We start from the raw sequence: 56,391 nt of genomic DNA, 5'->3' as shown, positions 1-56,391 counted from the left end.
GTCTATCAAGGAGCCTGACATGAGCGCTTCACTCGCGATCCGCCCCACGCTGTACGAGGAAACCATTCCCGGTGGCGGCCACACCTCCTTCGTCCTCAAGCGCGGCCAGCTGCTGCGTCTGACCGATCTCGAAGGCGGCGCCAACGTCAGCATCATGCTGCTCAATGCCAATGAGAAGAGCGAACGCCTCAACCTACCGGATACGCTCAAATGCCAACACACCGCCAAGCTCACCGCCGGCCACTGCCTGTACTCGGACATGGGTCGCGTACTCGCCGCCATCACGGCCGACACCTGCGGCTGGCACGATAGCTTCGGCGGCGTACTGAACGCCGACGAAGTGCGGGAAAGGTACGGCGAAGGCCGCTATCAGGAACTGCACAACGGCTTCTTTCGCAACGGCACCGACAACCTGCTGGTGGAAATGGGCAAGTGGAATCTGAACCTGCAGGACCTGCTGATGGTGCTCAATCTGTTCAGCCGGGTGGATGTGGACGCAGACGGTAGGTTTGCCTTTCACAGCGGCAACTCCAAGCCGGGCAGCTACGTCGAGCTGTATGCGCCGATGGATACCTTGGTGATCCTTACCGCCCTGCAGCACCCGCTCGACCCGAACCCGGTTTACGCACCAAAGCCTGTGCAGCTCAGCTGGCACAAGGTCGAGAGCGACGGTATCAGCGTGCTCTGCCGTACTTCGCGCCCGGAGAACGGCCGCGGCTTCCACAACACCGAACGACTCTACATCTGAGGAGGTTGCCGAGATGACCATCGTAGAAAGCAGCCTGCACCCCGAAACCGCTACATTCCGCCACCTGATTCCGGCCGGCGAGCCGTACCTGTTCGAAGTGAAGGCCGGGCAGACCCTGCGCCTGTTGGATGTTGAGGGCAACCAGGCCATCGATACGCTTTTCTTCAGCGCGAAGAACCCGCGCGAACGCTTCGACCCGCAGCGCACCCTGCGCCGGCAGAACAAGGTCTACCTAACCGCCGGGACCGTTCTCTACTCCAATCTGGGCCACCCATTACTGACCATCACGGCCGACACCTGCGGGCGCCACGACACCCTGGGCGGCGCCTGCGCCCAGGAAAGCAACGTGGTGCGCTATGCGCTGGACAAGCGCTACATGCACAGCTGCCGCGACAACTTTCTGCGCGCCAGCCTGCACGACGGTCGCCTGGAGAAGCGCGACATAGGCGCCAACATCAACTTCTTCATGAACGTGCCGGTCACGCCTGACGGCGGGTTGACCTTCGAGGACGGCCTCTCCGCACCCGGCAAATATGTCGAACTGCGCGCCGAGATGGACGTGATCGTACTGATCTCAAATTGCCCCCAGCTGAACAACCCGTGCAACGGCTGGAACCCGACACCTGCCCAGGTGCTGGTATGGGACTGATGCGGTTGTTGCGCCGCTACCTGCTGCCGCTGCTGCAGGCGCGTGCCGGGCAGCTACCAGTAGCAGGCGCGTCGCAAGAGCAAGGCGCGAATGACCGTCGCGCAGCCCGGCATCATCCGTAGGGTGGGCTTCAAGCCCGCAGCCACACATTAATACGCAATGGTTGGCTAAAGCAGAACGCCGCCAGGCCCACCGACAAACGCCACCCCCCGGACGGCCGGGGGCGACGAAGAAATAAAGCGGGACGGCCCGCCTCCCCGTGAGGGATTGAAGATGTTCAGCAAACTCCTTATCGCCAACCGCGGTGCCATCAGCTGCCGCATCCTGCGCACGCTGCGCGCCCTGAACGTGAAAGGCGTCGCCGTCTATTCCGAGGCCGACGCCGCCAGCTTGCATATCCAACAGGCCGCCGAGTCGCACAGCCTGGGCGAAGGCCCGGCCTCGAGCACCTACCTGGTGGTGGAAAAAATTCTTGCCGTGGCCCGGGAAACCGGTGTGCAAGCAATCCACCCCGGCTACGGCTTTCTCTCGGAGAACGCCGCCTTTGCCGAAGCCTGCGAGGCCGCGGGTATCGCCTTCGTCGGCCCGACGCCTGAGCAACTGCGCGTATTCGGCCTCAAGCACACCGCCCGCGCCCTGGCCAAGCAGCACGGCGTGCCGATGCTCGAGGGCACCGAGTTGCTGGCAGACCTTGAGGCTGCGCTGATCGCCGGCGAGCAGGTCGGCTACCCGGTGATGCTGAAAAGCACCGCTGGCGGTGGTGGCATCGGCATGCGTGTGTGCAACAGCGCCGCCGAACTGAGCGAAGCCTTCGACGCAGTCAAACGCCTGGGGCAGAACAACTTCAGCGACAGCGGCGTGTTTATCGAAAAATACATCCAGCGCGCTCGCCACCTGGAAGTGCAGGTGTTCGGCGACGGTGCCGGCGAGGTGATTGCCCTCGGGGTGCGTGACTGCTCGGTGCAGCGGCGCAACCAGAAGGTGCTGGAAGAAACCCCGGCGCCAAATCTGCCGGCCGGCATGGCCGAGGCGCTGTGCGACGCGGCGATCAGGCTGTCCAAGGCCGTCAGCTACCGCAGCGCCGGTACTGTCGAATTCGTCTACGACACCGAGGCCGAGCGCTTCTACTTTCTCGAAGTGAACACCCGCTTGCAGGTGGAGCATGGCGTTACCGAGCAGGTGTGGGGGGTGGACCTGGTGCGCTGGATGATCGAGCTGGCTGCCGGTGACTTGCCTCCGCTGATCGAGCTGGCCAAGGATCTGAAGCCTAACGGCCATTCGATTCAATCGCGCCTGTATGCCGAAGACCCCGGCCGCGATTTCCAGCCGAGTCCCGGCCTGCTCACAGCGGTGAACTTCCCGTCAGCAGATGGCAAGACCCTGCGTATCGACACCTGGGTTGAAGCGGGCTGCGAGATCCCGCCCTACTTCGACCCGATGATTGCAAAGCTCATAACCTGGGCGCCAAGTCGCGAACAGGCGCGCCTGGCATTGGATGCCGCCCTCGGCGACACGCTGCTCTATGGCGTGGAAACCAACCGCGCTTACCTCCGGCAAATCCTGACCTTTGAACCTTTCGTCAATGGCACGCCATGGACCCGTTGCCTCGAAGGCCTGACCTACAAGGCCAACACCTTCGAGGTGATAAGCGGCGGCACTCAGACTACCGTGCAGGACTTTCCTGGCCGCCTCGGCTACTGGGCGGTGGGAGTGCCGCCGTCCGGACCGATGGACAGCCGCGCCCTGCGCCTGGGCAATGCCCTGTTGGGCAATCCGGGTGGTGCCGCAGGTCTGGAAATCACCATGAGCGGGCCGAGCCTGCGCTTCAACACCGATGCGGTGGTGGCAGTCACCGGCGCCGAGATCACGCTGAAGCTCGACGATGTCATGCAGCCGATGTACACCGCGATCCTGGTGAAAGCCGGTAGCACCCTGGCTATCGGCACCATTGCCGGTGCCGGCGCGCGCAGCTATCTCAGCATACGTGGCGGCATTCAGCTGCCGGATTACCTGGGCAGCAAAAGTACCTTCACTCTCGGCCAGTTCGGCGGCCACGGCGGCCGCGCGCTGCGTGCGGGCGACGTGCTGCATCTGAGCGAACTGACCGACAGCTCGGCGGGGGCCAGCCTGCCGCTGGAACTCTGCGAAGTGCTGCCGGCGGTGCGCGAGCTACGAGTGATCTACGGCCCGCATGGCGCGCCGGAGTACTTTACCGAGGGCTACATCAAGACGTTCTTCAGTACCCACTGGGAAGTGCACTTCAACTCCAGCCGTACCGGCGTGCGCCTGATCGGTCCCAAGCCCGAATGGGTGCGCGAGAGCGGCGGCGAAGCCGGTTTGCATCCATCGAACATCCACGACAACCCCTACGCCATCGGCGCGGTCGATTTCACAGGGGACATGCCGGTGATCCTCGGCCCGGACGGCCCGAGCCTGGGGGGGTTTGTCTGTCCGGTGACCATTATCGAGGCCGACCTGTGGCAGCTCGGGCAGCTTAAGGCAGGGGATAAAGTGCGCTTTGTCCCGGTGGATATCGCCACAGCGCGGGAGCTGGCAAGAGCCCGGCGCGAAGAGTGCACGCTTGTCTCCCCTCTCCCTCCGGGAGAGGGGCCGGGGCGGCCCGCGATCGGGGTGAGGGCTGTTTCAACCGACAGCAAAAGCCCCTCACCCCAGCCCTCTCCCGGGGGGAGAGGGGGCATTTACGCGCAGTCTGCGGAATATGCGCTCACCTCCCCCATCGTCCTCGACATCGGCTCTGATGACACTCGTCTGGTAGCCCGCCTCGCCGGCGACACTCACGTGCTACTGGAAATCGGTGCCCCAGAGTTGGATCTGGTGCTGCGCTTTCGCGCCCACGCGCTGATGCAGGCGCTGGAGACGAAAGCGCTGGATGGCGTGATCGACCTCACACCCGGGATTCGCTCGCTGCAGGTCCACTACCAGCCTGACATTCTGCCGCTTGCTCGCCTGCTGGCCGAAGTGATTGGCCAGTGGGATGCCGTTTGCCACGCCGAGAACCTGACGGTGCCCTCGCGCATCGTTCATCTGCCCCTGTCCTGGGACGATCCTGCCTGCCAGTTGGCGATCGAGAAGTACATGACGACCGTGCGCAGGGATGCTCCCTGGTGCCCGAGCAACTTGGAATTCATCCGCCGCATCAATGATCTGCCGAACCTCGACGAGGTTTACCGCACCGTGTTCGACGCCAGTTATCTGGTGATGGGCCTCGGCGATGTATACCTCGGCGCCCCCGTCGCCACTCCACTGGACCCGCGTCATCGGCTGGTCACCACCAAGTACAACCCGGCGCGCACCTGGACGGCCGAAAACTCGGTGGGCATTGGCGGCGCCTACATGTGCGTCTACGGCATGGAGGGCCCCGGCGGCTACCAGTTCGTCGGCCGCACGCTGCAGATGTGGAACCGCTATCGCGAAGTCGCCGCATTCGACGGCAAGCCATGGCTGCTGCGCTTTTTCGACCAGATTCGCTTCTATCCGGTCAGCGCCGAGGAACTGTTGAAGATTCGCCGCGACTTTCCGTTGGGCCGCTACCCGCTGAAGATCGAGGAGACCGAGCTGTGCCTCTCGGACTATCAGGACTTCCTGGCCAGGGAAGCCGACAGCATCGAGGCGTTCCGCAGCCAGCAGCGCGCAGCCTTCGACGCCGAGCGCCAGCGCTGGATCGAATCCGGCCAGGCGCATTTCGAAAGCGAGGAAATCGTCGCCGATCTGGGCGAAGACACACCGCTCGGCGCCGGCCAGCACGGCATTGACAGCCATATCGCCGGAAATCTCTGGCAAGTGTCGGTGGCCGAGGGTGCGCGGGTCGAGGCCGGCGACGTGCTGGTGATCCTCGAGAGCATGAAGATGGAGATCCCGCTCACCGCCCCGGTCGCCGGGGTGGTGATGGACGTCCGTGTGCAGCCCGGTTCGCCGGTGCGCGCAGGCCAGCGGGTAGTGGTGATCGAGGAGGTCTGAGAACTGTGGTCTTTGCCCACCATTTCCCCCCTCACCCTAGCCCTCTCCCTCAGGGAGAGGGGACCGGTTCGGCGCGGGTTCGGGATCTGGACATCGACGCTGTTCACGCATTGCCATGAGCCGCGCACCGAAATCCTGGCCTCATACGAAAGCAACGCCGGACCACACGACCATCAGCAACACCGAACCAACCCTCGCACCTTTGGGGAGACGGCCGGGATGAAGGGAACAGACCCAACCAAATCCCTCGCCACGACACACACCACAGGCGCCGGACTAACAGCACCAAAGCAACGCCAAACCACAAGACCACCGGCAACACCGAACCAACCCTCGCACCTTTGGGGAGACGGCCGGGATGAGGGGAACAGACCCATCCAAATCCCTCGCCACGACACACATCGCAGGCGCCGGACTAACAGCACCAAAGCAACGCCAGACCACAAGACCACCAGCAACACCGAACTGACTCTCGCACCTTTGGAGAGACGGCCGGAATGAGGGGAACAGGCCAAATCCCTCGCCACGACACACACCACAGGCGCCGGACTAACAGCACCAAAACAACGCCAGACCACATAGCCATCAGCAACACCGAACCAACCCCCTCGCCCCTTTGGGGAGAGGGCTGGGGTGAGGGGAAAGAGGCGCTAGCCAAACCTTCATCCCAACCGCCCGAACAGACTAGGCCCGCCACAGAGGAAGCCAACCATGACGACCAATTTCGATCTGCGCCTCAACACGTTGCGCGCTGCCTATGAAGCAGGCACCACGACCCCGCGCCAGCTGATCCTCGAGCTACACGCCAAGGCCGCCGAACTGAACGGCGAATTCAACGCCTTTATCCACCTGCTGAGCGTCGAAGAACTCGAACCCTTCATCGCAGCCCTGGATGACAAAACCTCCGCCGAACTCCCGCTCTACGGCATCCCGTTCGCCATCAAGGACAACATCGATCTGGCCGGCATCCCCACCACCGCCGCATGCCCAGCCTTCGCCTACACCCCTGAAACCAGCGCCACCATCGTCGAGCAGCTGATTGCGCTGGGTGCAATACCACTCGGCAAAACCAACCTCGATCAGTTCGCCACCGGCCTCAACGGCACCCGCTCGCCCTATGGCGAGTGCCGCAACAGCGTGCACCCCGACTATCCCTCCGGTGGCTCCAGCGCCGGCTCATCCTTGGCCGTGGCGCTGGGCCTGTGCACCTTTGCGCTGGGCACCGACACCGCCGGCTCCGGCCGCGTTCCGGCTGCGCTGAACAACCTGGTGGGGCTGAAAGCCAGCAAGGGCCTGATCTCCACCGCCGGCGTCGTCCCCGCCTGCCGTACGCTGGACTGCGTGACCTTCTTCACTACCACCGCCTCTGAAGCCAGTCAGTTGCTGGCGCTGACCGCCAGGCTCGACCCTCGGGACGAGTACAGCCGCGCCAACCCACTTTGGAACGACGGCTCAGCGTTTGGTCAGGTGAAGTCCTTTCGCTTCGGTGTGCCAAAGCAGCTCGAATTTCTCGGCTGCCCGGAAAGCCCGTCGCTATTCGCCACCACCATTGAGCATCTCAAGGCCATTGGTGGCGAGCCGGTGGAAGTGGACTTTTCGCCGTTCCTCGAGGCCGCGCGCCTGCTCTACGAAGGGCCCTGGGTCGCCGAGCGCTATAGTGTCGCCGGCGCGCTGATCGAGCAGCAGCCCGATGCCGTGCTGCCGGTGATAAAAGCGGTATTGGAAAAGGCGCCGGGTACCACCGCCGTGCAGCTGTTCCAGGCCCAATATCGCCTGCAGCAGCTGACGGCCATCTGCGACCGGATCATGGCCGAGGTCGATTGCGTACTCACACCCGCCTACCCGCGCCCGGTCACTCTTGCCGAGCTGCATGCTGAACCAGTCAAGCGCAACTCGGACCTGGGCTACTACACCAACTTCATGAACATGCTGGACTACGCCGCGGTGGCGGTGCCGGCCGCCGTCATGCAGAACGGCCTGCCCTGGGGCGTGACACTGTTCGGCCGGGCGTTCACCGACCAGTACCTGTTGAGCCTGGCCGACGCGCTACAGCGCCAGACCGAGCTGAAGCTGATCAGCGGCAACGCACTCGACATGCCAGCACCACAGAACCCGGCTCGCAACGACCGCGCCCGCGTGGTGGTCTGCGGTGCGCACCTGGACGGCCTGCCGCTGAACTGGCAGCTCAGGCTGCGCGGCGGCCTGCTGCTGGAAACCACCCGCAGCTCGCCGGACTACAAGCTCTACGCCCTGGCCGGCGGCCCGCCGCTGCGCCCGGGCATGGTTCGCGTCACCGAAGGCGGAGCGGCTGTCGAGGTGGAGGTCTGGGAGTTGCCCAGCGCGGAGCTCGGTTCCTTTCTCACAGGCATTCCGGCACCCCTCGGCCTAGGCAAGGTGCAACTGGCCGATGGCCGTTGGGAGACGGGCTTCATCTGCGAGCCCTACGGCCTGGAGGGATCGCAGGACATCACCGAGCTGGGCGGCTGGCGCGCCTATTTGAAGTGCCGCGGCTGAGGCAGACGAGAATCGACGGGGTTGCGCTGTAGCCATCCCGTCGCATCGTCGGAACATCCAGCGCCGGGCCGACCTCGGATGCAGAGCCACGCCGACTCCGGTCGGCACCATCTGCATCCGAAGGAGGAGTACTCCATGCGTATCACCCTGCCACGCATTGGCCTCGGCGGCGCACCGCTGGGCAACATGTTCCATCCGCTCAGCGAAGAAACTGCCGACGCCACCCTCAAGGCCGCCTGGGACGCCGGCTTTCGCTATTACGACGTGTCGCCACACTATGGCGCAGGGCTGGCCGAGCAGCGCTTCGGTCGCCTGCTCAGCGGCAAGCCACGCGATGAATACGTGCTAAGTACCAAGGTCGGGCGACTGCTGCACCCGGCCGCCCAGCCGGAGAATGCCAAGCCTTTCGTCGACGAACTGCCCAACAAGCGTGTCCCCGACTACTCGGCCGACGGCGCGCGACGCTCTATCGAAGACAGCCTGGAGCGCATGGGCGTTGATCGCCTCGACGTGGTGTTCATCCACGACGTGTCCGAGGATCAATGGGGCCCGCAGTGGAAGGAGTACTTCCAACAAGCGATGAACGGCGCGGCTAAGGCCCTGACGCAATTGCGCGATGAGGGTGTGATTCGCGGCTGGGGTCTGGGTGTCAATCTGGTCGAACCGTGCCGCATGGCACTTGAGCAGAGCGATCCGAACGTGTTCCTGCTGGCCGGTCGCTATTCGCTGCTGGAGCACGACGAAGCGCTGGATACGCTGTTTCCGACCTGCCATGAGCGGGGTGTCGGCATCGTCGTTGGCGGCCCATTCAATTCCGGCGTGCTGGCCGGCGGCGAGCATTACGAGTACGACCAGATCCCGGCGCACATCAGCGAGCGTAGGAAGCAGCTGAACGCGGTTGCCGAGCGCTGCGGCGTGGACCTGCGCGCCGCAGCGCTGCACTTTTGCCTGGCCAACCCGGTTGTGGCCTCGATCATCCCCGGTACAGCGAACCCCGAGCGGCCGAAGCAGTACATGGACTATTTCAATACTCAGGTTCCCAGCGAGTTCTGGCAGACGCTCAAGCGCGATGGACTGCTCCGCGAGGATGCGCCAGTACCGACCTGATTTGATTCACGTCCCCGACGGCTCCCGCATCAGCGTTTTGTGGGAGCGCCTTGAGGATGCTGTGCCTTCCTCGCCAATAACCTACCACCACAGCCTTGCTCCGCACTATCGCGGAGCAAGGCTCCCCATTTGAGAGCAGCGAAGTTCAAGCCGAGCAAACGCTCTACTGCCGTTTCGTACGGCAACTTCTTGAATAGACGGCGCTTTTGCTTCGAGCAGCGCAGCTGGCACGCAACCTGCTGTAGAGCTAATGAACGGGATGAGTCGCCACCGGCACTCATGACGCTTGGCACAAACACAGGAGCAGCTTCAAGGAGAACTAGGGTTCCGGCTCACAGGGAGTGGGCGCTGGTCCGAGAGTTCTCCGGTCCCAGGGACGGGACTACACGGAGGGATAAAAGCCCGGGAGACGCGATGTCATCCCGTGCCTTGTCATTCCAATGTGTAGGGAAATCACGCCATGTCCACACTGCGCTCGCTGAACAAGACCCTTCTCGCCGCCGGCCTGGCCGTCGCGACATTGTTTTCACCGCTGGCCAGCCAGGCCGCCGAAAAGCTGAAGATCGGCACTGTGGTCTGGGCCGGCTATGGCCCCTTCTACGTCGCCGACAAGAAAGACCTATTCAAGCCCCACGGCCTGGATGTGGACCTGCAGTTCTTCAACGACCCTGCGCTGATTCCCACCGCCATGCTTAGCCGCGCACTGGACGGCGGCATGCTCACCTACGACCAGGTGGTGGCCTCGGTCGCCAAGGGCTTGAAGCACCGGGTGGTCATGCCCATCGACTTCTCCAACGGCGGTGACGCCATCGTCGCCGACGCCTCGATCCAGACCGTTGCCGACTTCAAGGGCAAGAAGGTCGGCTTCAACCCGCTCTCACCATCGGACTTTCTGCTGGCCTATGCGCTGCAGCAGAACGGCATGAGCGACAAGGACATCAACGCCGTCAACATGACCCCGGAAGGCATTCCCGGCGCCATGGCCTCGGGCAACCTGCCGATTGGTGTGACCTATGAGCCCAATGTCTCGCAGATCCTTTCCATGGGCGGCGGCGACAAGTTCAGGGTGGTCTATTCGTCCAAGGACGCCCCCGGCCTGATCACCGACGTGCTGGTCTTCGACGAGGCGGTGATCACCAAGAAGCCCGCCGCCATCAAGGCAATGATCCAGGGCTATCTCGACGGCCTGGCCTACATGCAGGCGCACCCCGAGGAGTCGGCAAAGATCATCGGCGAGGTGCTTGGCGTCAGCGCCGAAGAAGCCGTCGAGCAGATGGCCGGCGCCTACAACATCCCGCTCGCGGAGATGGGCAAGAGCTTCAGCCCAGGCGACGACACCCATTCCTTCCATGGCAGCGGCGCGATCATCGCCAAGCTGCTCAAGGACAACGGGCAGATCCCAACCATCCCGGATTTCAGCCAGACCTACGACGCCCAATTCACCGAAGCGCTCGCCCAGTAAGCCGACGCCGGGCGGGCCGTCGCCCGCCTGTGCTGGAGAAGACCATGACTGCGAAACCTCTGTACCGCTACGCCGATGGCCGCGTGCCCAACACGCTGGCGATCCTCTATACCGCTCTTGCCTACGGCGGCGGCCTGGCCCTGCTGTTCGCCGCCAATGGTTGGCTGAACGCACTGGGCACGTTGCTGCTGGCCCACGGCATGATCATCGCCGCTTACCTGATTCACGAATTCGCCCACGGCGCGATCTTCAGCGTGCCCAAGCACAACGAATGGGCCGGCAACGTCTGCAGTTGGTTGTGCGGCAGCTGCTACGCCGAGTTTCAGGACCTGCGCAAGAAACACATGCGCCATCACGTCGACCGCGCCGACGTGATCACCTTCGACAGCAAGGCCTTTCTCAAGGCACGCCCGCTGTGGTTCCAGAAGCTGGTGCTGGCGCTGGAATGGGCCTATGTGCCGGCGGTGGAACTGATCATGCATTTCTACGTGATCGCCCTGCCCTTCATTACCGACAACGACAAGCACCGCGCCCGCCGTGGCAAGGTCGCTGCTGTGCTGGCCGTTCGCACACTGCTCTTCGCCGGGCTTGCCGCGCTCTCGCTGAAGGCCGTGCTGCTGTACGCCGTGGCATGGATGATCATGCTCAGCGTGCTGCGCTTCGCCGATGCCTATCAGCACACCTACGAGGCCTTCGCCGTGCTGGAAGATGGCGGCAAGCTGCCGGAGGACAAACGCCGCGACCGCAGCTACGAGCAGCAGAACACCTACAGCAACGTGGTTTCCGAGCGCTGGCCGGCGCTGAACCTGCTGCTGCTCAACTTTTCCTTCCACAACGCCCACCACGAAAAGCCCGTGGCGCCCTGGTATCGCCTGCCCAAGCTGCACGCCGAGCTGTACGGCAGCACCTACAACCAGGTCATCCCGATGCGCAAGCTGCTCGGCAGTTTCCACCGCTACCGCGTGCGCCGTGTGCTGGACGATGACTACGGTGTGGTCAGCGAAGGGCCGCACAAGGCCGACAACTTCTACGGCGCCGTGGGCGTCTCCTTCCTGACGGCGGTGTGACATGCACAAGGCACTGGATTACCGCGGCCGCTGCGTGGTCATCACCGGCGCCGCCGGTGGCATCGGTCGTGGCCTGGCGCAGAGTTTCGCCGCCGCCGGAGCCACACTGGAGCTGCTCGACCGTGACGCCGACGCCCTCGCCCGGCTCGTCGACGAACTCGCTGGCGAGACGCCGCTGCAATGCACCGCACTGGACCTCGGCGACCGCCAGGCGGTGCAGCGCTACGCCGATGACCTCGCCTGTCGAGGCCTGAGCGCCGATGTGCTGGTCAACAACGCCGGCGTCGAATACGCCACGCCGCTGGGCGAGTGCAGCTTCGAGGCCGATCAGCGCTGGTCGACCCTGCTGGAGAACAACGTCGGCTCCATGCAGCGCCTGACCCGCGCCCTGCTACCGCGCCTGCGTGCCGGCGCCAGTGTGATCAATCAGGCCTCGATCTGGGGCCTGAAAGGCGTGCCGGGTTTTTCCGCCTATGTCGCCAGCAAACACGCGGTGGTCGGCCTGACCCGCTCGCTGGCCTGGGAACTGGGCCCGCGGCGCATCCGCGTCAATGCGGTGTGTCCCGGCTGGATCGGCACCGATGCGGCGATGCGCTCGCTGCAGGTGATGGCCGACGCCAACGGCCGCAGCGACAGCGCCGAGCTGGCGGCGATCCTCGCCAACCAGGCCATTCCGGAGCTGCTGACGCCCGCGGACCTGGGCGGCACCTTTCTGTTCCTCGGCTCACCGCTGGCCGCCGCCCTGACCGGCCAGGCGCTGTCGGTCAGCCACGGCGAGGTGATGCACTGATGGCTGCCATCTTTACCGGGCAGACCGCTCTGGTCACCGGCGCGGCGAGCGGTATCGGCCGTGCCACCGCCCTTGCGCTCGCAACCGAGGGCGCGCGGGTGTGGATCAACCATCGCGACCAACACGACCTGGCGGAACGATTGGGCGAGCAGATCATCGCCAACGGCGGCGACGCCTGCACGACCCAGGCGGATGTCAGTGACCCGGCTGCGGTCGCAGCGATGTTCGAGACCATCGAGGCGCACGGGCCGCTCGATCTGCTGGTCAACAACGCTGGGGTGATCCTGGAAAAGCCCTTTCTCGAGACCAGCGAGGCGGACTGGGCAAGAGTGCTGGGCGTCGACCTGGGCGGTGTTTACCGCTGCTGTCGCCATGCGCTGGCGCAAATGCAGCCGCGGCGCAGCGGCGCCATCGTCAATGTCGCCTCGGACCTCGGCTTTCTCGGCCGCGAGCAGTACGCCGCCTACTGCACGGCCAAGGCCGGGGTGATCGGCCTGACCCGTTCGCTGGCGCGCGAATTCGCCGCCGACGGCATTCGCGTCAATGGCGTCGCCCCCGGCCCCATCGCCACGGCAATGGTCAGCCCGGAGCACATGAGTGATGAGTGGATGGCCAAGGAGCTGGCGATCCCCATGGCGCGTCTGGGCACGCCGGAGGAAGTCGCGGCGGCCATCGTCTTCCTGCTTTCGCCGCAGGCGAGCTATTTCACCGGACAGCTGCTCGGGCCCAATGGCGGCTCTTGGATGGGCGCATGAACAGCCTGATGCCGCAGGGCATGCTGATCGGTGGCGCCGTCATGTGGGGGCTTGGCTGGCTACCGCTGCAGTTCTTCGCCGCCCGTGGCCTGGCTGGTATGCCGCTGGTGCTGCTGACCTATTCGCTGCTCAGCCTCCTGGCTGTGCCGGTGCTCTGGCAGCAGCGACGGCAGTGGGCCAGCCAGTATCGCCAGGTGCTCACCATGGGTCTGTGCGGCGGCTGGGCCACCGCGGCACTGGTTACCGCCCTGGCCGACGGCAACGTGGTGCGGGTGATGCTGCTGTTCTATCTGGCGCCGGTGTGGGCGATGGTCGGCGGCTGGCTGCTGCTCGGCGAACGCCTCAGCGGCACGCGGCTGTTCGCCCTGGGCCTGGCGATGCTCGGTATCGGCCTGACCCTCGGCATCACGGGTGAAGCCCTGGATGCGCCAGGCGCGAATGACTGGCTGGCGCTTTCCGCCGGCCTTGCCTTCAGCCTCAACAACCTGGCCACCCGCGCCGCTGACCGGGTGCCGCTGGCGAGTAAGGCACTGGTCAGTTTCATCGGCAGCGCGCTGCTCGGTGGGCTGTTCTGCCTACTGTTTCGTCAGTCGATACCAACGCTGGATCTGACCCTGACCTGGCAGATCGCCCTGCTGGCGCTCGGCTGGCTGATCAGCATGGCCGCCGTGCAGTACGGCCTCACTCATCTTGAGGCCGGCCGCGCCGCGGTGCTGGTGGTGTTCGAGCTGATCGCCGCGGTGCTGTCGTCCGCCTGGTTCGGCAACCACGCCATCGGCCCGAACGAATGGCTCGGTGCCGCCCTGATCACCACCGCCGCGCTGATCGCCGGCTGGCCGGAACGTCCCCTCCCCATCGCGACTAGGAGCACCTGCGCATGACCGTGCACATGGATCAACTGAGCTGGGTCGACTATGAACTCCGCATCGGCGAAGGCGCCGTGGTCTTCCTGCCCTGCGGCGCCACCGAGCAGCATGGCCCGCACCTGCCGCTGGGCACCGACGCGCTGCTGGCCAGCGCGATCAGCGCCGACGTGGCGGCACGGGTCGGCGGGCTGGTCGCGCCTGCGCTGTCCTACGGCTACAAATCGCAACCGAAATGCGGCGGCGGTCAGCATTTCTGCGGTACCACCAGCCTGGATGGCGCGACCTTGAGCGCACTGGTGCGCGACGCCGTACGGGAGTTCCACCGCCACGGCGCGCGCCGCCTGGTGCTGGTGCTCGGCCATTACGAGAACCAGTGGTTCGTCGCCGAGGGCATCCAGCTGGCGCTGCGCGACCTCGGGCCGGACGCAGGGCTGGAGGTGATGCGCCTGGAGCACTGGGATTTCTGCCGCGAGCAGACCCTGACCGATGTCTTCCCCGATGGATTCCCCGGCTTCGCTCTGGAGCATGCTGCGGTGATCGAGACCTCGCTAATGCTGCACTTCCATCCGCAACTGGTGGCGCTGGAGAAAATTCCGGACGACGCCCCAGCGGACTTCCCGCCCTACGACATGTATCCCACCCGCATCGAGTGGGTGCCACCTTCCGGCGTGCTGTCCTCGGCCAAAGGCTCCAGCGCGGCGAAAGGCCAGCGGCTGGCCGAAGATATCGTCGACGGCATCACCGCCGCGGTGTGCAAGGAGTTTGCCCTGTGAGCCTGGCGACGAACCTGAACCCCGGGCGCACGGCGCTGCTGGTGATCGACATGCAGCGCGACTTCTGCGCCCTGGGCGGCTACGCCGACCAGGCCGGCATGGACGTCAGCCGCCTGCGCGCACCGATCCCGGCAATCCAGGCGCTGCTGGATCGCGCCCGCGGGCTGGGCATGCTGGTGGTGCACACCCGTGAAGGCCATCGTCCGGATCTTTCCGACCTGCCCGACCCCAAACGCCGCCGTGCCGAAGCGACCGGCGCCCTCATCGGCAGCGTCGGCCCCCTCGGCCGCCTGCTGGTGCGTGGCGAATTCGGCCACGACCTGATCGACGAACTGCAGCCGCGCGCTGGCGAGCCGGTGATCGACAAACCCGGCTACAGCGCCTTTGCCCACACCGATCTGGAGCTGATCCTGCGCCGCCGCGGCATCGAGCAGCTGATCCTGACCGGCGTGACCACCGAGGTCTGCGTGTCCTCGACGCTGCGCCAGGCCATCGATCTCGGTTTCGACTGCCTGACCGTCAGCGATGCCTGCGCCTCGTCCGACCCGCAACTGCATGCGGCTGCGCTGGCGATGATCGAGGTCGAAGGCGGGCTGTTCGGCAGCGTGACCGACAGCGCCAGCCTGCTCCAGCGCCTGGAGCGCGCCGCATGACCGATGTGCTGAAACTCTGGCCGCTGCTGACCGCCACGCATCGCTACGACAAGTCGATTTCCACCCGCAATTGCGGCCAGGGCACGCTGATCGACGCGCCGATCCTCGCTTTCCTAATCGAAACCCGACAGGGTCGCGTGCTGTTCGACGTCGGCTGCGACTACGCCAAGCTCAGCGATCCGCTACTGCGGGCACGCTGGTTCGATCCGGTGGAGTTTCCAATGGGGCCGCCCGAGATGACCGAGGAGCAGCGACTACCCGCTCACCTCGCCCGACACGGGCTTTCACCCGCCGATATCGATCTCGTGTTCCTCAGTCATCTGCATTTCGATCATGCCGGCGGCCTGTGCGAGTTGTGCGGCTGCGACGTGCATGTGCATGAAGCGGAACTCGCCGCCGCCCGCGCCCAGGCGGACGACGCCTACTTCGCCGATGACTTTGCAGGCGAGCATCACTGGAAGCTGCAGGGCGACGAATACGAGCTGCTGCCCGGACTGCGCGCCATCAATACACCTGGGCACACCGCCGGCCACATGTCGCTGCTTATCGAACTGCCGCACGGCAAGCCGGTGATTCTCGCCGGGGATGCTGCGGACCTGAGCGAGAACCTGGTCGACGAAGTCGCGCCCGGACTGTGCTGGCAGGACCGCGAAGATCTGGCGCTGGCCAGCATTCGCAAGCTCAAGGACACCGCTTCCGAGACCGACGCCGCGATCTGGCCGAATCACGACATGGCCTTCTGGCGCACTCTCAAACGCTTTCCGGAGTACCACGCATGAAGAGCGTTCCCGATGCCTATCTCGGCGTGTGGCGCCGACGCCTGCTGACCACCACGGCCGGCTTGCGTGACGAAACCAGCGAGGTGTACTGGCTGCAGACCCCCAGCCTGCACGCCGACCTGCGCCTGCCGCGGCCGCAAGCGCTGCCGCCGGCAGCTTCGCTGGAAACCTGCAGCCACGCCCAGCAGTTGGCCCTGAGCGAACAGGCCGGTTTCGCCGGCGTTACCGAGGTCAACGGCGATATCTGCCAGTGGCATCGGCTGATCGACTTCCAGCCGCCGGGCGGGCCGGCGGATATCGGCCTGATGCACTTCGAAACCCCGGAGCGCCTGCTGGAAGACGGGCTGGACGGCAGCTACCACGAAGTCTGGCAACGCCTGCCCGAATCCGCTGGCGTTAACTGGGGCCTCTGGTTGCGTGCAGCCGGGCAGCCTGCCCGCCAGGCCTGCCTGCTGGTAGCCGGCGATTACTTCCTGTTCGCCGCCGATCGTCCGCTGCCCCTTTCAACAGGCAACAAGCATCTACGCGACCAACTGGGCGCCGTTGATCCCGCCCTGCGCCCGCAGCTGCTGGCATTCGAACTGTCCTTCGGCCGCCATCGCAACGGTGCCACGCCCTGGCAGATCAGCCATTCGACACTACCGGGTCGTGTCGGTGATGCGCTGCTGTCCAGCTATTGGCGCTTCGCCAATCCGGCCAGCCTGCCCAACGAAGACCTGGCACGACTGGGCCGCTATGCGCCGAGCGGCGGCTGGCAGCGTGCCGAGCATCCCGTTACCAGCACGCCCCTGGAGGTGCCCGCATGACTGCGCAGATCACCATCGCAACGCCCAGCGTCGAGCAGCCGAGCCGGGAAAAGCCCGCCGTAGCGACAACACAGGCCGTTCGCAAAAGCGGCTTCTGGCGCATTCGCGGCGAGTTATCCCGACGCAGCGCCTGGCTGTTGACCGGCGCCGGGCTGAGCCTGCCCTTCGTCGTCTGGTGGCTGTGGACAGCCCTCGGTCTGGCCGACCCCATGTTCATGCCCAGCCCCGGCGCCGTGCTCGAACGCATCGGCCGCTGGTGGACCAGCGAGGGGCTGCTGGGGGACATCGGCATCAGCGTCTGGCGGGTCATGGCGGGCTTCGGCGCCTCGGCGCTGATCGCCCTACCGCTGGGGCTGTACATCGGCACCTACCGGCCGGTGCAGGCCTTCCTGGAACCACTCACCGACTTTATCCGCTACATGCCGGCGGTGGCGTTCATTCCGCTGGTGATGCTGTGGGTCGGTATCGACGAAGGTTCAAAGGTATTGATCATCTTCATCGGCACCTTTTTCCAGATGGTGCTGATGGTTGCCGAGGACGTGCGGCGCGTGCCCATGGCACAGATCGAGGCGGCGCAGACCATGGGCGCCAACCGCGGCGAAATCGTCAAGCTGGTGATCCTGCCGTCGGCCAAACCGGCGCTGCTCGACACCCTGCGTATCACCTGTGGCTGGGCCTGGACCTATCTGGTGGTGGCCGAACTGGTTGCGGCCAATTCCGGTCTCGGTTACGCCATCCTCAAGGCACAGCGCTACATGCACACTGACAAGATCTTCGCCGGCATCCTGCTGATCGGCCTGATCGGCCTGCTCACTGACCAGGCCTTCCGCTGGCTGCACCGCCGCTCCTTCCCCTGGATGAGGAAATGACCATGTCCGATGCCAAGATTCGTATCCGCCAGGTTGGCAAGACCTTCGTCAGCGAGCAGCGCGAGGTGCAGGCGCTGCAATCGATCGACCTGGATATCCAGCCCAACGAGTTCGTCACCTTCGTCGGCGCGTCGGGCTGCGGCAAGTCCACCCTGCTGCGCATCATTGCCGGGCTGGAGACACTGAGCCGCGGCGAGATCCTGCTCGACGGCAAGCCCATCGACGGCCCTGGCGTCGACCGCGCCATGGTCTTCCAGCACTACAGCCTCTACCCCTGGCTGAGGGTGATGCAAAACATCAAGTTCTGCCGTCAGCTCAAGGTGATCGGCGACACCGTGCGCCATGACGGCGACGTGGAGTCGGCCGCAGGCCGCGCCGACGCCCTGCTCAACTTGATGGGCCTGACGCGCTTCGCCGATGCCTATCCCAGCCAGCTCTCCGGCGGCATGCAGCAGCGCGTCGCCATCGCCCGCGCCTTGATGCCCAAACCTGCGACGCTGCTGATGGACGAGCCCTTCGGCGCGCTGGATGCTCAGACGCGGGAGGTGATGCACGACCTGATTCGCCATGTGCACCGGCTGGAAAAGAGCACGATCCTGTTCGTCACCCACGACGTCGAGGAAGCCATCTATCTCGGCAGCCGCATCGTGCTGATGGCGCCGAGGCCCGGGCGCATCGACTCGATCTACGACGTGCCACTGCCGGCCCAGCGCAACCAGGACATGAAGCTCGCGCCGGAATTCACCGCACTCAAGCGCGAGATTCTCGCGCGCATTCGGGAAACCTCCGGTATGCAGACTGATCTCGAACAGCTGCAGAAGCTGAGCGCCGTGGCAGGCTGATCAGCCTGCCATCCGGCCTGAGCGCTGCCGATTCAGCGCCCTGCCTCCAGCAGCTCCGCCATCGCAGCAAATACCTGCTGCATGGCCGCCGCACTGCGCCCGGGTCCACCGGCGCAATGGCCCCAATCCGACTCCAGCACTCGAAGTTCTGCGTTTGGCATCAGTGATGCCTCACGACGCGCATCCTCGACGGTGAAGTACAGGTCTGTGCTGCCGGGCATGACGATGGCGCGCGCCTTGATGAGCCCTAGCGCCTCCGCCAGCGAGTCCTTCCCGAAACTGCGGGCCGGGTCGGCCGATTGCCAGGTATGCAGCACACAAAGCAGGTCGTTGGCATCCTGCTCCAGATGATCCCGCTCCCAGTAATCGAGCAGCTCCTCAAGACTGGCAAAGCCCAGTTCGCGCCACAGCTCGCGACGAAAGAACGCCTGTGAATATGCCCATCCGGCATAGGCGCGGCCAAAGGCACGCAAGCCGCGTTCCGGCGGAGTGTCATAGCGCCCGCCTTGCCAGGCCGCGTCGGCACGGAGGGCCGCCTTTACACCCTCTAGAAATACCTGATTGTGCGGCCAACAGCGCGCCGTGCAGCAGAACGGCAGGATGGCGCGCACCCGCTCGGGATAGGCCATCGCCCAGAACAGCGTCTGCATGCCGCCCATGGACCAGCCTGCCACCAGCGCGAGCTGCCAGTCATTGCCGTACAGCCGATCGAGCAAGGCCTTCTGCGCACGGATATTGTCCAGCAGACTCACCCGCGGAAACTGCGCAGCTTCCTGCCCAGGCGCAGCATTGCTAGGCGAAGTTGACCAGCCCGCGCCCAGCAGGTTGGTGAGTACGATGCAGTAGTCACCACTTGCCAGCGGCCCATCTGCACCAAGCAGGGGCAGGCTGCCCCAATGTGTGCCGCCGTAGTAGCTCGGAATCAGCACCAGGTTGTCCCGTGCACGGTTCGGCGTACCCACCACCTGATAGCAAAGGCGCGCGTTGCGTAGACGCTCACCGTTGTCCAGGCGCATTTCACCCAGCGCGAAAAGCTTCTTTTCCCTTTTTATTTCAAGCATCTGTGTGACTCCGGCATCGACGAAACGGGGCGAGGCGGCGCCAGCGGTGACCCGTTTCTATACACGCTGGCATGTATATTGGATGAAGGAATCGTGCCAGCGGTGCCAGGTGCCGCCATTCATGACTCCAAGGAGCGCAAGCAGATGACCAGCTTCCCCCTCTCCTCCGTCGAGGAGCTGAAACAGCAATTGCAGGACAAGGGCGTCAAGTACGCGATGGCCAGCTACGTCGACCTCCACGGAGTGATCAAGGGCAAGTTCGTCCCCCTCGCCCACCTCGGTCAGATGCTCCGTGGCTCCGAGCTCTACACCGGTGCGGCGCTGGATGGCGTGCCGCAGGAGATCAGTGACAACGAAGTGGCTGCCATGCCCGACCCGGCTACGGCCACCCAGTGCAGCTGGAACCGCGACCTGGCCTGGTTCGCCAGCGATCTCTATCTGGACGGCAAGCCCTTCGAAGCTTGCTCGCGCGGCATTCTCAAGCGTCAGACCGAAGCCGCCGCCGAACTCGGCTACACCTTCAACCTGGGTATCGAGACCGAGTTCTTCCTGTTCAAAGACACGCCAGACGGCGGCTTCGCGCCGATCTCCGAGCGCGACGACATGGCCAAGCCCTGCTACGACCCGCGCCTGCTGATGGACAACCTGCCCATCATCGACGAGCTGGTCGAAGCCATGAACGAAATGGGCTGGGGCGTCTATTCCTTCGACCACGAGGACGCCAACGGCCAGTTCGAAACCGACTTCAAGTACACCGACGCCCTCGGCATGGCCGACCGTTTCGTGTTCTTCCGCATGATGGCAAACGAGATCGCCCGCAAGCACGGTGCCTTCGCCACCTTCATGCCCAAGCCCTCGGCCAACCGCACCGGCAGCGGCGCGCACTACAACATGTCGCTGGCCGACATCGAAACCGGCAAGAACCTGTTCGAAGTCGACGGCGAGGACACCTACGGTTGCGGCGTGACCCCGCTGGCCTACCACTTCATCGCCGGGGTGCTAAAGCACGCCAAGGCGATCTGCGCGGTCATCGCCCCGACGGTCAACAGCTACAAGCGGCTGATCCGCAAGGGCGCCATGTCCGGCTCGACCTGGGCACCGGTGTTCTGCTGCTACGGCAACAACAACCGTACCAACATGCTGCGCATCCCGTCTCAGGGCGCGCGGGTCGAATGCCGCGCCGCGGATATCGGCTGCAATCCCTACCTGGGCGGCGCGATGATCCTTGCTGCTGGCCTCGAAGGCATCCGTGACAAGCTCGATCCCGGCCAGCCGCACCGCGAAAACATGTACCAGTACAGCGAACAGGAAGTGGCGCAGATGGGGATCGAAACCCTGCCGCGCACCCTCAGCGAAGCCATCGACGCCTTCGAGGCCGACCCGCTGTCGCGCCAAGTGTTCGGCGACGCGATGTACCAGGCCTTCGTCGACTTCAAGCGCGACGAATGGAATGCCTACCACACCCACGTTTCCGACTGGGAAATCCAGCGCTATCTGAAATTCTTCTGACCAGGGAGTAACACCATGCACGGCACCATGAAAAAACTGCTTTGCGCTGGGGCCATCGCCCTGGCCGGCCTCGCCCCTTTGGCTCAAGCCGAGGAGAAAACCAGTTTCAACCTGGCCTGGACCATCTACGTCGGCTGGATGCCCTGGAAGTACGCCGACGAGTCCGGAATCATGAAGAAGTGGGCGGACAAGTACGGCATCGAGGTGAACATCAGCCAGATAAACGACTACGTCGAGTCCATCAACCAGTACAGCGCCGGTCAGTTCGATGGCGTGGTCGCCACCAGCATGGATGCCCTTTCGATCCCGGCTGCCGGTGGCGTTGATACCACCGCACTGATTGTCGGTAGCTACTCCAACGGCAACGACGGGCTGGTGATGAAGGGCACCGATGATCTCAAGCAGATCAAGGGCCAGCAGGTGCATCTGGTCGAACTGTCGGTGTCGCACTACATCCTGGCCAAGGCGCTGGACAGCGTCGGTCTTTCGGAGAAGGACGTAAAGGTGGTCAACACCTCGGACGCTGACATCGTCGCCGCCTTCAGCACTGCCGACGTGCGTAACGTAGCAACCTGGAGCCCGCTGCTACAGGAAGTCGCCGCTGCACCCGACGCACATCAGGTGTTCGATTCAGCCAGCGTGCCAGGCCACGTTAAGGACCTGCTGATCGTCAACAGCGAGACGCTGGCCGACAATCCGGCCTTCGGCAAGGCCGTTACCGGCGCGTGGTACGAAGTGATGGCAATCATGGCCAGCGATACGCCGGAAGGTGCCGAACTGCGCGCCCAGCTGGGAGCTGCATCGGGTACCGACCAGGCCGGCTACGAGGCGCAGCTCAAGGGCACCCATATGTTCTTCCAGCCAGCCGAAGCGATCGCCTTCATTTCCGGCCAACAGGCCCATGAAGCCATGGACAGCGTGCGCAGATTCTCCTTCGATCACGGCCTGCTGGGCGACGGCGCCGACTCGGTGGACTTCGTCGGCATCACCATGCCCAAGGGCGCGCTCGGTGACCAGGGCAACCTCAAGCTACGCTTCGACACCAGCTACATGCAGATGGCCGCCGACGGCGCGCTGTAAAGCCTTGCCACGCAGCGTCCGGCAACGGCACGCTGCGTGGCCGCTGCGCATTTCGAGGAGCCCCATGCGCCGTACCAAAGAAGACGCTGAACAGACCCGCCTAAAGGTAATCGCCGCGGCACTTGAGCTGTTCAGCCGCAATGGCTACTCCAATACCACCTTGGCGATGATCGCCGAAGCCGCCGGCTTCAGCCGCGGCCCCATCTACTGGCATTTCAAAAGCAAGGACGAGCTGTACCAAGCGGTGCTAACCGTTTCTCAAGAACCCTTGGAACGACTGATCGAGCGCAGCCGCGAACTTGCCGGGAAGCCAGCTGCCGCCCTTGGGCATTTCGTCAATGAGTGGTTTCGCTTACTCCTGGACGACTGTTGGTATCGCCAGTCTTTCGAGATTCTGCTGAACAAGACCGAACTCACGGCACAGATGGCCAGCACGCTCAAACGTGAGCGCAAGTTGACTCGGGACATGGTCCAGCTGCTTGAGGAGCTGATCGAATTGGGGCAGCAAGAACAAGTCATCCAGCACTGCCAGGCGCCACGCGCGTTAGCGCTGCTGCTCTATTCGAGCCTGATGGGCATCACCCACACCTGGCTGTTGTCGCCCAAGCTGTTTTCGCTCAGAGAGCAAGCGCCCTTGATGGCAAGCAATCTACTTTCACTGGTGACGACAATGCATATCGACGCCACCCTACCGATTAACCCAACAAGCGAGGGCGTTTGAGGTTGCTTAGCAGGGCGGGTCTGAGGGCTGCGGCATCCAGATCAATGGCGCTGATCAAGCCAGCGATCTCGGCGCGGGAAAGGGATATGCGACACGGCAGGCCGGTCAGCAATAGCGACTCGCCAGTCGCTTCATCGATGAGCATTATGCGTACGGTGGACGGTGAATCCATGCGGGCACTGAACACCAATGGCTCGAAGTGCTGCTGAATCAATGCGAAGGCTTCCGGTTGCCTGAAACGTTTCATGGTGACAACTCCATTTGTCAGGCGCCGCATTCTAGCAGGCAGCTGGCGTATCGCCACCTCGGCAACTGCCAACTCCCCCACAGCCTGGAGCGATCTCATCTGAGCGTCAGCCAATGTAAAGCCAGCGGGGACCAGCGCACCATAATCGCGCCTATTGGCGCGTCGCCGACGAAGCTATGTGGCGACCACTGCAGAACGAATGCCATGGCATCCCACCCTCGAGATTCCGGCACTCGTGAGAGCACGGGAAACAACAGGGGAATATTTACACCACTTTTCCATACCGCAGAAACGCTGAAGGCCCCGGAATACGGGGCCTTCAGGTTTTCAGATGGCGGAAGCGCAGAGATTCGAACTCTGGGAAGAGTCTCCCCTTCGGCGGTTTTCAAGACCGCTGCCTTCAACCACTCGGCCACACTTCCGGATAAAGCGGGCGCAATATTACCGGATAGAAATACACTGTCAAACACTGATGCTAGGCATCTCGCTTGCCTCTGCTATGATCCGGGACAAATCGTCTCAGGCTTGAATTCATCCAAGGAGTGTCGCCATGCACGAACACGAATACGCGCTTAGCCACACGCAGGTCGAACAGCGGGAGGTCAGCAAGGTTCTGCGCAACACCTACGGACTCTTGGCCATGACCCTTGCGTTCAGCGGTCTGGTTGCCTACATGGCCATGCAGGCCAATGCCGCCTACCCGAACATCTTCGTGGTGCTGATCGGTTTCTACGGCCTCTTCTTCCTCACCGCCAAGCTGCGCAACTCGGTCTGGGGCCTGGTTTCCACTTTCGCCCTGACCGGTTTCATGGGCTACACCCTCGGCCCGATCCTCAACATGTATCTGGGCTTGGCCAATGGTGGCGAGCTGATCAGCTCGGCGCTCTCGATGACCGCCCTGGTGTTCTTCGGCCTCTCGGCCTACGTACTGATCACCCGCAAGGACATGAGCTTCCTCAGCGGCTTTATCACCGCGGGCTTCTTCGTGTTGATCGGCGCCATGCTGGCGGGCTTCTTCTTCCAGATCACCGGGCTGCAACTGGCGATCAGCGCGGGCTTCGTGCTGTTCTCATCGGCCTGCATTCTGTTCCAGACCAGCGCCATCATCCATGGCGGCGAGCGTAACTACATCATGGCCACCATTGGCCTGTTCGTTTCGCTGTACAACCTGTTCATCAGTTTGCTGCAGCTTCTCGGCATCTTCGGTGGCGACGACTGATAAACCTTTGACGAATCTGCTTCGGCGGGCTCCCCGACACCCTGCGAAAGCCATGCTCTCGCAGGGTGTTTTCGTTTAGGCAGCCCACACATCGGCAACAGCTTTGTAGCAGTCAGTCGCCCCGCCCCGCCTGGGCTCGTGGTGCCGCGTCCTCGAAGCGATCCACCTGCCGCAAGCTCTTGAAGCCGAGCATCCAGCCCCCGGTAACTGCAAGTGTGCAGAAGCAACCCAACAGCGCCGCCGGGACCGCCCCGAACCAGGATGCGCTGAAGCCCGCACGGAATTCACCGAGCTCGTTGGACGAGCCAATGAATAGCATGTTCACGGCGTTGACTCGACCGCGCATGGCATCGGGTGTAGAGAACTGGATCAGCGACGAGCGAATGTACATGCTGACCATGTCCGCGCCACCGGCAATGAACAGAGCCGCGAACGAAAGCCAGAATAGGCTGGACAGCGCAAAGACCAGATTGGCGATCCCGAAGATCGCCACCGCGATGAACATGGTCATACCGACACGGCGGTTGAACGGTCGTGTGCTCAGGTAGAAGCCGACCATCACCTCGCCCAGAGCCATGGCACTGCGCAGTGCGCCTAGGCCGGTGGGCCCCACTTCCAGCACTTCCTTGGCGTAAATCGGCAACAGCGCCACCACACCGCCGAGCAAGACAGCGAACAGGTCCAGCGAGATGGTCCCGAGGATGATCGGCCTCGAACGAATGAAGCGAATTCCTGCCGTAAAACGCTGCCACGCCGTGGCTTCAAGTGCCTGCATAGCCTCGCCATAGCGCACCGGCACGCGCTGCAGCAATGCAATGGCGGCAAGAAAGAACACCAGGCAAGCTCCATAGGTCAGTCCGCCACCACCCAGCGCGTACAAACCGCCGCCGAACACCGGCCCGGCAATGGTCGAACCGCGCACGATCATACTGTTGGCAGCAATTGCAGCGGCGAGACGTTCACGGGGCACGATTTGCGGCAAAAGGCTCGACAATGCCGGCGCGGTAAAGGCACGGGCGCAGCCGTAGAAAACCAGCACGAGGTAAAAACCTGCCACCGCGGCGCTGGTAAGCGACAGGTACAGCAAAGCCGCCGCACAGATCGCTTCGAGCCCCCAGCTCAACGCGAGGATGCGCTTGCGATCATAGCGGTCGATCATGTCGCCAGCCGGCATCAGCAGCAGAAACATAGGCACGAATTGCGCCAGGCCGACGTAGGCCAGTGACAGCGGATCGCCGGTCATGTCATACACCTGCCACGCCACCACGACGGCAAGAATCTGAACAGCGAACATGGCCAGTACGCGACTGATCAGAAAAGGCAGGAAGCCAGGCTGACGGTAAACGGAATCAGGCAACGCGCAAGCGTCGGAAGCAGACATGGGATATCCATACGACCAAGCCCGGTAACGGGCAGAAAGCCGGCCAATCTACCGGAGTGGCGAAGACGCGGGCAATGCTGGCCAAATCGGCCGGCGCGCTGCGCCTCAGTCTACCGTTGAGCTCCAACACCGTCGCAGACCTTCGCCGACCGACGAACGCTTGAATAGACGACGATGGATTCTCCATCCGCGCGGCTCGCGTATCATGTCGACTGTTTCGCAATGGTGCCCCGATGAAATTCGTAATCGCCCTGTTCGCCCCGCCCCACTCGCCCGCCGCGCGAAGAGCGCTGCGCTTCGCCGAAGCCGCGCTGGCTGGCGGTCACGAGATCAGCCGTTTGTTCTTCTATCAGGACGGCGTGCACAGCGCCTCGGCGAACGTCGTGGCGGCACAGGATGAACTGAACGTAGCCGCCGAATGGAGCCACTTCGTCACGAACAACCAATTGGATGGCGTGGTCTGCATCGCCGCCGGCTTGCGCCGGGGCGTACTGGATACCGGCGAAGCACAGCGTTATCAACGCCCGGCGGCGAACCTTGCGGCTGGCTGGGAGCTTTCCGGGCTGGGCCAGCTGCATGAGGCGGCGCAGCATGCCGACCGTCTCGTCTGTTTTGGAGGTCACTGATGGCCCGATCCATGCTGATCATCAGTCGCCAGGCGCCCTGGTCCGGCCCCTCGGCCCGCGAGGCATTGGACATCGTGCTGGCCGGAGGCGCCTTCGAGTTGCCGCTGGGGCTGCTGTTTCTCGATGACGGCGTATTTCAGCTTGCCGCCGCACAACAGGCAGCGGCGCTCGAGCAAAAGGACCTGACCGCGAATCTACAGGCACTGCCGCTGTTCGGTGTCGACGCGCTGTTCCTCGCTCGCCGCAGCCTGGCCGAGCGCAACCTGGATGAATCCTCTCTGGCGCTGCCAGTCGAAATCCTCGACGACACCGACCTGAGCACCCTGATCAACCGCTATGACTATGTGATCACGATCTGATGGCCACTTTGCATATGCTTTCCCATTCGCCCTTCAGCGACGGCCGCTTCAGCAGCTGTCTGCCGCTGCTAGGTGACACCGACGCGCTGCTGCTGACCGGCGACGCAACCTACGCCCTGACGGCCGGAACTAAACCCGCGACCGAGCTGGAGCAACTGCCTGAGCAGGTCGCGCTGTTCGCACTTGAAGAAGACGTGCAGGCCCGTGCGCTCGATGCCCTGCCCGCTCGTGTGCAATTGCTGAACTATGCCGGTTTCGTCGAACTGACCTGCCGCTACCAGCGGGTCAACAGCTGGCTATGAGCCTGTTAGTCGAAGGGCGCGAGATCGCGCTGGACAAGGACGGCTTTCTGGTCGATCTGGCTGACTGGAGCGAACCCGTTGCCGAAGCGCTGGCAGACCGTGAAGACTTGGCACTGGAAGCCGATCACTGGGAAATCCTGTGGCTGCTGCGCGAGTTCTATGCAGAATTTCAGCTATCGCCGGCCACGCGCCCGTTGATCAAGTACACCGCGCTCAAGCTCGGCGCGGAGAAAGGCAACAGCCTGCACCTCAACCGCCTGTTCAAAGGCACCCCCGCCAAACTGGCCGCCAAGCTGGCCGGGCTGCCGAAACCGAGCAATTGCCTATGAACATCGAAACCCCAGCAGAACATCCTTTCGCCGCCTTCGTGCGTGTCCTCGGCAAGGGCAAGCGTGGCGCCCGCGACCTGACCCGTGAGGAAGCTCGCGAAGCAATGGGCATGCTGCTCGACGGCAAAGTCGAAGACGCTCAGCTCGGCGCCTTCCTCATGCTGCTGCGCCACAAGGAAGAAAGTGCCGAAGAGTTGGCCGGCTTCACCGAGGCCGTACGCGAGCGCGCGCAGGCGCCGGCTATCGCTGTCGACCTCGACTGGCCGAGCTATGCCGGCAAGAAGCGCCATCTGCCTTGGTATCTGCTTGCAGCCAAATGCCTCGCCAACAACGGCGTGCGCATCCTGCTGCACGGCGGTGGTGCGCACACTGCCGGTCGCATCTACACCGAACAGCAACTGGCGCTGCTCGGCATCCACCACTGCGGCGGCTGGCAGCAGGTAGGCGCCGCTCTGGACCAGCACAATCTCGCGTTCATTCCGCTGGGCGCATGGATGCCGGTGTTGCAGCGCATGATCGACATGCGCAACCTGCTCGGCCTGCGCTCACCGGTTCACTCACTGGCGCGCCTGCTCAACCCACTCGGCGCCCGCTGCGGTCTGCAGAGCATCTTTCATCCGGGTTATCAGGATACGCACCGCCAGGCCAGCACCTTGCTCGGCGACCATGCCATCGTCATCAAAGGCGAAGGCGGCGAGATCGAGATGAACCCGGACAACATCTCCCACCTCTATGGCACCACTGGCGGTACGCCATGGGACGAGGAATGGCCCGCGCTGTCCGAGCGGCGCCACGTAAAGCCCGCACTGCTCGACCCGCAGCAGCTGCTCGCAGTCTGGGCAGGCGAGCAGGAAGATGCGTACGGTGAACTCGCCGTGATCGCCACCATGGCCCTTGCCATGCGAGGTCTTGGCGAGACGCGGGACGCGGCTTTCGAGCAAGCGCAACGTTTCTGGCAGGCCCGCCATTCATCAATTTAAGCGATAGGATTAACCCGCCATTCGGTCACATCAATCGAACGATGCTTCCTAGACTGCCCTCCTATGCTGTAACAGGAGGACAAAATGGGATTACTTATCGATGGCCAGTGGCACGACCGCTGGTATTCAAGCAGAGATGGCAGGTTCGAACGCGAACACTCCAAGCGCCACAACTGGATCACCCGGGACGGCTCGCCGGGGCCCGGCGGCAAGGCCGGCTATCCGGCCGAGCCCGGGCGCTATCACCTGTACGTTGCGCTAGCGTGCCCCTGGGCTCACCGCACACTGATCTACCGCAAGCTCAAAGGTCTGGAGACGCTGATCGACGTGTCTGTGGTCAGCTGGCTGATGGCGGAGAACGGCTGGACCTTCGACAAGGCCACCGGCTCCAGCGGCGACGCGCTGGACGGCCTTGAATATCTGCATCAACGCTACACCCGCGATGACTCGGGCTACTCTGGCCGCGTGACGGTTCCTATCCTGTGGGATCGGGAACGCCACTGCATCGTCAACAATGAGTCCGCCGAGATCATCCGCATTTTCAACGGCGCGTTCGACGAGCTGACCGGCTCGCAGCTGGATTTCTACCCCGAACCGCTACGCGGCGAGATCGACGCACTCAACGCGAGGATTTACCCGGCAATCAACAACGGGGTGTATCGCGCCGGATTCGCGACCACTCAGGACGCCTACGAAGAGGCATTCGAAGAGCTGTTTCACGAGCTCGATTGGGTCGAGCGGCGTCTTGGCAAACAACGCTATCTGACTGGCGAATATCTCACGGAAGCCGATTGGCGCCTGTTCACCACAGCTGTGCGCTTCGATGCGGTGTACTACGGGCACTTCAAGTGCAACCTGCGTCGCATCGAGGATTATCCGAACCTGTCGAACTGGCTACGCGAGCTGTACCAGTGGCCCGGAATCGCCGAAACGGTGGATTTCACTCACATCAAGAATCACTACTACGCCAGCCATCGGCAGATCAACGCCAATGGCATCGTGCCGAAGGGCCCGCTTGCTGGATTTGATCGACCTCATGACCGTGAGCGGCTTCCGGGACGCGGGATTTGGACGAGGGAGCGCGCGAAGCTGCAAGCGTGAAGCTTGAAGCTTGAAGCTTGAAGAGCATCGCCGCGAGGGCGCGCCTCCCACAGCTTTGTGCAGCTCGTGGTGCCTTTATGGGAGGCCCGACCTCGGGGCGATTGCGTGGTCTGGTCTGTATGGGATCGCATAGTTATCCGGCGCTGCCATGTTCGAGCATGTGGCACATGGCAGTCTTCAGCTTCATCGGCCGCACCGGCTTGTGCATCAGCATATGACCCAATTCGCGAACCTGCTGCTTAAGTTCGTTGCTGTAGTTGGCGGTGATCATCAGTGCCGGTAACGGGCTGGCGCGTCGTGCGTTGACGGTGGCAACCACGTCGATGCCAGTGTGGCCGTTGTCCAGGTGATAGTCGGCGATCATCAGGTCCGCTTCGGCATGGAAGTTGTCTACCTGCCGCGCCAGATCCTCCTCGGACAGCGCCGTGATCACCTTGCAACCCCAACCCTCCAGCAGCGTGCGCATGCCGGCGCAGATCGCCGTATCGTTGTCCAGCACCCATACCCGAGCCCCCTGCAACCGCTGCAGTACCAGCTCGGTCGTACTTGGCTCCGGCCGTGCCTTGGGTGCACGCTTGGCCAGCGGCACGTCGATGGCGAAGCACGAGCCACGCCCCGGGTGCGAGCTAACCCGAATGCGATGGCCGAGCATGCGCGCGATTTTCTCCACGATCGCCAGGCCGAGCCCCAGGCCGCGGTCCTGGTTGGGCCGTACGCCCTCCCCGCGCTTGAACTCGTGAAAGATCTCCTCAAGCTTGTCCGAAGCGATACCTACCCCGGTATCCCATACCTCGATGGACAGGCTCTGCCGATGCCGGCGGCAGCCCAGCAGCACACGCCCCTGCGGCGTATAGCGAATGGCGTTGGTCAGGAGGTTGCGCAGGATGCGCGCCAGCAGCTGGATATCACTGCGCACCAGCGCGGAACAGGGAATGAAGTCCAACTGCAGTTGCTCAGCCCCGGCGATCTGACGAAACTCCGCGGCAAGATTCTCCAGCAGCTCGCTGACAGCAAACGGGGCGATATCCGGCTTGATCACGCCGGCATCCAGCTTGGAAATATCAACCAACGTGCCCAGCAGGTTTTCAACGTCTTCCAGTGAATTACTGATATTGCGGATCAACCCGCCGTTGGGCGCGCCTGGTTGCTCGAGCAAGGCACTGGTAAACAGTCGGGCTGCATTCAGCGGCTGCAGAAGGTCATGGCTGACCGCGGCGAGGAACTTGGTTTTGGACAGGTTGGCCACTTCCGCCTCGCGCTTGGCTTCGCGCAGACGTGCTTCGACGTGGCTGCGCTCGTCGATCTCGCGCAGTAGCTGATCGTTGAGGCTGGTGAGTTCGGCAGTGCGCTCACGCACCCGCTGTTCGAGGTTCTGATAGGCCTGGTGCAGTGCCTCGGCGGTGCGTCGGCGATCGGTGATGTCCTGGATCAGCACGAAAATACCGGCCACCTCACCATTGGCCTGCCGGTTCGGCACGTAGGAACGCAGCATGTAGCGCTGTTGGCCAGCATGATTGCGCTCGGCCATTTCGAAACTGACGCTTTCGCCCGACAGCGCGCGGTCGATGTAAGGCTCCAGCTGCCGCCAGTGCTCGCCGCTGTGTACTTCGCGCAAGGACTGACCGAGCATGCCGTCGCTGGGCCAGCGGTACCATTCTTCGTAGACCTTGTTAGTGAACTCGTAGGTGAGATCGGCCGAGACATAGGCGATCAGCGCCGGCACATGGTCGGTGATCAGGCGGATCCAGCGCTCGCTTTCGCGCAGCGCCTCGGCATGGCGATAACGCTCGGTAATGTCGGTGAAGGTATTGACGAAGCCGCCGGTGGGCAGTGCATGGGTGCGGATTTCCAATACACGGCCATCGAACAGGCGCTGCTCCAGCTCGCGAATCGGCCGGCCGCGGGCATCTCGGCTGTTGGGCGTAAGCAGGGTCAGCTCGCTGTCGGCCATGACTTCCTCGAACGGCCGATGCGCCTCGATCGGCGCCAGCCCGCAGAGCTCGAGAAAGCGCCGGTTCCACAATTCCAGAGCACCCTCGGCACTGACCATCGCCACGCCCTGGGACAGGTTATCCACGGCGCGCTGCAACAGCCGCGACTTCTGCGCCAGTGCCTGCTCGCGGCGCATGGTCTCGCTGACTTTTACTTCGGTGATATCCGTATAGAGGATAACCAGCCCACCTTCGCGAGTCGGCCGTTCGCTGACCTGAACCCAACGGCCGGTGTTCAGCCGGTACACCGTCGGCTCATCGCCCTTGCCACGGTGCTCTTCGACGATCAGCCCAGTGCTTTCGGCCAGCCGCCGCACTTCCGCCAGGCGTGTGCCGGCGTTGATGCGCGCGCGCGTGCGTGTCCATAGCGACTTGAAACGACGGTTGAACAGAACGATGCGCTGGTCTCGGTCGAACAGCACAAAGGCGTCGGAAATGCTCTCGATGGCATCTACCAAGTGCTGGTGGGCGGTTTCTGCACGTAAACGCGCATCGCTGAGTAGTTGGTTGCTGCCCTTGAGCTCGGCCATCGCCTGATTCAGCGCATCGGTGCGCTCGCGCACTTGCTCGGCCAGTTCCACAGAATGCTGGAAGGCCGCGTAGGAGGCATCGCGGCCGGCACCGCTGGATTCGACGCGTTCGATGAGTGCGGCATTGATCCGCTTGAGCTTGAGGTTTTCGCGCTCGAGTTCGGCCTGACGCGCCAACAGCTCAGCGACCTGCCCGGCCTCCCGGTCGGCCAATGGCGACACCGGTGAAGGTCTGGTTGATGTGCATGCCATTGAACTGCTCTCCGTAGGTGTTGAAGCCGATCACCTGCTGGCGTCGGAGAAAAGCCGAGGTTTGCTCGCTGGTGTCGTTGGCCTCGATCTCCAGGCGACGCAGAAAACAGTCGCACCCAATCGTGAGCAGCGGCGGGCCGAGGCGCTGCTCCAGACGCTGAAACAGAGCTTCCAGGTTCGGCATCAGCGGGCCGGGTTCCATGGCGGTGAGCACGATGCCGTTCTCCACCGCGCAATAGAAGGTCAGGCTCATGTCCTCGTTGACCTTCTGGATCGAGCGAACGTAGTAGTGCTCGTTGATACGCACCGCCAGCGGGTGCGCGGCAAACAGCCTATGGTCGAGATCGCTGACCGGCACGCCAATCAGCCGTGCATATTCCTCGGCGGCCGGCTCAGCATTCAGCTCATAGACCCGACGGCTGTTGCTATCGGCGCGGGTCACCACCAGCTTGTCCTCGAGCGGCAGGATGTGATGGGTGGTGAACACCTCGAAATCCAGCCAGGTGTTGATCAACACCACGATGGCCGCATTGCTGTAGAAGCGGCCGTCGTAATACACGTAGGTATCGCTTAGATGGTTGTCGTCACCAGCCGAACCGCCAAAGTGTGGAATGCTGCCGAAGGCGGCGCTGAGCGCGGAGAGCACGATCTCCTCGCGACTGGACAGCCCGTCAAGCAGGGTCAGCGCAAAGCTGTGGTCCTTGATCGGCGCCAGCGAATTGCTGCGGCAATCGCTCCCCAGACGCTCCACCAGCTGCTGCGCTTCGATGAGGCTGAAGCGATCCATCTCGTCGATAAGCTCGCAGGCGATGGAAAAACTGCGATGGTCGAAGCCAACTGCCGTCACGCAGCTGCGACCATAGCCTTGCGAGGTGATCTCGCCCGCCGACGTGCAACCAACCAGACGCACACCACCAAAGTACTGGCGCAGCGCATCGCCCAGCGCCGGCAGGTCATATTCAGCCGAACAGAAAAACAGCACGAAGCCCAGATGCGGGTGCATCAGTTGACGCGCCAGATCCTGCGCCACCGTCTCGGCCAGCCGAGCGTCGGACATCGCCGTGCGGATTACTTCACCTTGTTCATCGGTCACGCACGGCACCCCGCACCACTTGAATCGGATGACCCCATTCTTGGGCAGGGCATATGGGACGAAAATGCTACTTGAGTACCGGAAAAGACCTGCCTAGGTAGCACCGCGACGAAACAACGCAGGCAGCAAACAGTTCCGCTGCCGGCAGCAATTCTCTCGGGATGTGCAGACAGCGAAAAGGCTGGCCCCTCACGGGTGCCAGCCTTTCAGGATACAGCGGTAACCGCTGCAGTCAGGGCGTGGGGACGATCAACGTACACTGCACTGCATCGCAACGGATGGCACGACCTACGGTTCGGCTGCCATCCGCGCCCTGTTCCAGCGACTTAGAAGCTCAGCGCCGCGCCCACAGCGAAGGTACGGGTTTCTTCGTCCAGGGTTGGAGTGTCGCGACCTTCGATTTCGAACTGGTTCAGCTCGGCCACCAGCGTCAGGTTGTCGTTGATGCTGTGGAAGAAAGCTACGCCGCGGGTTTCATAATCGGCTGCACTGCCCAATCCGTTGCCATCGTCTTTGGTCTTGCCGTAAGACAACGCCACGCGGTTCTTACCGAAGCGATAGGAGCCCTGCAGCAGATAGCCGTCGGTATCGACCTCGCGCAGGAAAGCCTTGTTAGCGTTATTGGTGAAGAACGGATTGATGCCCTCGGCCTGGAAGCCCGAAGCGGTCAGCGATAGGCTGCCCATCTTGGCTTGCACACCGTAGCCCAGCCCCTTGGAGTCGACCTTGTCGATGCTGCTGTCGGTGTTGTCCGAGCTCTGCTGCATACCGTTGATCCAGGTATAGAACTGAGTACCGCCCAGTTCGAACTCGTAGGTCACCTCGGTTTCGAAACGAGGTGCATCCTGGTAGGCCTTATCCAGAGTGGATGTAGTGTCTTCGGTGGTGTCCACCGGGTCCATGATGCCTGCAGCGATGCGCAGGCCGCTCATTTTCGGCGAGCGGTAGGTGATCTGCGAAGTCGGGAACGGGTATGGGTAGCCAGTACCGATGTTGCCGAAGGAGACGCCGCCGCCATCGACCAGACCCAGGGTGTCGCTGACCTGGCCGTAGCCGCTGAGCATCTCGTCGAGCAGGATGTTGGAACGACCGAACAGACCGAAGTCCTTACCGAACAGCACTTCACCCCACTGCTCGTTGCCGGCGGTGGCATAGAACTGACGAACGTCGATGCCGGTTTCGGTGCCATTGGTGTCGCTGTCGTTGATCGTTACCCAGAAAGAGGAGCGTCCGCCCAGCTTGAGGTCGCCGACCTGTTTGCCGAAGTTGAAGCCGATCCAGTTGGGCAGAAAGCCCATTTTCACCCGCGACTGCTTGCGGTCGAACTGCTCGCCATCCCGTTCGATGTCGCTGTGGACGTAGAAGGTGTTGAAGTAACCATCTACGGCGAAGGTGGTGTCCCCTTCATCGTAAAGCATGATTTCGGCAAGTGCCGATTGGCTTACGGTCATGGCGACGGCACTGGCAAGGGCCAGTGGTAGCAGGGTTGATACGGCTTTCTTGTTGTTGTGCATGGCGCTCTCCGCGGTAATGACGACAAGCAGTCGTGACGGGAGCGATTATCGAAAGGCCATCAGAGCGCACATACGCTTCGATGGCGGCGAAAGGCTAGTACTTTCGCTGCGGGGGCCGTCCTGCGTGCAAAGCATGTCATCCCAGGGCCTGGCTGGCGTGGGCTTAGGTACTACGCCCAAAGCAGCGCGCCTACCGGCTGAGGAACCACGGGCCAGTGCTGCTGCAGGTGGAAGGGGCGTTTCTGCCGTGCTTTGCGCAGGCAGCAGGGCTGGCCAGTCAGCGTTGCTGCCAGCGTGCGTCCGGCGCGTCTGCATTCGCTACGACACACCAACCGCCCACGGCGGCTCGCAGGCCCTGTAGCTGGTCACGAATGTCCTGAGGCTGGAGCACAGCCATTGCAGCAGCCACGGCAGCGGGATGACCGTTGTCACCACCGGCCAAGTGCGCTTGCCAGATGCGCTCGGCGCTCCGTCGCAAGTCATCGCTTTGTGTGGGAACCGAACCGTCGCCGAGTGACATCTCGCCGATTTGCGCTGTCAGGTTGCCAGCGAAGGCGTCGAGAAAGGCTTCGATATGCCACAGAATTTCCGCAGCCGAAGCGCTGGGAGACTGCACGGCGAAAACGATGCCGAGCCGCTCGCCGAACTGGCGAAAGCCGCAAAACACCGCGTACCCAAGTTGCAGCTCGCTGCGCAGCCGGCGGAAGAACGCACCTTCCATGAGCTGCGAAAGCTGCCGCCAGGCCGCTTCAGTGGCGGCCGTTCGATCAGGCAGTGGACAAAACAATACCAAGGCCGTCTCTTCACCTGACTCGCCGAAGCGGGACCACTGGTAGCGCGGCAAGTCGCCGGATCGTTCACTGCTGACCCGATCAGGCGCCCCGGGCACACCGGGCACACCGGGCACAGCATCGAGAATATCCTGCAGCGGTCCGCTCAAATGAGCTGGTAAACCGATGGCCAGGGCATCCCAACGCAACTGCTGCCAGGTTTGATCGAGCAGCACCTGATGCGGAGGAAGATCAGCGGCTTGCATCGTCGGCTCGAGCAGAACTGGAATCCGGCGCAGCAACTGCCGTATGAGTATCTCGTCGGCGCATGGCCGTTCGGCCTTGCTGAGGAGTCGCGCACCTTCATCGAACGCACCGGCTGGTGGTGTTTTCAGAATCACAAGCAAGTCCCTAAGAATGAGCGGTAGCGTCTCGGCATAGCCAATCAGCGCCAGGCTCCAGCTGCGCCCGTGATCTTCGAAACGTAGCTCTACCCCGGCTTGTGCAGCGGCATGAGCGTGTGCTCGCAACGCGGCCTGCAGACAGTGCCATAAGCCGGCTGCCGGCTGACCGTTGGCGAAGCGCCAACGCAAAAACAACGCGCCCTGCCCGCTCGCACCATCGCCATGTTCGAGCCAACACAGCGATGGTGACACCACCGGCGCCACCCATCGCCGCACGTGCTCACTGAGCCAGGGATTATGTTCGGGCAGCCGCCATTGCCAGGTCCGCCGATCAACAGTCGGCAGCGGTTCCGAGGTCAGCTGTAGCGCAAAACCAGCACCTACCGTATCGATTCGCTCGCCACATTCACCGTCTTTGTCATCTGCTGTGAGAATGATTGGCTCGCAGCTGTCGAGCTTGGCACCCAGCGCCCTGAGCGCATGCTGTACCCCTTCGGAGTCGGTGGATGGAGCCCAGGCTGCCGGATCGATCCAATAGCGCAACAGCGCCAACGGCTCCTTGCCCAGCAGCTCGCGTCGTCTGATCTGCACGTATTCATTCCACAGCTCGGACCAGGGCGCATTCACCGTCATAAAGTGCAGCCAGTCTCGAACGGCTGCGACAACCTGCGCGCGATCCGCCATGCCCTGCTCGGTCAGCTGAAACTCGAGGACGACCACACCTTGTCCGTCATGCCAGTACGGCGCCCGTAGCTTCAGCGCGTTGCACCAGCGCGCCTCGCCCATGACCGCGAAAAGACTGCCACTGGCTTGGGAAGCCATGCATGTTCCCAGGATATCCAGCGCCACCGCGGTTTCAGCCGGCAGGCCATCCAGCGCGAATGCCATATCCAGACAGGGCTGTTCGCCGTCGACTCTCAGATGCAACGTGGCATCGCCGTTCGCCTGCAGCGGCGGAACCGTTCGCTCTACCGCCGATGCAATAGGCAGCCGGCATTCAACGCAATGCAGCAGCTCCAGCACCTGTTCGAGACTGCAGGGCGCGGCGACCAGCAATTCCATCTGCCCCGTGTGATAGAAGCGTCGGTGGTACCCGTGCAGCGCCTGCTGAAACGCAGGCGTCTCTACCGGCAGCGTGTCGCGATTGCCTGCGTGAAAGGCGCAAAAGGGGTGTAGGGCAAGCGCCGTACCGATAGCGGTGTCGCACAGCGTTTCCCGATCCCTCCCACGGGCCAGAAATTCTGCCTGCAAAACCTCGCGTTCTCGCAGCTGCGCGTCCTCGTCGAGCAGCGGCCGGGCGAGCATATCGAGCAAACGCTTGAGTGCGCCTTCGAAGGCATCGGCCGACACCTGAAAGAAGAAGTCGGTGTGGCGCTCACGGGTCGACGCATTGAGCTGCCCGCCTCGCCCCTGCACGAAGGGCATTAGGCTCTGTGCCGGCGCAAAGGCATGGCTGCCCAGAAACAGCAGGTGCTCGAGGAAATGCGCCAGCCCCGGGTATTCGCTCGGCGCATCGTGCGCCCCCGCATTTACGCGAACCAGGGCTGCGGCCTGGCTACCCGCGGGCTGCTGGATAAAGCCCAGTCGCAACCCATTGGGCAGAACATGTCGCTGCGGTATCACGGCAGACGGAACGCTGGCTGGCGTCATGGATTGATCTCCTTTTGCCGAACAGCCAAACGCACCGCTCAGGTATCCAGCTGACCGGCGAGAAACTGCCGCAGGCGGCGTTGCATGAGCTTGCCAGAATTGCCCAGGCACGCTATTGGCGTACCCGCTAGGGCCTCACGGCCCAGTTCGGCCGCCTCGCCAGCAAGCGCCAGCGGGCAATCGAGGCCCAGTGAGAGCTTGTTGAGCTGACGCAGCTGCGCCTCGCCATGGGGAACGTTGGAGAACAGCACCAGCCCCTGCGGCTTCATCTTGTCGCAGACCAGCGCAAGCTCTTCGAGGGGCTGGCCGATCGGTAGCACGCTGACGGTGAGGCTGTCGCCGCTCAACATCAGCCCTGCGACCAGCAGTTCCAACTCGCGGCACTGGCCGGGCATGGCCGCGAGCAGCACACGCTCGCCGCCAGGCATACGCGCCAGTTGCAGACGCTGCAGCACCCGTGCACGCAAAAAAGCGTCGAGGAAGAGCCACTCGCTGGTGCCGCCGAACTCATCCTGACGCAGCAGAAGCTCCTGCCAAACCGGCAACAGAACATCCTGAAAAACCACAGCCAGTGGATAGGTGGAGAAGACCTGGCCATACAGCTGCTCCAGGCGCGCCTCGTCGAAGCCATTCACAGCGTCACGCAGTTGCCCTTGCCATTCGCTCCACTCACCGCTGGGCGTTGCAGTGGGCTCCTCGGCCTCGCGGGTCGCCGCGCTGCGCGCCAGGATGCTGCCAACCTTGCTAACGGCCACCCCACGTTCGGTCCAGGAAAGGATGCTGCGTACCGCTTCCACGTCGGCCATCGAGTACAGGCGATGACCGCTGTCCGTACGCGTCGGCCGAATCAGCCCGTAGCGGCGTTCCCACGCGCGCAAAGTGACCGGGTTGACGCCGGTCAGGCGGGAAACTTCACGGATAGGGAATAGATCCTGCTGCTCGAAGGCGTTCGAAGCCAGGGTCGAAGCGCCGGAAGAATCGGTCATGGGGCGGCTCGCTTGAAGATAATTCCGAGATTGTAACCCAGCGTTTCGCCGCATACCCTTTACAAACGTTGTACAAACCCGAGGTGCGATGAAATGACGCCCGATCTGCCCCTGACGCTCTATGTCGATCGCAACTGTCCGCTCTGCGCGCGCGAGATTCGCTGGCTGGAACGCAGCGCCAAGCCAGGGCGTTTGCTGCTGGTGGATATCAGCGCGGCGGACTTCGATCCCGAGGGGCTCGACCGGGATCTGGCGCAGCTTCGCCGACGGTTGCATGCGCGCAGCGCCAGCGGCAGCTGGCTGATCGGCGTGGACGCCACATACTGGAGCTGGCGCCTGGCGGGCCACGGTCGCTGGGCCGCACCGCTCGGCTGGCGGCCAATGCGCCCGCTGCTACTGCTCGGTTACCAGCTGTTCGCCGTACTACGCCCCCATCTGGATTGGCTGCCGCATCCCGACGGTGCGAATCGTTGCGCCACCCAGTGCAACGTCCCGCAGAAGCCGTCGAACACTGACGGCACAACCGAAGATCACCATTAGTTCTCGGCGAGCAGCGGCATGCGCAGGCCGAGCCCGAACTCCACAGCAGCCGGGCGGCCGATCATTTCGTCATGGCTGACCGGCTGCCGCCAGTAGACTTCAAGCACACCGCACGCCCGAAGCACCCGCTTCAAGCTGCCCAGGTCAATCCAGACGTTGCGCTGGCCATCGCCGAACTGCCGGCGGCAACCGCTGCGCTCGACCACCCAGGCGCTGTACCCGCAGCAGCGCAGACCATGCAGCTCGACCCGCTCTACTCGGCCGCGACATAGCGCAATACGCAGCCCAAGCCTCGACATGCCCGGTTTCATACTCGGATACCTGTACAGATTCAGAATCTTGCGCTGCCCAGAACGCAAGCAACGCCCGGTTGACCGCAAAGCCTGGGCTTCGTCTATTTGGAGCAGAATATTCTTGTACATTTAATTGTACAATAACTAGTATTCGTATAGCTTTATCACATCCAGAGTTCACCTCGACTCTTCCACAGCAGTCGCGTCCGTCTTACGAAAGGAACCCGTCATGAACGATTTGCCTGGTCATTACCGCGAAATACTGTCCGGCGTAGGCGAAGACCCGGAGCGCGAAGGTCTGCGCGACACGCCGCAACGCGCGGCGAAGGCGATGCAATACCTGTGCGGCGGCTACAACCGCAGCCTGGAGGAGATCGTCAACGGCGCGCTGTTCGCCTCGGACAACGACGAGATGGTCATCGTCAAGGACATCGAGCTGTACTCCCTGTGCGAGCACCACATACTGCCCTTCATCGGCAAGGCCCATGTGGCTTACATCCCCACCGGGCGCGTACTGGGCTTGTCCAAGATCGCGCGAATCGTCGACATGTTTGCCCGCCGCCTACAGATTCAGGAAAACCTGACCCGCCAGATCGCCGAAGCCATTCAGGAAGTCACCGGCGCCGCTGGTGTTGCCGTGGTCATCGAAGCCAAGCACATGTGCATGATGATGCGCGGCGTGGAGAAGCAGAACTCGGTAATGAACACCTCCGTGATGCTCGGTGCCTTCCGCAACTCCTGCAACACTCGGATGGAATTCCTCCAGCTGATCGGGAGGGGGCAGTGATGCCGCGTCTGGAACCGGGCATGGCGCGCATCCGGGTAAAGGACCTACGCCTGCGCACTTACATTGGCATCAACGAGGACGAGATCCATAACCGCCAGGATGTGCTGATCAACCTGAATATCCTCTACCCCGCCGTCGAGGCGGTGCGCGATAACGACATCGGGCTGGCGCTCAACTACCGCACCATCACCAAGGCGATCATTCGCCATGTGGAGCTGAACCGCTTCGCCCTGCTCGAGCGCATGACCCAGGAAATCCTCGACCTGGTGATGACTCATCCGGCGGTGAGTTACGCCGAGGTGGAAGTCGACAAGCCCCACGCGCTGCGCTTTGCCGACTCGGTTTCGATCACCCTCGCCAGCAGTCGCTGAGCACGGTGTCGTGAATATCCGCCGCGCTGTGCTCGCCAGCCTGCTGTCGCTGATCCCCTTGGTGGCTGAGGCGAACTGGCGAGAGTTAGTGCCTAAGGCACGGCTGATCGGCGAAGGTCAGTTGCGCTTTTTCGGCTTGCGCATCTATGACGCGCGCTTGTGGAGCGAAGCTGCGCCGCTGCAAGCCCGGACGCCGTTCGCGTTGGAGCTGACCTATCACCGCTCCATCAGCCGCGACGACCTGGTACGCACCAGCCTGGAAGAGATTCAGCGATTCTCCAGCGAACCGCTCGATGCCGAACAGCTGCTCCGCTGGCGTGCAGACATGCAGCAGGCCTTCGTCGATGTGCAGGCGGGTGACCGAATCACCGGCATCTTTTTGCCCGGGCGCGGCTGCCGCTTCTATGTCAATGATCGATTACAGCACGAGGTCGTCGATCCGCTGTTTGCCGAGGCCTTTTTCGCCATATGGCTCGACCCACGCAGCCGCGACCAGAAGTTGCGGCGCAACCTGCTGGGCGAACAATGAAGAGCACTGCGCTGGCAGCCTATGGCGTGCTCGGCCTGCCGCTGGCGATGGCCATGCTGCCGATCTACGTGCTGGTGCCGAATTTCTATGCGACCGATCTCGGCCTCGGCCTGACGCTGACCGGCGCCGTGCTGTTCCTTGCCCGTTTGCTGGACACCATGCAAGACCCCTGGCTCGGCCGCTTCATCGACCGCCGTTCGCCACGCGGCTGGACCATCCTGCTGGCCGGCGCGGCCGTACTGCTGAGCCTGGCGATGGCAGCGCTGCTGATACCACCGGACAGTCTTGGCAGATTCAGCCTTGCCCTTTGGCTGGGTGCATTGCTGGCCCTTACCTACACCCTGCACAGCCTGGTCAATATCACCTACCTGGCGTGGGGCGCACGCCTCTCCGATCAGCGGGACACCCGCACGCGAGTCGCCGCATGGCGCGAAGGCGCAGGACTTTTCGGCGTGGTTCTGGCCAGCGTTCTGCCGGCAGTGCTGGCGACGGAGTACGGCATGGCTGCGGCCCTGGCAACCTTCGCCGCCACATTCGCCGTACTACTGTGTATTGGCACCGCTGTCCTCCTGCTAGCAGCACCAAGGCCGCGTCGCACTGCACGCACCGCTGCCGGAAGCTGGCATCTGCCGCTGCGCAACCCGGCATTTCGGCGACTGGCGGGCGTCTATTTCATCAACGCCGTGGCGGTGGCGATTCCAGCCACTTTGGCACTGTTCTTCATTGCCGACCGCCTGCAGCTGGCGCAGCTGACCGGCCTGTTCCTCGCGCTTTACTTCATTAGCGGCGCATTGGGCCTGCCACTATGGACGCGCCTGGCCGATCGGCTGGGCAAGCGCCGCAGCTGGCGGATCGGCATGCTCACCGGTTGTGCCGCCTTCATCTGGGCGGTGCTGCTGGAGCCCGGCTCCGCCTGGGCCTATGCCGGTGTATGCGTGATGTCCGGCCTCGCCCTCGGAGCCGATCTGGCGCTGCCGCCGGCCTTGCTGGCGGACATCATTCCCGCCGATGAGCGCGACTCGACCGCCGCCTACTTCGGTCTATGGAGTTTTCTCGCCAAGCTGGCGCTCGCCATAGCCGGCCTCGCCCTGCCCCTGCTGGCCTTGAGTAGCTACCAACCGGGCACGCCGGCCGGCTGGAGCCTCGCGCTGGTCTACGCCGACCTGCCCTGCCTGCTGAAGCTGCTGGCGGCTGGGCTGCTCACATCCCTTCCCTGCGGAGAACCGAAACCATGAAAAAGGCATTGATCCTGGCCTGCTGCCTGCTACTGCTCAGCTGCACCGCTGTCGACGTCGACGTCGAGCACTACCGCAACGAGGAGCCGCAGCTGGACCTGCGCAAATACTTCGTTGGCAAGGTGGATGCCTGGGGCATGTTCCAGAAACGCTCAGGCGAGGTGGTCAAGCGCTTCCATGTCGAGATCGACGGCAGCCTCGATGGCGACAAGCTGATTCTCGATGAACACTTCCGCTACAGCGACGGCACCACGCAGCAGCGCGTCTGGACGCTGACCGAGCAAAGCCCTGGTCACTGGCGTGGCACCGCCGCCGATGTGGTCGGCGAGGCCATTGGCGAAGTGGCCGGCAACGCCCTGCGCTGGCGCTACGTGCTTAGCCTGCCGGTGGATGACAAGGTCTACGACGTGCATCTGGACGACTGGATGTATCTCATCGACGAGAACACCCTGGCTAATCGCTCGTTCATGAGCAAATTCGGTGTCGAGGTGGGTCAGGTCACGTTGTTCTTCCGCAAGCGCATCGAGTGAGCTGATGTTTCGAGCACTACGGCAAGGCACCGATCAGGCCAAGTTGTTCTAGAATGCGCCGCATGCCCTTTCAGGATGTCGTGACATGATCAATGCCAAGCTGCTGCAACTGGTTATCGAAGCCTCCAACGATGGAATCGTGGTCGCCGAGCAGGAAGGCGACGACAACATCCTGATCTACGCCAACCCGGCGTTCGAGCGCCTGACCGGCTATGCGGTGGACGATATCCTCTACCGCGACTGCCGCTTCCTGCAGGGTGAGGATCGCGACCAGCCAGCGCTGCAGGCGATCCGCGAAGCCGTGAAAAGCAATCAGCCGTGCCGTCAGATCATCCGCAACTACCGCAAGGACGGCACGCCGTTCTGGAACGAGCTGTCGATCACGCCGGTGTTCAACGAAGCCGACCAGCTAACCTACTTTATCGGCATTCAGAAGAACGTCACCGCCGAGGTCGACGCACTGCAGCGAGTCGAAGCGCTGGAAGCGGAAATCTGCGAACTCAAGTTGAAGTTGAGCCAGCAGCAGAGCTGACCGTAGCGCTTGGCCAACGCTGGTCGGCCACAGACTTAAGGCGCACTTATGCCGATGCGCCTCGACTTCTAGCCAAAAAAAACGAGACCTAAGTGTCGTAACCCGGGGCACGGCAGATGTGGGATACTGGCAACTTGCCATTTAAATCCTGCAGTGGGCAGTTCACGCCCTAGGATCTGTCTTGACGATCAACGCTGTCGTAGAAAACGCGGTCATGCTGCTCGCGTTATGTTGGCTGCTGGCTTTCACCACACGTAGTTGGAACCGAAGCGGTCAACTCTCTGCAAAACTGCTCGCTGGGCTCTGGTTCGGCAGCGCCTGCATTTTCGGCATGCTGAACACCAGCATCGGCCAGACCGGGATCATTCTCGACGCACGTACCGTTGTCCTGAGCATGGCTGGCTTGTTCGGCGGCCCGCTGGTGGCTGGCACCGCAGGCGTGCTGGCTGGCGGCTACCGTCTTTGGATTGGCGGACCCGGTGTCGTGCCTGGACTTGCCAATATCCTGCTACCTATCCTGCTTGGCATCGGCTACCGGTGCGCCTACCGACAGCGTTGGCTGCGTATCGGCTTCTGGCAGCTGCTCGGCTTCGGTCTGCTGCTACACCTCGGTGTACTGGGCATCGTCGCGCTGCTGCTGCCCAGTCCACTTGCCGCCGCCGCGATGGCGGAAATCGCCCTACCGGTGTTGCTCGCGCTGCCCCTGGCCACTGCCACCCTTGGCGTAATGCTCAATGACCTGCTGGAGCGTGATCGCTTCGAGCAGGCGCTGCGCTTCAGCGAAGCACGGCTGCGGGCCATTACAAAGGCAATCCCTGACCTGCTCATGGTGATCGACGAAGATGGCCGCTACCTGGAAATCCTCTGCGCCGAACGCAACATGCTATACGACGATGCCAGCAAGCTGCTCGGCCGACGCCTGCATGACGTTATGCCCGAAGCGGACGAGCGCCGCTTTCTCGACTTCATCAAGCGCACCCTTAACAGCGACGCACCGCAGCTGATCGAATACAGCATGGCTACCCTGGGCGGCCCTAAAGTATTTGAGGGTCGTGCCTTACCGCTGGAATTGCCGGAAGGACAAAAGCGTGCGGTAGTCTGGCTGAGCCGCGATATCACCGACAGGGTGAATACCGAGCTAGAGCGCCGGATAGCCGCCATCGCGTTCGAGTCACAGCAGGGCATGCTGATTACCGATGCGCAGAACCGCATCCTGCGGGTAAACGGAGCCTTCACCCGCATCAGCGGGTACAGCGCCGAGGAGGCCATCGGCCAGACCACCGCCCTGCTTGCCTCCGGCAAACACAGCGCCGAGTTCTATCGCACCATGTGGTCCAGCATCGAAACCATTGGTGTGTGGGAGGGCGAAATTTGGAATCGCCGCAAGAGCGGTCAGATCTTCCCCGAGTGGCTGTCGATCAGCGCAGTGCGCAACATGCGAGATGAAACTACCCACTACGTCGCGGCTTTCACTGACATAACCGATCGCAAGGCGGCCGAAGAACACATCCACAACCTGGCGTTCTACGACCCTCTGACCGGCCTGCCTAACCGGCGCTTATTGCTGGATCGTCTGCACCAGGCCATGGCTGCAAGTCGACGCAGCAGCCAACTGGGCGCGCTGATGTTCATCGATCTGGACAACTTCAAGAACATTAACGATCTGCATGGCCACCAGACCGGCGATCAGGTGCTGCGCATCGCCGCCGAGCGGCTGCATGGGGACGTGCGGGCCAGCGACACCGTGGCACGACTTGGTGGTGATGAGTTCGTGGTGATGCTGGAGAGTCTTGGGGACGATGCACTACAGGCCGCAGCCCAGGCCGAGCATATCGGCATGAAGTTGCTGAACTCACTGGATCGACCGTACCGGCTGAACGAAATCAGCCTGTACAGCAGCGCGAGTATCGGCGTGGTGCTGTTCGGTGCGGATGCCAGTAGCAGCGACGAGTTGATGAAGCGCGCCGATATGTCGATGTACGAGGCGAAGATCTCCGGCAAGAACGCCCTGCGCTTCTTCGACCCACGCATGCAACAGGCCGTGCAAGAGCGCCTGCGCCTGGAGGACGAGATTCGCCGGGGGCTGAAGAATGGTGAGTTCGTACTCCACTTCCAGCCGCAGCTCGAACATGCCGAAGGCATCGTCGGCGCCGAGGCCCTGGTGCGTTGGCAGCATCCACAGCGCGGTCTGCTGACACCGACTGCCTTCATCAGCCAGGCGGAACACGCCGGGCTCATCCACGCGCTCGACCAGCAGGTATTGGCTCAAGCATGTGCCCAGCTCGCGCATTGGGCGAAGACACCGGAATTCGCCGAACTGACCCTTTCGGTGAACCTCAGCGCACACCTTCTGTATCAGGACGACTTCGTCGAAAAGCTGCTCGGATTACTGGAGCACAGCGGCGCCGACCCTTCCAGGCTCAAGCTGGAGCTCACCGAAACGCTGCTACTGGACAACATGGCCGAAGCCATTACCCGCATGACCCGGCTGAAAGAACGTGGCATTCGCTTTTCCATCGACGATTTCGGCACCGGCTATTCGTCGATGAGCTACCTGCAGCAACTACCGCTGGATCAGCTGAAGATCGATCAGACCTTCATTTGCCGACTTCCAGAAGATGCCAGCAGCCTGACCATCGTGCGTTCGATCTGCGCGCTGGCCACCGGGTTGGGCCTGGAAGTTATCGCTGAAGGCGTCGAGCACGAGCCGCAGAGGGTGATATTGCTCGCCAACGGCTGTTGCCACTTTCAGGGCTACCTGTTCGGTAAACCGCTGTCCGTGTCTGCATTCGAGCAAATGGTCCACGATGCCAGAATCGCCAAGGGGACCAAGGGATAGAGCTGGAAAGAGCCGCCGCAACGCCGCTTCCCAGCCACTGTTGCTACAGTGCCAGAGGCGCGCGACTGCAAAGCTTGACCAACGCCTGCACCCAGTCCTCGTGGGTGTTCAGACAAGGCACCAGCACCAGCTCTTCACCGCCGGCATCGATGAACTGCTCGCGCCCACGATCACCGATTTCCTCTAGGGTTTCGATGCAATCGGCGACGAAGGCCGGGCACATCACCAACAGCTTCTTTACCCCACGCTCGGCTAGCTCGTCCAAGCGCGCCTCGGTATAGGGCTCGATCCACTTGGCCCGCCCCAGGCGCGACTGGAATGAAACCGACCACTGATCATCACGCAACCCCGCCTGCGCGGCGAACCCGGCTGCGGTGCGCATGCACTGTGCGCGATAGCAGCTGGCGAGCACAGCGCCCTCTGCCCGCTGACAGCAGTCATCACTCTTCAGGCAATGCGAGCCTGTCGGATCGACCTTGTGCAGATGACGCTCGGGCAACCCGTGAAAGCTCAGCAGCAGGTGATCGAAATCCTGCTCCAGATGCGGCTTGGCACTGGCCGCCAGCGCTTCAAGGTATTCCGGCTGGTCATAGAATGGCTGGAGGATCGACAGTTGCAGGTTGAGTCCCCGCTCACGAATGACCCGTCGGGCTTCCTGGATGACAGTGGTGGTCGTGCTGTCGGCGAATTGCGGATAGAGCGGAGCCAGCGTCACCTGGCTGATGCCCTGCCCGGCCAGACGGGTCAGTGTGGTGTCGATGGACGGCTCACCGTAACGCATCGCCAGTTCGACTGGCCCTTGCGTCCAGTGTGGCCGTACAGCTTCCTGCAGACGGCGGCTGAGCACGACCAGCGGAGAGCCTTCCGGCCACCAGATCGACGCATAAGCGTGGGCAGATTGCTCGGGGCGCTTGACCAGAATCAGCGAAACCAGCAGACGCCGCAGTGGCCACGGCAGATCGATCACGTAGGGATCCATCAGGAACTGGTTGAGGTAGCGGCGCACATCGGCGACCTCCGTAGAGGCTGGTGAACCCAGATTGACCAACAACAACGCCTGCTCTGTCATGCAAACTTTCCTGACTACTGTTTAAGATTGACGCCTCGCTGCAAGCGAGGCGCGCTATTTTCACACAGGGTGCGCCCTTCAGGGGTGCGTCAATAGGTCGGCCAGGGCCGAATCCAGATCACTGAAATGAAAGCGAAAGCCTTCGTCCTGCAACCGCTGCGGTGACGTGTGCTGGCCACCGAGCAACAGCCCTGCAAGCTCTCCCAACATTGGCTTGAGTATCGCCGCCGGTACCGGCAGCACCGCCGGGCGACCAAGGGCATGCCCCAAGCTGCGAGTGAAATCCGCGTTGCGCACCGGCTCCGGCGCACACGCATTGTAGGGGCCACTGGCCGCGGGCTGCCGCAGAAGAAAATCAATCAGGCCGATTTGATCTTCTATGTGAATCCAGGGCATCCATTGACGGCCGTTCCCCAAACGCCCCCCTAGGCCAAACTTGAACACCGGCAACAGGCGCTTTAGAAACCCGCCGTCTTTTGCCAGCACCAACCCGGTACGAACCAGCACCACACGTATACCCAGTACGGTCGCCTCCATCGCCCGCTCTTCCCAGGCATTGCACAGCTGGCTGGCGAAATCGGCTGACACCGGCTGATCGGCTTCGGTGAGCCGATGTTCACCGCCGTCGCCATACCAACCCACTGCGGACCCGGAGATCAGCAGCGGCGGTTTCTGCTCACGCCGGCCGAGCCACTCGACTAACTGATCCGTCAGCTTCACCCGGCTATCCCATAGCAGAGCCTTGCGCGACTTGGTCCATGGCCGATCGGCAATAGGTGCGCCGGCCAGGTTGACCACTGCGTCCAGAGCCACCGCATCGAGCTGTTGCAAGCTGCCAACCCCCTGCACCTGGGCACCGCACAGCTGCGCAACCCGCTGTGGTTGACGACTCCAGACCCACAGCCGATGCCCGTCCGCCAGCCAACGTTGACACAACGCGCGACCAATCAAACCGGTACCGCCAGTCAGCAAAATGTTCATGGTGAACTCCTGGTGCGCAACCGCGCTGTGCTCGTTCGACAGCTTTCCGTACAGCATACACCTATACAGCGATATTCGAATGTACAGCACATCAATGCCGTGCCTCTCATATAAGCAGATTCAAAACGGTGAGGCCGACCTGACGCAAAGACCGCTCTCTGGGTGATCTCCTCTTCGCATGCTGCACTATGGAACGAAGAAACCTGCATCACTCAGGGGCTGCGAATCATCTTCGTATAGGAATTCCCATTAAGTTGTACATTTCATATTGACTTGTACAATATCGACATTATGATGACCTCAAGTTGTACAAAACTCCAACTTGTACAGGACGAGGTCACCATCATGCACACCACGCTTCCCACGCCCAAGATTGGAATCAGTGCCTGTCTGTTAGGTAACCCGGTGCGCTTCAATGGCGGACACAAGGAATCACGCCTGTGCAGCGAAACCCTGGCGCATCACTTCGAGTTCATTCCGGTATGCCCGGAGGTGGCCATCGGGCTCGGTACGCCACGCGAACCGATTCGTCTGGTAGGTGAAAGCGACGCGCCCCGTGCCGTGGGCACCGTACGCCCCGAACTGGATGTGACCGAGGCCCTGGCCGCGTATGGGCGACAGATCGCTGAACAGCTGCACGACATCAGCGGCTACATCCTCATGCAGAAGTCGCCGTCCTGCGGAATGGAACGGGTCAAGGTCTATGGCGCCAACGGCCACACCCTGCCCGGTGGCGGCGCCGGCGTGTTCGCCCAGGCACTGATGCAGGCCTGCCCCGACCTGCCGGTAGAAGAGGACGGCCGACTGAATGACGCCGTGCTGCGCGAGAACTTCCTTACCCGCGTCTACGCCTATGCCGACTGGCAGCGTCTGCTCCACGCCGGACTTACCCGCCGAGCGATCGTCGATTTCCACTCGCGCTACAAATACCAGCTGATGGCTAGCAACCCCCTGCAATACAAGGTGCTCGGCCAACTGGTCGCCAAATTGGCCGAACACTCCCTGGAGGAGTTTGCGCCCCACTACTTCAGCCAAATGATGCAAGCACTTAAAAAGCCGGCAACTCGCGGCACGCACTGCAACGTTCTGCTGCATTTGAGTGGCTATCTCAAGAACGCACTGGGCTCGGAGGACCGCCGCGAGATGCGGCACCTCATCGACCAGTACCGCGACGGCGTCATTCCGCTGGTGGTGCCGCTGACGCTGCTCAAGCACCACTTCCGCCGTCATCCCGATCACTACATCGCGCGCCAGGCATACATGCAGCCGCACCCCGAAACCCTCAGCCTGCGCAACGGAATCTGAACATGAGTGAATCAACGGACCTGGTGGAGCTGAACGCCGACGGCCTGCTGCCGATCCGCGAAGTGGCGCGTATTACCGGCGTCAACGCCGTCACCCTGCGAGCCTGGGAGCGCCGCTATGGTCTGATCGTCCCGCTGCGCACGCCCAAGGGGCATCGGCTGTACGAAGAGGCGCATATCCAGCGCATCCGCGACATCCTCACCTGGCTCAATCGCGGTGTAGCGGTCAGCCAGATAAAGCCCCTGCTGGATGCCACCACCCCGCCGGAGCTGCCGCAGCAGAATCAGTGGTCCGAGATGCTCGACGAACTGCTGCAAGCCATCGAGCGCCTCAGCGAACGCCAGCTGGACGATGCCTTCAACCGCGCCATGGCCTTGTATCCGCCGCGCACGCTTTGCCAGCACCTCGTGCAGCCCCTGCTCGACGCGCTTGACCAGCGCTGGCAAGGACAGTACGGCGCCGCAGTGGAACGGGTTCTGTTTCATTCCTGGCTGCGCAGCAAGCTGGCCACTCGCATCTATTTCAACAACCGACAGCAGGCCGGCCGGCCGCTGCTGCTTGCAAATCTCGATGGCGAATCCTTTGCCCCAGGCCTGTGGCTGACTGCTTGGCTCGTGTCGAGTACCGACTGCCCGGTCGAAGTCATCGAATGGCCCGTACCGTTGAACGAGCTGAATCTGGCGATGGAACGTATCTGGCCGCGCGCACTGCTTCTGTATGCCAGCAACAGCTTGCCCAGCAGTTGCCTGCAGCGCCATCTACCCCGCCTGGTCGAGCAAAGCGCCGCGCCGCTGTTGCTGGCCGGCCCGGCCGTCCATATCCATGCCCCGGAACTCCATCGGCACGGTGGGCTGATGCTGGCCGACGATCCGCTGGCCGCTCTGCAACAGCTGCAAGGTGCCGGCCTGCTGCCGGGTAGCGAAGGGAGCGCGTCATGACCCAACTGCTCTGGTTGCGCACCGACCTGCGCACAAGCGACAACACCGCCCTGGCCGCCGCGATGGCCGCTGGCCCCACCGTGGCGCTGTATCTGGTCACGCCAGGGCAATGGCTTGCCCACGACGACGCGCCCTGCAAGGTGGACTTCTGGCTGCGCAACCTCGCCGAGCTATCCACCCAACTGCGCGCACTCAACGTTCCGCTGTTGATTCGTGAGGTGGACGATTGGCAGGCGGTGCCCGAAGCGCTGCTGAAGCTATGCCGTGAACTTGGCGTACAGGGTGTGCATTACAACGAAGAGTACGGCGTCAACGAGCAGCGTCGTGATCGAGCCGTCGCGGCGAGACTGGATACCCACGATGTGCGCGTACGTAGCTATCTCGATCAGCTGTTGTTCGCGCCGGGCAGCGTTCTGACTCAGTCGGGTGGCTACTTCAAGGTCTTCAGCCAGTTCCGCAAACAGTGCCTCGCGCGCCTGAGCGTGTCGCTGCCGTATTGCGTGCATCTGCCGGCAGCACAGGCGCCTATGTCCATTGCCAGCGATCCCGTGCCCAGCGCCGTAGCGGGCTTCCCGCGTCCGACCGACTATCTGCGCGCGTTGTGGCCTGCTGGCGAGGCCTTCGCGCAGCGACGGCTGGCAACGTTCGTCGAAGATGATCTGAGCGATTATCACCAGCGCCGCGACTTTCCCGCCGAACCTGGAACCAGCCAGCTGTCGGCGTACCTCGCGGCCGGCGTCATCTCCATCCGCCAGTGCCTGCATGCAGCGCTCGGCTACAACCAGGGCGAATTGGACAGCGGCAGCACCGGCGCCACAACCTGGGTCAACGAACTGCTCTGGCGCGAGTTCTACAAGCACATTCTGGAAGGATACCCGCGGGTTTCGATGCACCGCGCCTTCCGTAGCGAAACCGATGCGCTGCCCTGGCGTCGAGCGCCCTACGAACTGGAAGCCTGGCAGCAGGGACGCACCGGCTTTCCGATCATCGATGCCGCCATGCGCCAGCTTCAAGAAACTGGCTGGATGCACAACCGCCTGCGCATGGTCGTCGCCATGTTCCTCAGCAAGAACCTGCTGATCGATTGGCGTGAAGGCGAACGCTGGTTCATGCGCCATCTGGTGGACGGCGATCTGGCTGCCAACAACGGCGGCTGGCAATGGAGCGCCTCAACCGGTACGGATTCGGTGCCCTACTTCCGGCTGTTCAATCCGATCAGCCAGTCGCAACGCTTCGACCCGGACGGGCAGTTCCTGCGCCGCTGGCTTCCCGAGCTGCAGCACCTGAGCAAGCGCGACGTGCATAACCCGTCGGCGCACCGCAGCCTGTTCGGCGTAACGGAGTATCCGGCGCCGATCGTCGACCTGAGCGCGACCCGGGCGCGGGCACTAGATGCCTTCCGCAACCTGCCGGAAGCCGCGTCATGAGCCGCTTTCTGCAGCACTTCGCTGGTGAGTTTGCGAGTCTTAATGCGAGCAATCTCGATCGGCTCGCCGATTTATACAGCACCGACATCCACTTCACCGATCCGCTGCACGAGGTGTGTGGGCTCGTTGAACTGCAGCGCTACTTCAGCGAGTTGTACGCCAACGTCGAACATCTGCACTTCGAATTCATCAGCCACGACGAGGTATGCGACGGCCAAGGCTATCTGCGCTGGATCATGAGCTACCGTCATCCGCGACTGAACGGCGGTGGACTGATCAGCCTGGAAGGTTGTTCGCTGTTGCGCTGGAACGACGAAGGGAAGGTCGAACGGCACCGCGACTATTTCGATGCCGGCGCCCTGCTCTATCAACACGTTCCGGTGCTCAGCTGGATGATTCGCTGGTTACAGCGGAGGCTGGCGTGAACCTCTCGCGGCGAATCTGGCTGACCGGCGCCAGCAGCGGCATCGGTCACGAACTCGCGCGCATCTTGCTCGCAGAGGGCCACTGCCTGGCCCTGTCCGCACGCCGTGTCGAGCCCTTGGACGCCTTTGCCCGGCGTTATCCAGGCCAGGTTCTCGTCCTGTCCGGCGACCTCGGCGACATCGAACAGGTGCGTGCCATGGGCGCGACGATCGAAGCGCAATGGGGCGCGCTCGACAGCGTGATTCTCAACGCCGGCACCTGCGAATACATCGACGCGGGACAGTTCGAGGCGGCATTGCTGGAGCGCGTAATGCGAGCCAATGTACTCGCTGTAGGTTACTGCATCGAGGTGGCATTACCGCTATTGCGCCAAGGCGTACGACCACATCTGGTCGGCGTCGGCAGCTCGGTTACCTGGCTGCCGCTACCTCGTGCCGGTGCCTATGGCGCGTCCAAGGCAGCGCTGCGCTACCTGCTCGAGTCCCTGCGCCTGGATCTGGCCAGCGAAGGCATCGACATCAGCCTGGTCAGTCCGGGGTTCGTCGACACGCCACTGACCCGCCGCAACGACTTTCCCATGCCAATGAGCTGGCCGGCGAACAAGGCCGCACGACACATCGCCCGATGCCTCGAGCGCCGCCCGCTGCACATCGCTTTTCCCGCGCCGTTCATCGCTGTACTGCGCCTGCTCTCACTGCTGCCCGCACGCCTGCAAGTCGCCCTCGGCCGGCGACTGGCACGCACGTCACTCAAGGAAGGATAACCATGAAGATTGCCATCATCGGCAGCGGTATTGCCGGACTTACCTGTGCGCATCTGCTGTCCCGTCAGCACCAGATCGCGGTGTTCGAATCGGCCAGCTGGATCGGTGGCCACACCCATACCGTGGATGTCCGTGTGCACGGCCAGGACTATGCGGTGGACACCGGCTTCATCGTCTTCAACGATTGGACCTATCCCAACTTCATCAAGCTGCTGGGTCAACTCGGGGTGCGTTACAAAGCAACCGAGATGAGCTTTTCGGTGAGCAATCCGCTAAGTGATCTTGAGTACAACGGGCACGACCTGAACACCCTGTTCGCCCAGCGCAGCAATCTGTTGTCGCCACCCTTCTGGGGCATGATCCGCGACATCCTGCGCTTCAACCGCGAGGCGCTGGACGACTACCAGAGCGGCCGTATCGGCGCCCACGTCACGCTGGGCACCTATCTAGAGCTAGGCCGCTACAGCCAACGCTTCATCGATCACTACATCGTGCCGATGGGCGCGGCAATCTGGTCGATGCCGCTGGCCGACATGCTGGAATTTCCAGTCGATTTCTTCATCCGTTTTTTCAAGAACCACGGGCTGCTTTCAGTGAGTGATCGCCCGCAATGGTACGTCGTCGAAGGCGGCTCCAGCGCCTATGTATCGCCACTGACCAAGGGCTTCAGCCAGCACATCCGCCTCAATTGCCCGGTGTTCGAAGTACTGCGCGACGCGCATGGCGTGACGATCCATAGCCCGGCGGGCGCAGAGCGATTCGACAAGGTCATCTTCGCCTGCCACAGCGATCAGGCCCTGCGCCTGCTGGCCGAACCGCGTGCAGCCGAGAGGGACATCCTTGGCGCCATCGGCTATGCCAGTAATGACGTGGTACTGCATACCGACACTCGCCTGCTGCCCAAGCGTCGCCGTGCCTGGGCCAGCTGGAATTACCGCCTTGGTGGACCGAGCGAGCAGCAGGCCGCGGTGACCTACAACATGAATATCCTGCAGGGCATCGACGCCCCCGAGACCTTCTGTGTCAGCCTCAATCAGACCGAGGCCATTGACCCGGAACAAATCCTCGCACGCTTCACCTATGACCACCCGCAATACAGCCTGGCCGGCATTGCCGCCCAGGCCCGCGCCGACGAGTTGCTCGGTGCGCGCCATAGCTACTTCTGTGGTGCCTACTGGGGCAACGGCTTCCACGAAGATGGCGTGGTCAGTGCCCTGCGTGTCGCTGCCGCGTTCGGAGAAACCCTGTGAGCAGCGCCGTGTTGCACAGCGCGCTGTATCTCGGCTGGGTGCAGCATCGGCGCTTCGCTCCACGCGTCCACGCGTTCAGCTATCGCATGGGGCTGCTGTACCTCGATCTAGCCGAACAGGACGCCGTTTTCGGGCTCTCGCCGCTGAGTGGCCGAGCGCGCTTCGCGCCGTTCTCCTTCCGTGAGCGCGACTACCTGCCGCAATACACCCGCCAGGGCATTGCGCTGGCAGATGCGGTTCGCCAGCGCGTTTCCGAGGCCCTCGGCCGGCCGGTCACCGGCGCCGTGCGTGTGCTGACCCAGCCGCGCAGCTGGGGGCTGTGTTTCAACCCGGTCAGCTTCTTCTATTGCTTCGACGAGCAGGAGCAGCTGACGGCGGTGCTCTGCGAAGTCAGCAACACGCCCTGGCGCGAGCGCTACCACTACGTGCTGCCGGCCAGTGGCAATCGCAACCTGCGCTGCACGGTGGCGAAGACCTTCCACGTCTCGCCGTTCCTGCCTGGCGAACTGGAATACCGCATGCGCTTTAACCAGCCGGGACGGCGCATCGGCGTGCATATGGAGGACTGGCAAGGCGAGCAGAAGCTTTTCGACGCCACCCTTGGTCTGGACCGTCAGGCGCTGACTTCCGGCACCGTGCACCGCTACCTGCTCAACTTTCCCTGGATGACAGCCAAGACCTTGCTCGCCATCTACTGGCAAGCGTTGCGCCTGCTACTCAAGCGCACCCCGATCTTCCCCCACCAACCCACCACCTCAGCGTACGGCCTGGCCATCACGCAACGCACCGGAGCCCGCCATGAAGAGCCCTAGCCTGACTGTCAAAGCCCACCCGCTGGCCGGTATGGGTCTTACCAGCAGCCTGCTGCGCCGCACCGTGCTGCGGCAGCTGGACAAGCTGCGCCATGGCCAGCTGACGCTGAAGTTCGGTGGCGAGTGCCGGCTGTTCGGTGACCTCGCAAGCTCGCTGCAGGCCGAAATCAATGTGGTAGACGACGCGGCCTGGGGTCTGATCGCCGCTCGCGGCTCGATAGGCGCCGGCGAAGCCTACATTCATGGCTACTGGCACAGCCCGGACCTGACTGCGGTGATCCGCCTGTTCGTCGCAAATATGGATGTGTTGGATAACATCGAACGCGGCAGCCTGGCGTTGTTTGGCCAACCGGTGATCAAGGCGCTGCACTGGCTCAACCGCAACACCCGCACCGGGTCGCAACGCAACATCGCCGCGCATTACGACCTGGGCAACGAGCTGTTCGAGCAGTTTCTCGACCCGACCATGATGTACTCGGCGGCGATGTTCGCCACACCCGAACAGGATCTGGAACAGGCCCAACTGCACAAGCTCGAGCGCATCTGCGAAAAGCTTGACCTGCAGCCCGAGGATCATTTGCTGGAAATCGGCACCGGCTGGGGCAGCATGGCGCTCTATGCCGCAACCCACCGTGGCTGCCGGGTGACCACCACCACGCTGTCGCGCGAGCAGTTCGCCTACACCCAGCGGCGTATTGAAGAACAGGGCCTGCAGGACCGCATCACCCTGCTGCTCAAGGACTATCGCGACCTCGATGGCGAGTTCGACAAACTGGTCTCCATCGAGATGATCGAAGCCGTTGGCCACGATTTCCTGCCCAGCTATTTCCGCCAATGCGCACGCCTGCTCAAAAAAGACGGGCTGATGCTGCTGCAAGCCATCACCATTCGCGACCAGCGCTACGAACAGGCGCGCCGCAGCGTCGACTTCATCCAGCGCTACATCTTCCCCGGCGGCGCGCTGCCCTCGCTGCAACGCATGCTCAACGTCGTCTCCCAAG

At 62.9% G+C, this 56,391-nt stretch carries 54 protein-coding genes, 1 tRNA gene and 1 riboswitch (2 of these 56 running past the window's edge); of the genes, 43 read left to right on the top strand and 12 right to left on the bottom strand.

Translation table 11 applies throughout. The features are described from left to right. From CXK91_RS01760 to CXK91_RS01680, 17 genes are all read left to right on the top strand, one after another. A protein-coding gene (locus tag CXK91_RS01760) for an ABC transporter ATP-binding protein (protein ID WP_256055613.1) crosses the window boundary here: on the top strand, positions 1 to 18 show its end. It extends 846 nt beyond the left edge of the window; 18 of the gene's 864 nt are visible here — the last part of the coding sequence; the start codon falls outside the window, past its left edge; its stop codon occupies positions 16 to 18. Position 19: 1 nt separating this feature from the next. Continuing rightward, a complete protein-coding gene (locus CXK91_RS01755) occupies positions 20 to 748 on the top strand; it encodes an urea amidolyase associated protein UAAP1 (protein ID WP_103454687.1) in 729 nt (242 codons plus the stop codon). Between the two features lie 13 nt (positions 749 to 761). Further along, the gene (locus CXK91_RS01750) at positions 762 to 1,397 is read left to right on the top strand and encodes an urea amidolyase associated protein UAAP2 (RefSeq protein ID WP_103454686.1); all 636 of its coding nucleotides are present in this window, start codon (positions 762 to 764) and stop codon (positions 1,395 to 1,397) included. 273 nt (positions 1,398 to 1,670) lie between these two features. Continuing rightward, positions 1,671 to 5,375 carry an urea carboxylase gene (uca, locus tag CXK91_RS01745; RefSeq protein ID WP_103454685.1) on the top strand — a complete coding sequence of 1,235 codons (3,705 nt, stop codon included), beginning with the start codon at positions 1,671 to 1,673 and terminating at the stop codon, positions 5,373 to 5,375. Positions 5,376 to 6,086: 711 nt separating this feature from the next. After that, on the top strand, positions 6,087 to 7,889 hold the full coding sequence (gene atzF, locus CXK91_RS01740) for an allophanate hydrolase (protein ID WP_103454684.1): 1,803 nt from the start codon (positions 6,087 to 6,089) through the stop codon (positions 7,887 to 7,889). Positions 7,890 to 8,024: 135 nt separating this feature from the next. Next, positions 8,025 to 8,996 (top strand): aldo/keto reductase, encoded by a 972-nt coding sequence (locus tag CXK91_RS01735; RefSeq protein ID WP_103454683.1) that lies wholly within the window; start codon positions 8,025 to 8,027, stop codon positions 8,994 to 8,996. Between the two features lie 308 nt (positions 8,997 to 9,304). Next, positions 9,305 to 9,407, top strand: a riboswitch (guanidine-I (ykkC/yxkD leader). 49 nt (positions 9,408 to 9,456) lie between these two features. After that, on the top strand, positions 9,457 to 10,458 hold the full coding sequence (locus CXK91_RS01730; protein WP_103454682.1) for an ABC transporter substrate-binding protein: 1,002 nt from the start codon (positions 9,457 to 9,459) through the stop codon (positions 10,456 to 10,458). A gap of 44 nt (positions 10,459 to 10,502) precedes the next feature. After that, complete coding sequence (locus CXK91_RS01725; protein ID WP_103454681.1) at positions 10,503 to 11,525, top strand: fatty acid desaturase family protein; 1,023 nt, start codon at positions 10,503 to 10,505, stop codon at positions 11,523 to 11,525. 1 nt (position 11,526) lies between these two features. Next, entirely contained in the window at positions 11,527 to 12,315 is a 789-nt protein-coding gene (locus CXK91_RS01720) for an SDR family NAD(P)-dependent oxidoreductase (RefSeq protein WP_103454680.1), read from the top strand. Next, entirely contained in the window at positions 12,315 to 13,070 is a 756-nt protein-coding gene (locus CXK91_RS01715; protein ID WP_103454679.1) for an SDR family NAD(P)-dependent oxidoreductase, read from the top strand. Before CXK91_RS01720 ends, CXK91_RS01715 begins: the two co-directional genes overlap by 1 nt. Then, the gene (locus CXK91_RS01710) at positions 13,067 to 13,951 is read left to right on the top strand and encodes a DMT family transporter (protein WP_103454678.1); all 885 of its coding nucleotides are present in this window, start codon (positions 13,067 to 13,069) and stop codon (positions 13,949 to 13,951) included. The genes CXK91_RS01715 and CXK91_RS01710 overlap by 4 nt, the downstream gene beginning before the upstream one ends. Continuing rightward, positions 13,948 to 14,709: a creatininase gene (locus tag CXK91_RS01705; RefSeq protein ID WP_103454677.1), complete on the top strand. Its 762-nt coding sequence runs from the start codon at positions 13,948 to 13,950 to the stop codon at positions 14,707 to 14,709. The genes CXK91_RS01710 and CXK91_RS01705 overlap by 4 nt, the downstream gene beginning before the upstream one ends. Further along, positions 14,706 to 15,362 carry a cysteine hydrolase family protein gene (locus tag CXK91_RS01700; protein WP_103454676.1) on the top strand — a complete coding sequence of 219 codons (657 nt, stop codon included), beginning with the start codon at positions 14,706 to 14,708 and terminating at the stop codon, positions 15,360 to 15,362. Before CXK91_RS01705 ends, CXK91_RS01700 begins: the two co-directional genes overlap by 4 nt. Next, entirely contained in the window at positions 15,359 to 16,141 is a 783-nt protein-coding gene (locus CXK91_RS01695) for an N-acyl homoserine lactonase family protein (protein WP_103454675.1), read from the top strand. The genes CXK91_RS01700 and CXK91_RS01695 overlap by 4 nt, the downstream gene beginning before the upstream one ends. Further along, a complete protein-coding gene (locus tag CXK91_RS01690) occupies positions 16,138 to 16,947 on the top strand; it encodes a hypothetical protein (protein WP_103454674.1) in 810 nt (269 codons plus the stop codon). The genes CXK91_RS01695 and CXK91_RS01690 overlap by 4 nt, the downstream gene beginning before the upstream one ends. After that, on the top strand, positions 16,944 to 17,816 hold the full coding sequence (locus CXK91_RS01685) for an ABC transporter permease (protein WP_256055607.1): 873 nt from the start codon (positions 16,944 to 16,946) through the stop codon (positions 17,814 to 17,816). The genes CXK91_RS01690 and CXK91_RS01685 overlap by 4 nt, the downstream gene beginning before the upstream one ends. Before the next feature lie 2 nt (positions 17,817 to 17,818). After that, positions 17,819 to 18,658: an ABC transporter ATP-binding protein gene (locus CXK91_RS01680; protein WP_181003897.1), complete on the top strand. Its 840-nt coding sequence runs from the start codon at positions 17,819 to 17,821 to the stop codon at positions 18,656 to 18,658. A gap of 32 nt (positions 18,659 to 18,690) precedes the next feature. Here CXK91_RS01680 and CXK91_RS01675 read toward each other — a convergent pair whose 3' ends face one another. Then, complete coding sequence (locus CXK91_RS01675) at positions 18,691 to 19,719, bottom strand: alpha/beta fold hydrolase (RefSeq protein WP_103454672.1); 1,029 nt, start codon at positions 19,717 to 19,719, stop codon at positions 18,691 to 18,693. Positions 19,720 to 19,863: 144 nt separating this feature from the next. Between CXK91_RS01675 and glnT the strand changes: the two genes are divergently transcribed. From glnT to CXK91_RS01660, 3 genes are all read left to right on the top strand, one after another. Further along, a complete protein-coding gene (glnT, locus tag CXK91_RS01670; protein WP_103454991.1) occupies positions 19,864 to 21,228 on the top strand; it encodes a type III glutamate--ammonia ligase in 1,365 nt (454 codons plus the stop codon). Positions 21,229 to 21,243: 15 nt separating this feature from the next. Then, positions 21,244 to 22,308 (top strand): putative urea ABC transporter substrate-binding protein, encoded by a 1,065-nt coding sequence (locus CXK91_RS01665; protein ID WP_103454671.1) that lies wholly within the window; start codon positions 21,244 to 21,246, stop codon positions 22,306 to 22,308. 64 nt (positions 22,309 to 22,372) lie between these two features. Then, positions 22,373 to 23,029, top strand: a complete 657-nt coding sequence (locus CXK91_RS01660) for a TetR family transcriptional regulator (RefSeq protein WP_103454670.1) — start codon at positions 22,373 to 22,375, stop codon at positions 23,027 to 23,029. Here CXK91_RS01660 and CXK91_RS01655 read toward each other — a convergent pair. Together CXK91_RS01655 and CXK91_RS01650 are read right to left on the bottom strand one after the other, a co-directional pair. After that, complete coding sequence (locus CXK91_RS01655; RefSeq protein WP_103454669.1) at positions 23,004 to 23,276, bottom strand: DUF1652 domain-containing protein; 273 nt, start codon at positions 23,274 to 23,276, stop codon at positions 23,004 to 23,006. The genes CXK91_RS01660 and CXK91_RS01655 overlap by 26 nt on opposite strands. Positions 23,277 to 23,608: 332 nt before the next feature. Beyond that, positions 23,609 to 23,698, bottom strand: a tRNA-Ser gene (locus CXK91_RS01650). Positions 23,699 to 23,826: 128 nt separating this feature from the next. On the opposite strand from CXK91_RS01650, the gene CXK91_RS01645 reads away from it, so the two are divergent. Further along, the gene (locus tag CXK91_RS01645) at positions 23,827 to 24,495 is read left to right on the top strand and encodes a Bax inhibitor-1/YccA family protein (RefSeq protein ID WP_038660536.1); all 669 of its coding nucleotides are present in this window, start codon (positions 23,827 to 23,829) and stop codon (positions 24,493 to 24,495) included. A 112-nt stretch (positions 24,496 to 24,607) separates the two neighbouring features. Here CXK91_RS01645 and CXK91_RS01640 read toward each other — a convergent pair whose 3' ends face one another. Next, positions 24,608 to 25,876, bottom strand: a complete 1,269-nt coding sequence (locus CXK91_RS01640; RefSeq protein WP_103454668.1) for an MFS transporter — start codon at positions 25,874 to 25,876, stop codon at positions 24,608 to 24,610. Positions 25,877 to 26,109: 233 nt separating this feature from the next. Between CXK91_RS01640 and tusD the strand changes: the two genes are divergently transcribed. The 6 genes from tusD to CXK91_RS01610 all read left to right on the top strand — a co-directional run bounded on the left by tusD (position 26,110) and on the right by CXK91_RS01610 (position 29,573). After that, a complete protein-coding gene (tusD, locus tag CXK91_RS01635; RefSeq protein WP_103454667.1) occupies positions 26,110 to 26,502 on the top strand; it encodes a sulfurtransferase complex subunit TusD in 393 nt (130 codons plus the stop codon). Continuing rightward, positions 26,502 to 26,861, top strand: coding sequence for a sulfurtransferase complex subunit TusC (gene tusC, locus CXK91_RS01630; protein ID WP_103454666.1), 360 nt, complete (start codon positions 26,502 to 26,504; stop codon positions 26,859 to 26,861). Before tusD ends, tusC begins: the two co-directional genes overlap by 1 nt. After that, a complete protein-coding gene (gene tusB / locus CXK91_RS01625; RefSeq protein WP_103454665.1) occupies positions 26,861 to 27,163 on the top strand; it encodes a sulfurtransferase complex subunit TusB in 303 nt (100 codons plus the stop codon). Before tusC ends, tusB begins: the two co-directional genes overlap by 1 nt. Beyond that, positions 27,160 to 27,492 (top strand): TusE/DsrC/DsvC family sulfur relay protein, encoded by a 333-nt coding sequence (locus tag CXK91_RS01620; protein WP_103454664.1) that lies wholly within the window; start codon positions 27,160 to 27,162, stop codon positions 27,490 to 27,492. The genes tusB and CXK91_RS01620 overlap by 4 nt, the downstream gene beginning before the upstream one ends. Further along, the gene (locus CXK91_RS01615) at positions 27,489 to 28,472 is read left to right on the top strand and encodes a glycosyl transferase family protein (RefSeq protein WP_103454663.1); all 984 of its coding nucleotides are present in this window, start codon (positions 27,489 to 27,491) and stop codon (positions 28,470 to 28,472) included. Before CXK91_RS01620 ends, CXK91_RS01615 begins: the two co-directional genes overlap by 4 nt. A gap of 84 nt (positions 28,473 to 28,556) precedes the next feature. Continuing rightward, on the top strand, positions 28,557 to 29,573 hold the full coding sequence (locus CXK91_RS01610) for a glutathione S-transferase family protein (RefSeq protein WP_103454662.1): 1,017 nt from the start codon (positions 28,557 to 28,559) through the stop codon (positions 29,571 to 29,573). Between the two features lie 133 nt (positions 29,574 to 29,706). On the opposite strand, the gene nahK is transcribed toward CXK91_RS01610, so the two are convergent. From nahK to CXK91_RS01585, 5 genes are all read right to left on the bottom strand, one after another. Next, a complete protein-coding gene (gene nahK, locus CXK91_RS01605) occupies positions 29,707 to 32,346 on the bottom strand; it encodes a hybrid sensor histidine kinase/response regulator NahK/ErcS' (protein WP_103454661.1) in 2,640 nt (879 codons plus the stop codon). After that, positions 32,276 to 33,439, bottom strand: coding sequence for a nitric oxide-sensing protein NosP (nosP, locus tag CXK91_RS01600; protein ID WP_103454990.1), 1,164 nt, complete (start codon positions 33,437 to 33,439; stop codon positions 32,276 to 32,278). The genes nahK and nosP overlap by 71 nt, the downstream gene beginning before the upstream one ends. A gap of 326 nt (positions 33,440 to 33,765) precedes the next feature. Beyond that, the gene (locus CXK91_RS01595) at positions 33,766 to 34,953 is read right to left on the bottom strand and encodes a porin (RefSeq protein ID WP_103454660.1); all 1,188 of its coding nucleotides are present in this window, start codon (positions 34,951 to 34,953) and stop codon (positions 33,766 to 33,768) included. A gap of 277 nt (positions 34,954 to 35,230) precedes the next feature. Then, positions 35,231 to 37,777 carry a pyrroloquinoline quinone biosynthesis protein PqqF gene (gene pqqF / locus CXK91_RS01590; RefSeq protein ID WP_103454659.1) on the bottom strand — a complete coding sequence of 849 codons (2,547 nt, stop codon included), beginning with the start codon at positions 37,775 to 37,777 and terminating at the stop codon, positions 35,231 to 35,233. Positions 37,778 to 37,815: 38 nt separating this feature from the next. Further along, positions 37,816 to 38,763: a MerR family transcriptional regulator gene (locus tag CXK91_RS01585; protein WP_103454658.1), complete on the bottom strand. Its 948-nt coding sequence runs from the start codon at positions 38,761 to 38,763 to the stop codon at positions 37,816 to 37,818. 93 nt (positions 38,764 to 38,856) lie between these two features. Here CXK91_RS01585 and CXK91_RS01580 point away from each other — a divergent pair, with 93 nt between their 5' ends. Further along, on the top strand, positions 38,857 to 39,303 hold the full coding sequence (locus tag CXK91_RS01580; protein WP_103454657.1) for a thiol-disulfide oxidoreductase DCC family protein: 447 nt from the start codon (positions 38,857 to 38,859) through the stop codon (positions 39,301 to 39,303). Here CXK91_RS01580 and CXK91_RS01575 read toward each other — a convergent pair. After that, positions 39,300 to 39,614, bottom strand: a complete 315-nt coding sequence (locus CXK91_RS01575; RefSeq protein ID WP_181003896.1) for a DUF6482 family protein — start codon at positions 39,612 to 39,614, stop codon at positions 39,300 to 39,302. The two genes, CXK91_RS01580 and CXK91_RS01575, sit on opposite strands and share 4 nt — an antisense overlap. A gap of 211 nt (positions 39,615 to 39,825) precedes the next feature. On the opposite strand from CXK91_RS01575, the gene folE reads away from it, so the two are divergent. The 7 genes from folE to CXK91_RS01540 all read left to right on the top strand — a co-directional run bounded on the left by folE (position 39,826) and on the right by CXK91_RS01540 (position 46,419). Beyond that, positions 39,826 to 40,383 carry a GTP cyclohydrolase I FolE gene (gene folE / locus CXK91_RS01570; protein ID WP_103454656.1) on the top strand — a complete coding sequence of 186 codons (558 nt, stop codon included), beginning with the start codon at positions 39,826 to 39,828 and terminating at the stop codon, positions 40,381 to 40,383. Continuing rightward, positions 40,383 to 40,754, top strand: a complete 372-nt coding sequence (folX, locus tag CXK91_RS01565; protein ID WP_103454655.1) for a dihydroneopterin triphosphate 2'-epimerase — start codon at positions 40,383 to 40,385, stop codon at positions 40,752 to 40,754. The genes folE and folX overlap by 1 nt, the downstream gene beginning before the upstream one ends. 10 nt (positions 40,755 to 40,764) lie before the next feature. Then, positions 40,765 to 41,283, top strand: a complete 519-nt coding sequence (locus CXK91_RS01560) for a chalcone isomerase family protein (protein ID WP_103454654.1) — start codon at positions 40,765 to 40,767, stop codon at positions 41,281 to 41,283. After that, positions 41,280 to 42,518 (top strand): MFS transporter, encoded by a 1,239-nt coding sequence (locus tag CXK91_RS01555; RefSeq protein ID WP_103454653.1) that lies wholly within the window; start codon positions 41,280 to 41,282, stop codon positions 42,516 to 42,518. The genes CXK91_RS01560 and CXK91_RS01555 overlap by 4 nt, the downstream gene beginning before the upstream one ends. Beyond that, on the top strand, positions 42,515 to 43,048 hold the full coding sequence (locus CXK91_RS01550; RefSeq protein ID WP_103454652.1) for a DUF3833 domain-containing protein: 534 nt from the start codon (positions 42,515 to 42,517) through the stop codon (positions 43,046 to 43,048). Before CXK91_RS01555 ends, CXK91_RS01550 begins: the two co-directional genes overlap by 4 nt. An 85-nt stretch (positions 43,049 to 43,133) precedes the next feature. Then, complete coding sequence (locus CXK91_RS01545; protein ID WP_103454651.1) at positions 43,134 to 43,580, top strand: PAS domain-containing protein; 447 nt, start codon at positions 43,134 to 43,136, stop codon at positions 43,578 to 43,580. A 181-nt stretch (positions 43,581 to 43,761) separates the two neighbouring features. Next, complete coding sequence (locus CXK91_RS01540; protein WP_103454650.1) at positions 43,762 to 46,419, top strand: EAL domain-containing protein; 2,658 nt, start codon at positions 43,762 to 43,764, stop codon at positions 46,417 to 46,419. Positions 46,420 to 46,462: 43 nt separating this feature from the next. On the opposite strand, the gene hemH is transcribed toward CXK91_RS01540, so the two are convergent. Further along, positions 46,463 to 47,488 carry a ferrochelatase gene (gene hemH / locus CXK91_RS01535; RefSeq protein WP_103454649.1) on the bottom strand — a complete coding sequence of 342 codons (1,026 nt, stop codon included), beginning with the start codon at positions 47,486 to 47,488 and terminating at the stop codon, positions 46,463 to 46,465. 78 nt (positions 47,489 to 47,566) lie between these two features. Next, the gene (locus CXK91_RS01530) at positions 47,567 to 48,469 is read right to left on the bottom strand and encodes a TIGR01777 family oxidoreductase (RefSeq protein ID WP_103454988.1); all 903 of its coding nucleotides are present in this window, start codon (positions 48,467 to 48,469) and stop codon (positions 47,567 to 47,569) included. A gap of 345 nt (positions 48,470 to 48,814) precedes the next feature. Between CXK91_RS01530 and CXK91_RS01525 the strand changes: the two genes are divergently transcribed. The 8 genes in view from CXK91_RS01525 to CXK91_RS01490 are tightly spaced (at most 11 nt apart) and all read left to right on the top strand, a layout consistent with a single transcriptional unit that may run on beyond the window. Further along, the gene (locus CXK91_RS01525; protein ID WP_103454648.1) at positions 48,815 to 49,774 is read left to right on the top strand and encodes a YbgA family protein; all 960 of its coding nucleotides are present in this window, start codon (positions 48,815 to 48,817) and stop codon (positions 49,772 to 49,774) included. Positions 49,775 to 49,776: 2 nt separating this feature from the next. Further along, the gene (locus CXK91_RS01520; protein ID WP_103454647.1) at positions 49,777 to 50,712 is read left to right on the top strand and encodes a MerR family transcriptional regulator; all 936 of its coding nucleotides are present in this window, start codon (positions 49,777 to 49,779) and stop codon (positions 50,710 to 50,712) included. Continuing rightward, on the top strand, positions 50,709 to 52,139 hold the full coding sequence (gene phrB / locus CXK91_RS01515) for a deoxyribodipyrimidine photo-lyase (RefSeq protein ID WP_103454646.1): 1,431 nt from the start codon (positions 50,709 to 50,711) through the stop codon (positions 52,137 to 52,139). Before CXK91_RS01520 ends, phrB begins: the two co-directional genes overlap by 4 nt. Then, the gene (locus tag CXK91_RS01510) at positions 52,136 to 52,564 is read left to right on the top strand and encodes a nuclear transport factor 2 family protein (protein ID WP_103454645.1); all 429 of its coding nucleotides are present in this window, start codon (positions 52,136 to 52,138) and stop codon (positions 52,562 to 52,564) included. The genes phrB and CXK91_RS01510 overlap by 4 nt, the downstream gene beginning before the upstream one ends. Further along, positions 52,561 to 53,328 (top strand): SDR family NAD(P)-dependent oxidoreductase, encoded by a 768-nt coding sequence (locus CXK91_RS01505; RefSeq protein WP_103454644.1) that lies wholly within the window; start codon positions 52,561 to 52,563, stop codon positions 53,326 to 53,328. Before CXK91_RS01510 ends, CXK91_RS01505 begins: the two co-directional genes overlap by 4 nt. Before the next feature lie 2 nt (positions 53,329 to 53,330). Further along, a complete protein-coding gene (locus CXK91_RS01500) occupies positions 53,331 to 54,578 on the top strand; it encodes an NAD(P)/FAD-dependent oxidoreductase (protein WP_103454643.1) in 1,248 nt (415 codons plus the stop codon). 11 nt (positions 54,579 to 54,589) lie between these two features. Beyond that, on the top strand, positions 54,590 to 55,390 hold the full coding sequence (locus CXK91_RS01495) for a DUF1365 domain-containing protein (protein WP_272887466.1): 801 nt from the start codon (positions 54,590 to 54,592) through the stop codon (positions 55,388 to 55,390). Then, a protein-coding gene (locus tag CXK91_RS01490) for an SAM-dependent methyltransferase (protein WP_103454641.1) crosses the window boundary here: on the top strand, positions 55,377 to 56,391 show its 5' portion. The gene runs 275 nt beyond the window's last position; only the first 1,015 of its 1,290 coding nucleotides appear in the window; its start codon is at positions 55,377 to 55,379; its stop codon lies beyond the right edge, outside the window. The genes CXK91_RS01495 and CXK91_RS01490 overlap by 14 nt, the downstream gene beginning before the upstream one ends.

Source organism: Stutzerimonas stutzeri, from assembly GCF_002909485.1.
GTDB classification, from domain to species: domain Bacteria; phylum Pseudomonadota; class Gammaproteobacteria; order Pseudomonadales; family Pseudomonadaceae; genus Stutzerimonas; species Stutzerimonas stutzeri_AH.
This window is presented reverse-complemented; position numbering and strand designations above follow the sequence as displayed.

What these genes read in the sequence shown, in the direction of transcription:
- CXK91_RS01710 (WP_103454678.1), top strand. Translation starts at nt 13,067, where the DNA reads ATGAACAGCCTGATGCCGCAGGGCATGCTGATCGGTGGCGCCGTCATG.
- CXK91_RS01585 (WP_103454658.1), bottom strand. Translation starts at nt 38,763, where the DNA reads ATGACCGATTCTTCCGGCGCTTCGACCCTGGCTTCGAACGCCTTCGAG.
- CXK91_RS01580 (WP_103454657.1), top strand. Translation starts at nt 38,857, where the DNA reads ATGACGCCCGATCTGCCCCTGACGCTCTATGTCGATCGCAACTGTCCG.
- CXK91_RS01510 (WP_103454645.1), top strand. Translation starts at nt 52,136, where the DNA reads ATGAGCCGCTTTCTGCAGCACTTCGCTGGTGAGTTTGCGAGTCTTAAT.
- CXK91_RS01530 (WP_103454988.1), bottom strand. Translation starts at nt 48,469, where the DNA reads ATGAACATTTTGCTGACTGGCGGTACCGGTTTGATTGGTCGCGCGTTG.
- CXK91_RS01695 (WP_103454675.1), top strand. Translation starts at nt 15,359, where the DNA reads ATGACCGATGTGCTGAAACTCTGGCCGCTGCTGACCGCCACGCATCGC.
- CXK91_RS01675 (WP_103454672.1), bottom strand. Translation starts at nt 19,719, where the DNA reads ATGCTTGAAATAAAAAGGGAAAAGAAGCTTTTCGCGCTGGGTGAAATG.
- CXK91_RS01735 (WP_103454683.1), top strand. Translation starts at nt 8,025, where the DNA reads ATGCGTATCACCCTGCCACGCATTGGCCTCGGCGGCGCACCGCTGGGC.
- folE (WP_103454656.1), top strand. Translation starts at nt 39,826, where the DNA reads ATGAACGATTTGCCTGGTCATTACCGCGAAATACTGTCCGGCGTAGGC.
- CXK91_RS01705 (WP_103454677.1), top strand. Translation starts at nt 13,948, where the DNA reads ATGACCGTGCACATGGATCAACTGAGCTGGGTCGACTATGAACTCCGC.
- glnT (WP_103454991.1), top strand. Translation starts at nt 19,864, where the DNA reads ATGACCAGCTTCCCCCTCTCCTCCGTCGAGGAGCTGAAACAGCAATTG.
- atzF (WP_103454684.1), top strand. Translation starts at nt 6,087, where the DNA reads ATGACGACCAATTTCGATCTGCGCCTCAACACGTTGCGCGCTGCCTAT.
- CXK91_RS01755 (WP_103454687.1), top strand. Translation starts at nt 20, where the DNA reads ATGAGCGCTTCACTCGCGATCCGCCCCACGCTGTACGAGGAAACCATT.
- hemH (WP_103454649.1), bottom strand. Translation starts at nt 47,488, where the DNA reads ATGACAGAGCAGGCGTTGTTGTTGGTCAATCTGGGTTCACCAGCCTCT.
- CXK91_RS01660 (WP_103454670.1), top strand. Translation starts at nt 22,373, where the DNA reads ATGCGCCGTACCAAAGAAGACGCTGAACAGACCCGCCTAAAGGTAATC.
- CXK91_RS01680 (WP_181003897.1), top strand. Translation starts at nt 17,819, where the DNA reads ATGTCCGATGCCAAGATTCGTATCCGCCAGGTTGGCAAGACCTTCGTC.
- CXK91_RS01575 (WP_181003896.1), bottom strand. Translation starts at nt 39,614, where the DNA reads ATGAAACCGGGCATGTCGAGGCTTGGGCTGCGTATTGCGCTATGTCGC.
- CXK91_RS01545 (WP_103454651.1), top strand. Translation starts at nt 43,134, where the DNA reads ATGATCAATGCCAAGCTGCTGCAACTGGTTATCGAAGCCTCCAACGAT.
- CXK91_RS01715 (WP_103454679.1), top strand. Translation starts at nt 12,315, where the DNA reads ATGGCTGCCATCTTTACCGGGCAGACCGCTCTGGTCACCGGCGCGGCG.
- CXK91_RS01520 (WP_103454647.1), top strand. Translation starts at nt 49,777, where the DNA reads ATGAGTGAATCAACGGACCTGGTGGAGCTGAACGCCGACGGCCTGCTG.
- tusB (WP_103454665.1), top strand. Translation starts at nt 26,861, where the DNA reads ATGGCCACTTTGCATATGCTTTCCCATTCGCCCTTCAGCGACGGCCGC.
- CXK91_RS01555 (WP_103454653.1), top strand. Translation starts at nt 41,280, where the DNA reads ATGAAGAGCACTGCGCTGGCAGCCTATGGCGTGCTCGGCCTGCCGCTG.
- tusD (WP_103454667.1), top strand. Translation starts at nt 26,110, where the DNA reads ATGAAATTCGTAATCGCCCTGTTCGCCCCGCCCCACTCGCCCGCCGCG.
- phrB (WP_103454646.1), top strand. Translation starts at nt 50,709, where the DNA reads ATGACCCAACTGCTCTGGTTGCGCACCGACCTGCGCACAAGCGACAAC.
- CXK91_RS01730 (WP_103454682.1), top strand. Translation starts at nt 9,457, where the DNA reads ATGTCCACACTGCGCTCGCTGAACAAGACCCTTCTCGCCGCCGGCCTG.
- pqqF (WP_103454659.1), bottom strand. Translation starts at nt 37,777, where the DNA reads ATGACGCCAGCCAGCGTTCCGTCTGCCGTGATACCGCAGCGACATGTT.
- CXK91_RS01655 (WP_103454669.1), bottom strand. Translation starts at nt 23,276, where the DNA reads ATGAAACGTTTCAGGCAACCGGAAGCCTTCGCATTGATTCAGCAGCAC.
- CXK91_RS01665 (WP_103454671.1), top strand. Translation starts at nt 21,244, where the DNA reads ATGCACGGCACCATGAAAAAACTGCTTTGCGCTGGGGCCATCGCCCTG.
- CXK91_RS01500 (WP_103454643.1), top strand. Translation starts at nt 53,331, where the DNA reads ATGAAGATTGCCATCATCGGCAGCGGTATTGCCGGACTTACCTGTGCG.
- uca (WP_103454685.1), top strand. Translation starts at nt 1,671, where the DNA reads ATGTTCAGCAAACTCCTTATCGCCAACCGCGGTGCCATCAGCTGCCGC.
- CXK91_RS01620 (WP_103454664.1), top strand. Translation starts at nt 27,160, where the DNA reads ATGAGCCTGTTAGTCGAAGGGCGCGAGATCGCGCTGGACAAGGACGGC.
- folX (WP_103454655.1), top strand. Translation starts at nt 40,383, where the DNA reads ATGCCGCGTCTGGAACCGGGCATGGCGCGCATCCGGGTAAAGGACCTA.
- CXK91_RS01725 (WP_103454681.1), top strand. Translation starts at nt 10,503, where the DNA reads ATGACTGCGAAACCTCTGTACCGCTACGCCGATGGCCGCGTGCCCAAC.
- CXK91_RS01550 (WP_103454652.1), top strand. Translation starts at nt 42,515, where the DNA reads ATGAAAAAGGCATTGATCCTGGCCTGCTGCCTGCTACTGCTCAGCTGC.
- CXK91_RS01645 (WP_038660536.1), top strand. Translation starts at nt 23,827, where the DNA reads ATGCACGAACACGAATACGCGCTTAGCCACACGCAGGTCGAACAGCGG.
- CXK91_RS01685 (WP_256055607.1), top strand. Translation starts at nt 16,944, where the DNA reads ATGACTGCGCAGATCACCATCGCAACGCCCAGCGTCGAGCAGCCGAGC.
- CXK91_RS01750 (WP_103454686.1), top strand. Translation starts at nt 762, where the DNA reads ATGACCATCGTAGAAAGCAGCCTGCACCCCGAAACCGCTACATTCCGC.
- CXK91_RS01595 (WP_103454660.1), bottom strand. Translation starts at nt 34,953, where the DNA reads ATGCACAACAACAAGAAAGCCGTATCAACCCTGCTACCACTGGCCCTT.
- CXK91_RS01640 (WP_103454668.1), bottom strand. Translation starts at nt 25,876, where the DNA reads ATGTCTGCTTCCGACGCTTGCGCGTTGCCTGATTCCGTTTACCGTCAG.
- CXK91_RS01610 (WP_103454662.1), top strand. Translation starts at nt 28,557, where the DNA reads ATGGGATTACTTATCGATGGCCAGTGGCACGACCGCTGGTATTCAAGC.
- CXK91_RS01690 (WP_103454674.1), top strand. Translation starts at nt 16,138, where the DNA reads ATGAAGAGCGTTCCCGATGCCTATCTCGGCGTGTGGCGCCGACGCCTG.
- tusC (WP_103454666.1), top strand. Translation starts at nt 26,502, where the DNA reads ATGGCCCGATCCATGCTGATCATCAGTCGCCAGGCGCCCTGGTCCGGC.
- nahK (WP_103454661.1), bottom strand. Translation starts at nt 32,346, where the DNA reads ATGGCATGCACATCAACCAGACCTTCACCGGTGTCGCCATTGGCCGAC.
- CXK91_RS01525 (WP_103454648.1), top strand. Translation starts at nt 48,815, where the DNA reads ATGCACACCACGCTTCCCACGCCCAAGATTGGAATCAGTGCCTGTCTG.
- CXK91_RS01720 (WP_103454680.1), top strand. Translation starts at nt 11,527, where the DNA reads ATGCACAAGGCACTGGATTACCGCGGCCGCTGCGTGGTCATCACCGGC.
- CXK91_RS01615 (WP_103454663.1), top strand. Translation starts at nt 27,489, where the DNA reads ATGAACATCGAAACCCCAGCAGAACATCCTTTCGCCGCCTTCGTGCGT.